The 44,392-nt window shown below is 72.3% G+C and carries 39 protein-coding genes, 1 tRNA gene and 1 pseudogene (1 of these 41 running past the window's edge); 17 read left to right on the top strand and 24 right to left on the bottom strand.

Going from position 1 to position 44,392, the window contains the following annotated elements:
• The 4 genes from ACWDBB_RS21625 to ACWDBB_RS21640 all read right to left on the bottom strand — a co-directional run.
• On the bottom strand, positions 1 to 182 hold the start of the coding sequence (locus ACWDBB_RS21625) for an AI-2E family transporter (protein ID WP_449791157.1). The gene continues 1,330 nt to the left of window position 1, outside the view; only the first 182 of its 1,512 coding nucleotides appear in the window; its start codon is at positions 180 to 182; its stop codon lies off the left edge, out of view.
• A 490-nt stretch (positions 183 to 672) separates the two neighbouring features.
• Positions 673 to 1,413: an aggregation-promoting factor C-terminal-like domain-containing protein gene (locus ACWDBB_RS21630; protein ID WP_449791158.1), complete on the bottom strand. Its 741-nt coding sequence runs from the start codon at positions 1,411 to 1,413 to the stop codon at positions 673 to 675.
• Positions 1,414 to 1,863: 450 nt separating this feature from the next.
• Positions 1,864 to 3,198 (bottom strand): PhoH family protein, encoded by a 1,335-nt coding sequence (locus tag ACWDBB_RS21635; protein ID WP_449791159.1) that lies wholly within the window; start codon positions 3,196 to 3,198, stop codon positions 1,864 to 1,866.
• A gap of 257 nt (positions 3,199 to 3,455) precedes the next feature.
• Positions 3,456 to 4,250, bottom strand: a complete 795-nt coding sequence (locus tag ACWDBB_RS21640; RefSeq protein ID WP_392873769.1) for an isoprenyl transferase — start codon at positions 4,248 to 4,250, stop codon at positions 3,456 to 3,458.
• A gap of 400 nt (positions 4,251 to 4,650) precedes the next feature.
• Here ACWDBB_RS21640 and ACWDBB_RS21645 point away from each other — a divergent pair, with 400 nt between their 5' ends.
• On the top strand, positions 4,651 to 6,258 hold the full coding sequence (locus ACWDBB_RS21645; RefSeq protein ID WP_449791160.1) for a chitinase: 1,608 nt from the start codon (positions 4,651 to 4,653) through the stop codon (positions 6,256 to 6,258).
• Between the two features lie 240 nt (positions 6,259 to 6,498).
• Here the strand turns inward: ACWDBB_RS21645 and ACWDBB_RS21650 are convergent, their stop codons facing one another.
• Entirely contained in the window at positions 6,499 to 7,251 is a 753-nt protein-coding gene (locus tag ACWDBB_RS21650) for a prepilin peptidase (RefSeq protein WP_449791161.1), read from the bottom strand.
• A 231-nt stretch (positions 7,252 to 7,482) separates the two neighbouring features.
• Between ACWDBB_RS21650 and ACWDBB_RS21655 the strand changes: the two genes are divergently transcribed.
• Positions 7,483 to 8,697, top strand: coding sequence for a pyridoxal phosphate-dependent aminotransferase (locus ACWDBB_RS21655; protein WP_449791162.1), 1,215 nt, complete (start codon positions 7,483 to 7,485; stop codon positions 8,695 to 8,697).
• Between the two features lie 207 nt (positions 8,698 to 8,904).
• On the opposite strand, the gene ACWDBB_RS21660 is transcribed toward ACWDBB_RS21655, so the two are convergent.
• The gene (locus ACWDBB_RS21660; RefSeq protein WP_449791163.1) at positions 8,905 to 10,731 is read right to left on the bottom strand and encodes a phosphoenolpyruvate carboxykinase (GTP); all 1,827 of its coding nucleotides are present in this window, start codon (positions 10,729 to 10,731) and stop codon (positions 8,905 to 8,907) included.
• 284 nt (positions 10,732 to 11,015) lie between these two features.
• Between ACWDBB_RS21660 and trhA the strand changes: the two genes are divergently transcribed.
• Positions 11,016 to 11,690 (top strand): PAQR family membrane homeostasis protein TrhA, encoded by a 675-nt coding sequence (gene trhA, locus ACWDBB_RS21665; RefSeq protein ID WP_449791164.1) that lies wholly within the window; start codon positions 11,016 to 11,018, stop codon positions 11,688 to 11,690.
• Here trhA and ACWDBB_RS21670 read toward each other — a convergent pair.
• The 3 genes from ACWDBB_RS21670 to ACWDBB_RS21680 all read right to left on the bottom strand — a co-directional run bounded on the left by ACWDBB_RS21670 (position 11,661) and on the right by ACWDBB_RS21680 (position 14,325).
• On the bottom strand, positions 11,661 to 12,320 hold the full coding sequence (locus ACWDBB_RS21670) for a hypothetical protein (RefSeq protein ID WP_449791165.1): 660 nt from the start codon (positions 12,318 to 12,320) through the stop codon (positions 11,661 to 11,663). The two genes, trhA and ACWDBB_RS21670, sit on opposite strands and share 30 nt — an antisense overlap.
• Before the next feature lie 419 nt (positions 12,321 to 12,739).
• Entirely contained in the window at positions 12,740 to 13,630 is an 891-nt protein-coding gene (locus tag ACWDBB_RS21675; protein ID WP_449791166.1) for a hypothetical protein, read from the bottom strand.
• 8 nt (positions 13,631 to 13,638) lie between these two features.
• Complete coding sequence (locus ACWDBB_RS21680) at positions 13,639 to 14,325, bottom strand: papain-like cysteine protease family protein (RefSeq protein ID WP_449791167.1); 687 nt, start codon at positions 14,323 to 14,325, stop codon at positions 13,639 to 13,641.
• Between the two features lie 299 nt (positions 14,326 to 14,624).
• Here ACWDBB_RS21680 and ACWDBB_RS21685 point away from each other — a divergent pair, with 299 nt between their 5' ends.
• On the top strand, positions 14,625 to 15,557 hold the full coding sequence (locus ACWDBB_RS21685) for a hypothetical protein (RefSeq protein ID WP_392923894.1): 933 nt from the start codon (positions 14,625 to 14,627) through the stop codon (positions 15,555 to 15,557).
• Positions 15,558 to 15,714: 157 nt separating this feature from the next.
• On the opposite strand, the gene ACWDBB_RS21690 is transcribed toward ACWDBB_RS21685, so the two are convergent.
• Positions 15,715 to 17,754, bottom strand: a complete 2,040-nt coding sequence (locus ACWDBB_RS21690; protein ID WP_449791168.1) for a thioredoxin domain-containing protein — start codon at positions 17,752 to 17,754, stop codon at positions 15,715 to 15,717.
• 159 nt (positions 17,755 to 17,913) lie between these two features.
• Positions 17,914 to 19,524 carry an AMP-binding protein gene (locus ACWDBB_RS21695; protein ID WP_449791169.1) on the bottom strand — a complete coding sequence of 537 codons (1,611 nt, stop codon included), beginning with the start codon at positions 19,522 to 19,524 and terminating at the stop codon, positions 17,914 to 17,916.
• Positions 19,525 to 19,704: 180 nt separating this feature from the next.
• Here ACWDBB_RS21695 and ACWDBB_RS21700 point away from each other — a divergent pair, with 180 nt between their 5' ends.
• Genes ACWDBB_RS21700 through ACWDBB_RS21710 form a run of 3 tightly spaced genes read left to right on the top strand, consistent with a single transcriptional unit; the run spans position 19,705 to position 22,947 of the window.
• Entirely contained in the window at positions 19,705 to 20,169 is a 465-nt protein-coding gene (locus ACWDBB_RS21700) for an acyl-CoA thioesterase (protein ID WP_449791170.1), read from the top strand.
• Positions 20,166 to 21,728 carry a class I adenylate-forming enzyme family protein gene (locus tag ACWDBB_RS21705; protein WP_449791171.1) on the top strand — a complete coding sequence of 521 codons (1,563 nt, stop codon included), beginning with the start codon at positions 20,166 to 20,168 and terminating at the stop codon, positions 21,726 to 21,728. Before ACWDBB_RS21700 ends, ACWDBB_RS21705 begins: the two co-directional genes overlap by 4 nt.
• 1 nt (position 21,729) lies before the next feature.
• Entirely contained in the window at positions 21,730 to 22,947 is a 1,218-nt protein-coding gene (locus ACWDBB_RS21710; RefSeq protein WP_449791172.1) for an MFS transporter, read from the top strand.
• A gap of 50 nt (positions 22,948 to 22,997) precedes the next feature.
• On the opposite strand, the gene ACWDBB_RS21715 is transcribed toward ACWDBB_RS21710, so the two are convergent.
• Positions 22,998 to 23,891 carry a LuxR C-terminal-related transcriptional regulator gene (locus ACWDBB_RS21715; protein WP_449791173.1) on the bottom strand — a complete coding sequence of 298 codons (894 nt, stop codon included), beginning with the start codon at positions 23,889 to 23,891 and terminating at the stop codon, positions 22,998 to 23,000.
• A 534-nt stretch (positions 23,892 to 24,425) separates the two neighbouring features.
• On the opposite strand from ACWDBB_RS21715, the gene ACWDBB_RS21720 reads away from it, so the two are divergent.
• A complete protein-coding gene (locus tag ACWDBB_RS21720; protein ID WP_449791174.1) occupies positions 24,426 to 25,187 on the top strand; it encodes a hypothetical protein in 762 nt (253 codons plus the stop codon).
• Positions 25,188 to 25,281: 94 nt separating this feature from the next.
• Here ACWDBB_RS21720 and ACWDBB_RS21725 read toward each other — a convergent pair whose 3' ends face one another.
• Positions 25,282 to 25,473, bottom strand: a complete 192-nt coding sequence (locus tag ACWDBB_RS21725; protein ID WP_355255494.1) for a hypothetical protein — start codon at positions 25,471 to 25,473, stop codon at positions 25,282 to 25,284.
• A gap of 49 nt (positions 25,474 to 25,522) precedes the next feature.
• Positions 25,523 to 26,428 carry a mycothiol conjugate amidase Mca gene (gene mca / locus ACWDBB_RS21730; protein WP_449791175.1) on the bottom strand — a complete coding sequence of 302 codons (906 nt, stop codon included), beginning with the start codon at positions 26,426 to 26,428 and terminating at the stop codon, positions 25,523 to 25,525.
• A gap of 243 nt (positions 26,429 to 26,671) precedes the next feature.
• Here mca and ACWDBB_RS21735 point away from each other — a divergent pair, with 243 nt between their 5' ends.
• Both ACWDBB_RS21735 and greA read left to right on the top strand, forming a co-directional pair.
• The gene (locus ACWDBB_RS21735) at positions 26,672 to 27,085 is read left to right on the top strand and encodes a DUF4307 domain-containing protein (RefSeq protein ID WP_449791176.1); all 414 of its coding nucleotides are present in this window, start codon (positions 26,672 to 26,674) and stop codon (positions 27,083 to 27,085) included.
• Positions 27,086 to 27,430: 345 nt separating this feature from the next.
• Entirely contained in the window at positions 27,431 to 27,931 is a 501-nt protein-coding gene (greA, locus tag ACWDBB_RS21740) for a transcription elongation factor GreA (protein ID WP_449791177.1), read from the top strand.
• Positions 27,932 to 28,026: 95 nt separating this feature from the next.
• On the opposite strand, the gene ACWDBB_RS21745 is transcribed toward greA, so the two are convergent.
• From ACWDBB_RS21745 to ilvA, 3 genes are all read right to left on the bottom strand, one after another.
• The gene (locus ACWDBB_RS21745) at positions 28,027 to 28,884 is read right to left on the bottom strand and encodes an ABC transporter permease (protein WP_449791178.1); all 858 of its coding nucleotides are present in this window, start codon (positions 28,882 to 28,884) and stop codon (positions 28,027 to 28,029) included.
• A gap of 1 nt (position 28,885) precedes the next feature.
• The gene (locus ACWDBB_RS21750; RefSeq protein ID WP_449791179.1) at positions 28,886 to 29,947 is read right to left on the bottom strand and encodes an ATP-binding cassette domain-containing protein; all 1,062 of its coding nucleotides are present in this window, start codon (positions 29,945 to 29,947) and stop codon (positions 28,886 to 28,888) included.
• Positions 29,948 to 30,171: 224 nt separating this feature from the next.
• A complete protein-coding gene (ilvA, locus tag ACWDBB_RS21755; protein ID WP_449791180.1) occupies positions 30,172 to 31,383 on the bottom strand; it encodes a threonine ammonia-lyase in 1,212 nt (403 codons plus the stop codon).
• A gap of 122 nt (positions 31,384 to 31,505) precedes the next feature.
• On the opposite strand from ilvA, the gene ACWDBB_RS21760 reads away from it, so the two are divergent.
• Positions 31,506 to 31,988: a MarR family winged helix-turn-helix transcriptional regulator gene (locus tag ACWDBB_RS21760; protein WP_449791181.1), complete on the top strand. Its 483-nt coding sequence runs from the start codon at positions 31,506 to 31,508 to the stop codon at positions 31,986 to 31,988.
• A gap of 22 nt (positions 31,989 to 32,010) precedes the next feature.
• On the opposite strand, the gene ACWDBB_RS21765 is transcribed toward ACWDBB_RS21760, so the two are convergent.
• On the bottom strand, positions 32,011 to 33,165 hold the full coding sequence (locus ACWDBB_RS21765; RefSeq protein WP_449791182.1) for a cystathionine gamma-synthase: 1,155 nt from the start codon (positions 33,163 to 33,165) through the stop codon (positions 32,011 to 32,013).
• 232 nt (positions 33,166 to 33,397) lie between these two features.
• On the opposite strand from ACWDBB_RS21765, the gene msrA reads away from it, so the two are divergent.
• The gene (gene msrA, locus ACWDBB_RS21770) at positions 33,398 to 34,063 is read left to right on the top strand and encodes a peptide-methionine (S)-S-oxide reductase MsrA (protein WP_392874271.1); all 666 of its coding nucleotides are present in this window, start codon (positions 33,398 to 33,400) and stop codon (positions 34,061 to 34,063) included.
• Between the two features lie 125 nt (positions 34,064 to 34,188).
• Complete coding sequence (locus ACWDBB_RS21775; RefSeq protein WP_449791183.1) at positions 34,189 to 34,551, top strand: cupin domain-containing protein; 363 nt, start codon at positions 34,189 to 34,191, stop codon at positions 34,549 to 34,551.
• A 100-nt stretch (positions 34,552 to 34,651) separates the two neighbouring features.
• On the opposite strand, the gene ACWDBB_RS21780 is transcribed toward ACWDBB_RS21775, so the two are convergent.
• The 3 genes from ACWDBB_RS21780 to ACWDBB_RS21790 form a co-directional block, all read right to left on the bottom strand.
• Positions 34,652 to 35,932, bottom strand: coding sequence for a L,D-transpeptidase (locus tag ACWDBB_RS21780; protein WP_449791184.1), 1,281 nt, complete (start codon positions 35,930 to 35,932; stop codon positions 34,652 to 34,654).
• A gap of 200 nt (positions 35,933 to 36,132) precedes the next feature.
• Positions 36,133 to 36,471, bottom strand: coding sequence for a hypothetical protein (locus tag ACWDBB_RS21785; protein WP_449791185.1), 339 nt, complete (start codon positions 36,469 to 36,471; stop codon positions 36,133 to 36,135).
• A 567-nt stretch (positions 36,472 to 37,038) separates the two neighbouring features.
• A complete protein-coding gene (locus ACWDBB_RS21790) occupies positions 37,039 to 38,439 on the bottom strand; it encodes a cystathionine beta-synthase (protein WP_449791186.1) in 1,401 nt (466 codons plus the stop codon).
• A gap of 218 nt (positions 38,440 to 38,657) precedes the next feature.
• Here ACWDBB_RS21790 and ACWDBB_RS21795 point away from each other — a divergent pair, with 218 nt between their 5' ends.
• From ACWDBB_RS21795 to ACWDBB_RS21805, 3 genes are all read left to right on the top strand, one after another.
• Positions 38,658 to 39,728, top strand: a complete 1,071-nt coding sequence (locus tag ACWDBB_RS21795) for an SGNH/GDSL hydrolase family protein (protein WP_449791187.1) — start codon at positions 38,658 to 38,660, stop codon at positions 39,726 to 39,728.
• Between the two features lie 63 nt (positions 39,729 to 39,791).
• The gene (locus ACWDBB_RS21800) at positions 39,792 to 41,012 is read left to right on the top strand and encodes an acetyl-CoA C-acetyltransferase (protein WP_392873885.1); all 1,221 of its coding nucleotides are present in this window, start codon (positions 39,792 to 39,794) and stop codon (positions 41,010 to 41,012) included.
• Between the two features lie 290 nt (positions 41,013 to 41,302).
• Positions 41,303 to 42,244 carry a hypothetical protein gene (locus ACWDBB_RS21805; RefSeq protein WP_449791188.1) on the top strand — a complete coding sequence of 314 codons (942 nt, stop codon included), beginning with the start codon at positions 41,303 to 41,305 and terminating at the stop codon, positions 42,242 to 42,244.
• 101 nt (positions 42,245 to 42,345) lie between these two features.
• Here the strand turns inward: ACWDBB_RS21805 and ACWDBB_RS21810 are convergent, their stop codons facing one another.
• The 3 genes from ACWDBB_RS21810 to ACWDBB_RS21820 all read right to left on the bottom strand — a co-directional run bounded on the left by ACWDBB_RS21810 (position 42,346) and on the right by ACWDBB_RS21820 (position 43,937).
• Positions 42,346 to 42,729, bottom strand: coding sequence for a hypothetical protein (locus ACWDBB_RS21810; protein ID WP_449791189.1), 384 nt, complete (start codon positions 42,727 to 42,729; stop codon positions 42,346 to 42,348).
• Between the two features lie 85 nt (positions 42,730 to 42,814).
• Positions 42,815 to 43,717, bottom strand: coding sequence for a Bax inhibitor-1/YccA family protein (locus ACWDBB_RS21815; RefSeq protein ID WP_449791190.1), 903 nt, complete (start codon positions 43,715 to 43,717; stop codon positions 42,815 to 42,817).
• Positions 43,718 to 43,855: 138 nt separating this feature from the next.
• Positions 43,856 to 43,937, bottom strand: a tRNA-Leu gene (locus ACWDBB_RS21820).
• Positions 43,938 to 44,237: 300 nt separating this feature from the next.
• Here ACWDBB_RS21820 and ACWDBB_RS21825 point away from each other — a divergent pair.
• Positions 44,238 to 44,392 (top strand): annotated as a pseudogene (locus ACWDBB_RS21825) (ABC transporter ATP-binding protein); the annotation flags it as partial.

The following is a 44,392-nucleotide window of genomic DNA, read 5'->3' on the forward strand; positions in this document are numbered from 1 at the left end:
CCGTCCACCAGCGCCGGAACATGCCCCTCGGCCGGCTCGGGAAGGGCCTGCCCCGGCAGGACCGGCTCGTGCGGGTCGGCCGCCATCGCGGCCCGCCGGCGCCGTTCGATCACGGCGGCCGCGCTCGCCACCACGGCCATGCCCTTGGCCACGGCCTTGAAGGCCTTTCCGCCCCGCGCCATCCTTGCTACCACCACTCCCCTGCCGAACCCGCCGTACCGGCGGTACGCCGCGGGTCCCGCCGCGGCCGTCAGGGATGACGCTACCCGGCGTGGCTGCGGCAATTCCGGCCGCCGGTCCGTTCGACTCGAACCGACCATCCCGATGAACCGGACAAAACACCAGGTTCCACCTGGTTTCGGTCACAGTTCGCTGGGGAGGAGTCGGGACGAGACCCCGGAGCCGAGCCGCCGAGGTCGCCCCACGGCCAACTGTCGGCGGACCGACCGGCGCGGGAGGCTACCAGGACCCCTTCCCGCGCCCCGCGTCCGCAACCGGGACCGCACCGTCCGAGGGCGCACTGGTCAGCGCAGCCCGGGCGGCGCGGTCCTCCCGCGCCCACCGCGCGGCGCCTGTGGCCGGAGAACGCCACGGCCCCCCGGTCGCCCGCCCGAGGAGGACGGACGGCCGGGGGGGCCGTGTGGAACCGCGCCGCCGGAGCGGCCGCCGTTCCTAGTACCAGTTGTGGGCCTGCCAGAACGACCACGCGCCGCAGGGGCTGCCGTAGCGGGAGTTCATGTAGCTGAGGCCCCACTTGATCTGGGTGGCCGGGTTGGTGCGCCAGTCGGCACCGGCCGAGGCCATCTTGTTGCCGGGCAGCGCCTGGACCAGACCGTACGCGCCGGAGCTCTTGTTGGTCGCGGTGTAGTCCCAGCCGCTCTCGCGCTTCACGATCTGGCTGAAGCACTGGAACTGGGCGTCGTTGCCGACGATCTGCCGGGCGAGGTCCTGGACCGAGCCGGGGCTGACCGAGACGGCCGGTGCGCTGTCCTCGACCGCGGTCATCGCGGACCGGGCCTTGGAACGGTTCGCGGCGGCCTCGTCGGCCTTGCGCTTGTCGTCCGCGGCCTTGGCAGCCTGCTCCGCGTCGGCCTTGGCCTGGGCGTCGGCCTTCGCCTGGGCGTCCGCGGCGGCCTGCTGGCGCGCGGCCTCCTCGGCGGCCTTCTGCTCCGCGGCGGCCTTGGCGGCGGCGTCGGCGGAGGCCTGCTGGGCGGACGCCTGCTGGCCGATGTTGTCACTGATGGTCTGCGCCTGGGCGCCAGAGGGGACTTCGGCAAGCAGGGTCGCGCCGGCGACGTCGACCGTCTGCGTGGTCTTGCCCTCGCTGCCCGAGGCCATACCAACGACGGCACCGACAGCGGTGACGGCGGTGGCGGAGGCCACAGCAACTCCCCGGACCGAGATCCGAGTCACATGGATTCCTTCCAGCATCGCCCACGCGTGACCGTACGGGCGCAACATGCCCCTTGGCACGGACCTCCGCATGGTGCTCTGGTCACGGGAGGTGCTGGCCCGGCGTCCGGCCGAGGTGAGGCGACCGGGCGTTGGAATCGGGCGGCGTACGGCTAAACGGTCTTCAATTGTGCGTCCACCGACCGGAGTTGGCGGACCTTCCGGGGCCTGACCCCCGAAGTCCGGGAGCCCTGCCGCGCCGTACGCGGGGCCTGACAGAACCCTCACCATGCCGCACCGGGCACTGTCGACGCAATTCCCGCCCGCGTGGCGCATGTCACATCCACCGTACGGCAGTTCCCTGGACAGAAAGCACTCGATGTGATGAAACGGGCGGGGCCCGCTCCGTCAGGAACGGACCCCTGGCCATGAGTTGACCGTATTGTCCGACTATGCCCTAGTACGGGCGGATCACGGGTGGATGTCCTCCAGCATCTCCGTGACCAGCGCCGCGATCAGCGAACGCTCCGAGCGGGTCAGCGTGATGTGGGCGAAGAGCGGATGACCCTTCAGCTTCTCCACCACCGCCACCACCCCGTCGTAGCGGCCCACCCGGAGGTTGTCCCGCTGCGCCACGTCGTGGGTGAGCACCACCCGCGAGCCCTGGCCGATCCGGGACAGCACCGTCAGCAGGACGTTCCGCTCCAGCGACTGCGCCTCGTCCACGATCACGAAGGCGTCGTGCAGCGAGCGCCCCCGGATGTGGGTCAGCGGCAGCACCTCCAGCATCCCGCGGGAGATGACCTCCTCGATCACGTCCGGGGTGGTGACCGCGGAGAGGGTGTCGAAGACCGCCTGCGCCCAGGGGCCCATCTTCTCCGCCTCGGTGCCGGGCAGGTAACCCAGCTCCTGCCCGCCGACCGCGTACAGCGGCCGGAAGACCATCACCTTGCGGTGCTGCCTCCGCTCCAGCACCGCCTCCAGCCCCGCACACAGCGCCAGCGCCGACTTCCCGGTGCCGGCCCGGCCGCCCATCGAGACGATCCCGATCTCCGGGTCGAGCAGCAGGTCCAGCGCCACCCGCTGCTCGGCGCTGCGCCCGCGCAGCCCGAACGCCTCGCGCTCGCCGCGCACCAGCCGCACCCGGCCGTCGCCGGTGACCCGGCCGAGCGCGCGGCCGCGCTCCGAGGTCAGCACCAGTCCGGTGTGGACGGGCAACTCGGCGGCCCCGTCGACGTCCACCCCGGCCTCGTGGCCCGCCGAGAACAGCGCGTCCACCTGGTCGGCCGGGACGTGCAGCTCGGACATGCCCGTCCAGCCCGAGGTGATCGCCAGCTCGGCCCGGTACTCCTCGGCCAGCAGGCCCACCGAGCTGGCCTTGATCCGCAGCGGCAGGTCCTTGGACACGACGGTGACGTCGTAGCCCTCGGCCTGGAGGTTGCGGGCGACCGCGAGGATCCGGGTGTCCGCCTCACCGCCGCCGGCGCGGTAGCCGACCGGCAGTATCGACACGTCGGAGTGGTTGAGCTCGACGCGGATGGTGCCGCCGAGCTCGCCGACCGGGATCGGCTCGTCCAGCCGGCCGTGGCGGATGCGGTAGTCGTCGAGCAGTCGCAGCGCCTGGCGGGCGAAGTAGCCCAGCTCCGGGTGGTGCCGCTTGGCCTCGAGCTCGGTGACGACCACCACCGGGAGGACGACCTCGTGCTCCTCGAAGCGGGTCATGGCGAGCGGGTCCGCCAGGAGCACGCTGGTGTCGAGAACGTACGTGCGCCGGTCTGGTGTCCGGCGGCTCTTGGAACTGACCACTAGGCCTCCAGAGCGGATGACCCTGCGTCATCCGCGGCAAGCCGGCCCCCGCTGCCCCGGTGGCCTCGGGGCCGGACTGACTGGAGTATTCCCAGGCGGGGAACGGTGCATTCGCGCGCCCGGCGAACTGACGGATCATTGCCGGTGAACGTTTGGCCTCGCGCGGGCGCCGGGTAGGCCAGGCCTACGGCGGTCATTTCCTCCGGAGGGCCGGGGCCGGCCGAGGTGCCGCGCCGGGGCCGGCGGAGCCGCCGGGACTACAACCCCATCCGGCGGTTGCGCTGTTCGTACGCGCGCAGCGCGCGCAGGAAGTCGACCTTGCGGAAGGCCGGCCAGTACGCCTCGCAGAAGTAGAACTCGCTGTGCGCGCTCTGCCAGAGCAGGAAGCCGGACAGCCGCTGCTCGCCCGAGGTGCGGATGATCAGGTCCGGGTCGGGCTGGTTACGGGTGTACAGGTGCTCGGCGATGTGCTCGACGGTCAGGATCTCGGCCAGTTCCTCGATCGAGGTGCCGCGCCCGGCCTGCTCCTGGAGCAGCGAGCGGACGGCGTCGGCGATCTCGTGCCGACCGCCGTAGCCGACCGCGACGTTGACCGTTATGCCGTCGATGTCGGCGGTCTGCTCGGCGGCCCGCTTGAGCACGTCGGCGGTGTGCTGCGGCAGCAGGTCCAACGCGCCGACCGGGTTGACCCGCCAGCGGCGGGCGGCGGCCAGTCCGGTGACGGTGTCCTCGATGATGCCGAGCAGCGGGACGAGCTCGTCGGCCGGCCGGTCCAGGTTGTCGGTGGAGAGCATCCAGAGGGTGACGACCTTGACGTGGGTCTCGTCGCACCAGCCGAGGAACTCGCTGATCTTGTCGGCGCCGCGCTGGTGGCCGTACGCGGTGGAGCCGCCGGCCGCCTTGGCCCAGCGGCGGTTGCCGTCCAGGATCACGCCGATGTGGCGCGGGGTGCTCGCGAGGTGGACCTCGACCCGCCGGCCGTAGAGCCCGTACATCCCTCCGAGCATGGTGCGCAGCCCAGGCGTCCGTTCGACGACATCGCGCAGACCCATGTTTGCCGGCCCCTCTTTGCTCGTTGCATCTGGTGCGTCACCGCCCCCCGGCGCAGCCTACTCCGGCGGGCAGGTGCACGGTAAAGCCCCAGGTAGCGGTCTTGTCACGGTCCTGTGCGAAGTCTGTCCCGACGGGCGTGTCGGGGATCGTCCGGACGGGCGAAGGGCACGTCGCGCGGCCCCAGGGGCGCGGACACGGAACGGTCTCCGAATCCTTAACGGAACCGTAAGCCGTCCTTCCGATGCTTGACGACCAGCAATGGTCTAGTCCAGCTTTTGATCCGGGACGGAACGATCCTCCGGCTCCGCCCCGCAGGCTCACTTCGGACCTCCCCTCCCCCACACGCGGCCGCCGCGCCCCCCACCGCGGCGGCCGCTCCTCCCCCAGGAGCGTCGCCCCATGGCCCGTACGCTGAACCAGTCCTCGCACAAGCGCCGGCGCAGCCCCCTCCCGGCCGTCGCGGCCGGTGCCACCGCCCTCGCCCTGGCCGGCGGCGGCCTCGCCCTCTTCGCCGGCGGTGCCAGCGCGGCGGTCGGCAACCTGGTCGGCAACGGCGGCTTCGACGGCGGCCTCGGGGGCTGGACCTGCACCGGCGCCGCGACCACGGTCTCCTCCCCGGTCCACTCCGGCACCGGCGCGCTCCAGGCCACCCCGGGCGCCGGCGACACCGCCGAGTGCACCCAGACCGTCAGCGTGCTGCCCAACACCAGCTACACGCTGAGCGCCTGGGTCCAGGGCCCGTACGTCTACCTCGGTGCGCGCGGCACCGGCGGTACCGACCCGTCCGCCTGGTCGAACCAGAACAGCTGGAACCAGCTGTCCACCACCTTCACCACCGGGGCGAACGCCACCAGCGTCACCGTCTACCTGCACGGCTGGTACGGCCAGAGCGCCTACCTGGCCGACGACGTCGCGCTGGTCGGCCCCGGCGGCACCGGCACCCCGTCGCCGACCGCGACCCCCACCACCACGCCGACGGCCACCGCCTCCCCCACGGCAACCGCGACACCCACCCAGACGGCGAGCCCGACCCCCACCGCGACGCCCACCCGGACGGCGACGCCGACCCCCACCGCCACGCCGACCGGCACCACCCCGCCGGCCACCGGCCTGCCCGCCCACGTGGTCACCGGCTACTGGCAGAACTTCGACAACAACTCGACCGTGCAGCGGCTGGGCGACGTCCAGAGCGCCTACGACATCATCGCGGTGTCCTTCGCCGACGCCGTGCCGACCAGGACCGGCGCGATCAGCTTCACCCTGGACCCGGGCCTGTCCAAGGCGCTCGGCGGCTACACCGACGCCCAGTTCCGCGCCGACATCAAGGCCAAGCAGGCGGCCGGCAAGAAGGTCATCCTCTCCATCGGCGGCCAGAACGGCGCGATCACCGTCGGGGACGCCACCGCCGGCGCCAACTTCGTCGACAGCGCCTACGCGATCATCAAGGACTACGGCTTCGACGGCATCGACGTCGACCTGGAGAACGGCGTCCAGGCCGGCCCGCTCGGCGACGCGCTGCACGCCCTGCAGGCCAAGGTCGGCCCCGGCTTCGTCCTGACCATGGCCCCCGAGACCATCGGGATGTACAACACCTCCGGCGCCTACTTCCAGCTGGCGCTGAAGACCAAGGACATCCTCACCGTCGTCAACACCCAGTTCTACAACTCGGGTGGCATGAACGGCTGCGACGGCAAGGTCTACACCCAGGGCACCATCGACTTCATCACCTCGCAGGTCTGCACCCAGATCCAGGGCGGGCTGCGGCCGGACCAGGTGGGCATCGGCGTCCCGGCCTCCACCAAGGCGGCGGGCGGCGGCTACGTCTCGCCGACCGTGGTGAACAACGCGCTGGACTGCCTGGCCACGGGCAACAACTGCGGCAGCTTCGTGCCGCCGGCCAAGTGGCCGACCATCCGCGGTGCGATGACCTGGTCGACCAACTGGGACGTCAACAACGGCAACGCCTTCTCCAACGCGGTCGGCCCGTTCGTCCACAAGATGCCGTAACGGCGCTCGGCCGCGGTCGGCTCACGGCCGCGGCCACCGTCACCAGAGCTCAACTCCCCCCGGCGCGGCGCTCCTTGAGGGTGGGGCCTGCGCGTCGGCGGCGGGGCCCGTCGCACCGACCGGTGCGGCGGGCCCTTCCGTTCTCCCCTTATTACCGCCGTCCCGTTGTCACCGCCGTCACCGCCGTCCCGTCCACAGGTCGCGGGGGCGCTGCCGGGTCCGGCGCCGAGGGGCGCGCGCTCACCGCGCGAGGACCGCGACGAGCGCCCCGAGCAGCAGGAACGGGCCGACCGGGACGTCCAGTCCGCGCACCGGACGGCGGCGGGCCAGCGCGGCGGCGGCCCGCAAGGTGCCCCACAGCCCGGCGAGCACCATCGCGGCGAACAGCCCGCCGAGCGCCACCGACCAGCCGTACCAGCCGAGCAGCCCGCCCAGGGCGAGCCCGAGCGGGGAGTCCCCGGGCCCCAACGCGCCCAGCCAGACGGCCAGTTCGAGCACGCCCCCGACCGCGAGCGCGGCCAGCAGGCAGCGCAGCGCCACCGCGGGCCCCGCGCTCGGCGCCGCCGCCAGCAGCAGCGCCGTCACCCCGCCGAGCAGCGGAACGGTCAGCCGGTACGGCAGCCGGCGCACCCGCGCGTCGACGAAGCCGAGCACCACGCCGAGCGTCGCCACCCAGGCCAGCGCCAGGGTCACCACCACCAGCCCGTCCGCCGCGTACGCCACCGCGACGGCGACCGCCACCGCGACGCCCTCCACCGCCCAGGGGCCGGCGCCCAGCCGCTCCCGGCAGCCAGGGCAGCGCCCGGTCGGCGGCAGCAGGCGCACCGCGCGGCCGCACGCCGGGCAGCCGTCGCACCACGGCTCGCCCTCCGGCACCGCGAACCGGGCGATCAGCCCGCGCAGCGGCGCGGCCGCCAGCAGACCGACCAGCACCGCCACCGGCACGACCGGGACCATCGACGCACCCCCCACCTCGACCTCCTCGACCGACACGTCGGGCACATCCTCCCGCGCGGGGCGCCCGGACGGTGTGCCGTCCGTCTCGTTCCGCGCGGGAGTACGCCGGCGCCCCTCGCGTACAGGAGCATTCCGGACATTCGACTGCTGGTTCGGAAGGCCGCCCGCCACCCCCGCCTGCCGATCCAAGGGGGCCGTTCAGGCCCTCGGAAGCACGCCTCCAAAGGCCCGCCGCACGGGCCCGCCGTACCCCTAAAGTAGGCGGACATGCAGGTCATCCAGTCCAGCAAGCTCGCCAATGTCTGCTACGACATCCGCGGCCCGGTGCTCGACGAGGCGATGCGGCTGGAGGAACAGGGCCACCGCATCCTCAAGCTCAACACCGGCAACCCGGCCACCTTCGGTTTCGAGGCGCCCCCGGAGATCCTCCAGGACATCCTGCGCAACCTCGCCGACGCCCACGGCTACGGCGACTCCAAGGGTCTGCTCTCCGCCCGCCGCGCGGTGGTCATGCACTACGAGGAGCGCGGACTGCACGGCCTGGGCGTCGACGACGTCTTCCTCGGCAACGGCGTCTCCGAACTGATCCAGCTGGCCATGACCGCGCTGCTGGACGACGGCGACGAGGTGCTCGTCCCGGCCCCGGACTACCCGCTGTGGACCGCCTCGGTCTCGCTGGCCGGCGGCACCGCGGTGCACTACCGCTGCGACGAGCAGTCCGAGTGGTACCCGGACCTCGCCGACATCGAGTCCAAGGTCACCGACCGGACCAGGGCCATCGTGGTGATCAACCCGAACAACCCCACCGGCGCGGTCTACCCGCGCGAGGTGCTGGAGGGCATCACGGAGATCGCCCGCCGGCACGACCTGGTGGTCTACGCGGACGAGATCTACGACAAGATCCTCTACGACGACGCCGAACACGTCCCGCTGGCCACCCTGGCCCCGGACCTCTTCTGCGTCACCTTCAACGGACTGTCCAAGGCGTACCGGGTCGCGGGCTTCCGCTCCGGCTGGATGGTGCTGTCCGGCGACCGGCACCGGGCCCGCAGCTACATCGAGGGCCTGACCGTGCTCGCCTCGATGCGCCTGTGCGCCAACATGCCCGCGCAGCACGCGGTGGCCGCCGCGCTCGGCGGGCGGCAGTCGATCCGGGACCTGGTGCTGCCCGGCGGCCGGCTGCACGCCTCGCGCGACGCCGCGTACGAGCTGCTGAACCGGATCCCGGGGGTCAGCTGCGTCAAGCCCAAGGGCGCGCTGTACGCCTTCCCCCGGCTGGACCCCAAGATCCACAAGATCAAGGACGATGCCCGGATGGTGCTGGACCTGCTGCGCTCCCAGCGCATCCTGCTGGTCCAGGGCACCGGCTTCAACTGGCCCGAGCCGGACCACTTCCGGCTGGTCACGCTGCCCCGGGCAGAGGAGATCACCGACGCGGTGACCCGGATCGGCGACTTCCTCGGCGGTTACGTCCAGCAGTAGGCGGTCGCTTCCGGCCGCGGACGGACGTCACCGGCCGCGGGCGGACGTCACCGGCCGCATCCGCGAAAACACTACGGCCGGAGCTCCGGCCCGGGCGATCTCCTTGGTCGGGGAAAGATCGCCCGGCGGAACTCCGGCCGTCCTGCCGCTCGGCGGGGCGCGCGGTTCGTGCCGCGCGCCCGCCTCTCTCGCGGCTGAGGCTCAGGCTCAGCCGAGACGCGCGACGAGGTTCCGGTACTCGTCCCACAGCTCCTTCGGGGTGTGGTCGCCGAAGGTCTCCAGGTGGGCCGGCACGAGGGCGGCCTCCTGGCGCCAGATGTCGGCGTCCACGGTGAAGAGCAGGTCGAGGTCCTCCTTGGACAGGTCCAGGTCGCCGAGGTCGAAGCCCTCGACGGTCGGCAGCACGCCGATCGGGGTCTCGACGCCCTCGCCGGTGCCCTCCAGGCGCTCGACGATCCACTTGAGCACGCGGCTGTTCTCGCCGTAGCCGGGCCAGACGAACTTGCCCTGGGCGTCCTTGCGGAACCAGTTGACGTAGTAGATCTTCGGCAGCTTGGCGGCGTCGGCCTGGGCGCCGACCTTCAGCCAGTGGGCGAAGTAGTCACCCATGTTGTAGCCGCAGAACGGCAGCATCGCGAACGGGTCGCGGCGCAGCTCGCCGACGGTGCCCTCGGCGGCGGCGGTCTTCTCGGAGGCGATGTTGGCGCCGAGGAAGACGCCGTGCTGCCAGTCGAAGGACTCGGTCACCAGGGGGACGGCGGTCGCGCGGCGGCCACCGAACAGGATCGCCGAGATCGGCACGCCCGCCGGGTCCTCCCACTCCGGGGCGATCGTCGGGCACTGCGCGGCCGGGACGGCGAAGCGGGCGTTCGGGTGGGCGGCCGGGGTGCCGGACTCGGGGGTCCAGTCGTTGCCGCGCCAGTCGGTCAGGTGCGCCGGGGGCTCCTCGGTGAGGCCCTCCCACCACACGTCGCCGTCGTCGGTGAGGGCGACGTTGGTGAAGACGGTGTTGCCCCAGAGGGTGTCGATGGCGTTGGCGTTGGTGTCCACGCCGGTGCCGGGGGCGACGCCGAAGAAGCCGGCCTCGGGGTTGATGGCGTACAGGCGGCCGTCGGCGCCGAAGCGCATCCAGGCGATGTCGTCGCCGATCGTCTCGACCTTCCAGCCCGGGACCGTCGGCTGGAGCATGGCCAGGTTGGTCTTGCCGCAGGCCGAGGGGAAGGCGGCCGCGACGTACTTGGCCTCACCGTTGGGCGGGGTGAGCTTCAGGATGAGCATGTGCTCGGCCAGCCAGCCCTCGTCGCGGGCCATGGTCGAGGCGATGCGCAGCGCGTAGCACTTCTTGCCGAGCAGGGCGTTGCCGCCGTAACCCGAGCCGAAGGACCAGATCTCCTTGGTCTCCGGGAAGTGCGAGATGTACTTGGTGGTGTTGCACGGCCACGGCACGTCCGCCTCGCCCTCGGCCAGCGGGGCGCCGACGGTGTGCACGGCCCGGACGAAGTCGCCGTCCTCGCCGAGCTGGTCCAGCACGGCCTGACCCATGCGGGTCATCACGCGCATGGAGACGGCGACGTAGGCGGAGTCGGTGATCTCGACGCCGTACGCGGCCAGCGGGGAGCCGACCGGGCCCATCGAGAAGGGCACGACGTACATCGTGCGGCCCTTCATCGCGCCGCGGAAGAGGCCCTGCTCGCCCTGGAACAGCTCCCGCATCTCGGCGGGGGCCTTCCAGTTGTTGGTCGGTCCGGCGTCCTTCTCCTGCTCGGAGCAGATGAAGGTGCGGTCCTCCACGCGCGCCACGTCCGTGGGGTCCGAGGCGGCGTAGTAGGAGTTGGGGCGCTTCTCCTCGTTGAGCTTCTTGAAGGTGCCCTGAGCCACCAGCAGGTCCGCGAGGCGCTGGTACTCCTCGTCGGAACCGTCGCACCACTCGATGCGGTCCGGCTGGGTGAGCTCGGCGATCTCGCTCACCCAAGCGAGCAGCTGCTTGTGGCGGGTGGGCGCGGATGCGCTGAGAGCAGAGATCTCGTACGACACGATCGCTCCGTTTCACGCCATCTCGGCGAGGAGACGGCGTCGCGGGGGTCTGAGGGTGCTTGCAGCGTAGCTCCGGACCCACGACCGGAACGCGGCGAAGCGTCGAAATTGACGCATCTTTTACTACAGCCAGTATGATTACTGGTGAGTAACCCGCCACCCGAGCCCCGGACGGAGTGCGCGGCGCCACACTTCAATTACTCCAAAACGTCCAACAGTGATGATCGCCACTTCCTACGCGTCAGTAACCTACGGATCCGTAGGTAGCGGGTAGCATGCTGCGCATGACTGCTGCTGCGCTCGCGGAGAGTGCACTCACGGAGAGCAAGCCGAAGTGGCGCGGCTGGCTGCACGCCGGGATGTTCCCCGCCACGGTGGCCGCCGGGATCGTGCTGATCTGCCTGGCCGACTCCACGCCCGCCAAGATCGCCTGCACGATCTACTCGGTCAGCGCCTGGCTGCTGTTCGGGGTCAGCGCGGTGTACCACCGCTTCGACTGGGGACCGCGCGGGGACGCCGTGCTGCGCCGGCTGGACCACGCGAACATCTTCCTGATCATCGCCGGCACCTACACGCCGTTCACGATGCTGCTGCTCGAGGGCGCCGCCCAGCAGCTGCTGCTCTGGGCGGTCTGGGGCGGCGCGCTGGCCGGGATCGCGTTCCGGGTGTTCTGGGTCGGCGCGCCGCGCTGGCTGTACACGCCGGTGTACCTCGCGCTGGGCTGGGCCGCCGCCTTCTTCCTGCCGGACTTCCTGCGCACCGGCGGCGTCGCCGTCCTGGTGCTGATGATCGTCGGCGGGGTGCTCTACAGCATCGGCGGCGTGGTGTACGGGCTCAAGCGGCCCAACCCCTCACCGCGCTGGTTCGGGTTCCACGAGGTGTTCCACGCCTTCACCCTGGGCGCGTTCATCGTCCAGTACGTCGGCGTCTCACTGGTGGCGTACAGCGCGGCCGGCTGACCCCGGCGCACCCCGACGGGCGGTCGAACGGTCCACGGACCGGCCGGCCGCCCGTTCCGCCGTCCAGGGCCGCTCGTACGGGGCCCGGATCTGCGGACGGCGCGAGTAGGCCGGGTGGTCGGCGCCACCGGGCTCCGACTGCGGGCCCCCGTCCTGCAGCAGCCCGTGCGCGTGGTGCAGCTCGCCGTGCGCGCCGTGCGGCTCCCCGTGCGCGCGGTGGAGCTCGCCGTGCGACTCCCGGGAGGGCTCGGGCGACGGCCGGTGAAGCTCGCCAGGCCCGCCGGGCGGGGTCGGGAACGTCGCGGACCCGGAGCGCCGGACCGCGCCGGCCGAACGGGCCCGCGCCTCCCGGGCGTCCAGCGCCTCGCGGGCCCGGCGGCAGCGCTCGCAGTGCGCGGCGTCCGGGGTGCCGCGGTGCGGGCGGTGCCGGACCGGGGCCGACCCGCCGTGCAGGGCGCGCCAGCGGCGGGCGACGTGGACCATGAGCAACACGGTCTCGATCCCGGCGACCGCCAGGACCAGCCGGGCGCCGTTGATCAGATAGGCCGCGACCACGGCCAGCGCCGATCCCACCACCACCGCCGAGCCCCACACCTGGGCGCTCATCTGCTTGTCGTCCGCGTCGGCCACCTCGGTCCCCTTTCCCGGTGCCGGGCTCGTGGTCGGCTCCCGCCGCCCCACCTCTTCTCCGCTCTCGGCACGCGTCGGCCAGCACTGACCGATTGCCACATGGTATCTACCCTCAGTCATGGTCGACTGCACAGGGGCGGCGAACGACAGATCAACGTTGCGTCAATTCCTCGTGCGGAAGCAGCACTTCCAGGACACATCACGGAGCGTGCCCGAGCCCTGCCGCCCCACCCGGGCCGGCGGCCGGAGCGGGGCCGCCCAAGGCCTCCCCGGGAACGCCGAACCCGGCCCTCGACCGCCTGGTCGAGAGCCGGGTCCGACACTCCCGCTGTTCTCTTACGCGCGCGTGGCCGACGTGTGTGTACGGCATGCACGGCGGGCAGCGGAGCCCGGCCCGACCGACCGGGCCCCGCCCGCCGTCAGCCCCGTCGGACGCCCGTCCTCCGCCGCAGCACGGCGCCCGCGCCCACCAGCGCGGTGGCACCCAGGGCGGCCACCGCCGTCACGGCCGGCAGCGGCGAACCGTCGCCCGCGGCCTCCGCCACGGGCGGCGACACCGCCTCGGGCCGAGCCGCGGTGTCCGCCTCGTAGCCGCCGCCCCCGCCCGCCCGGTCGTACGCCGAGCCGGGCAGCTTGTCCCCGTACCGCTGGTGCACGAGCTGCTGGTACGCGGCCAGCGTGACCCCGTCCGCGCCCACCGAGCGCAGGGCCTCGTCGTCCAGCGGCAGCACCCGGCCGTCGCGCAGCACGTACCAGGCGTTGACCTGCGGCTCGCGGAAGGCGGTGCCGCCGCCGCTGCCCGCCGCCTTCGCCGCGTAGTCGCTCTCGTCACCGCCCGAGGCGATGTTGACCACCTTCCAGGCCCCGCCCTGCCGGACGGTCCAGACCGAGGCGCTCTGCCCGTCCGCCGCGACCACCTTGCTGGCGGTGAACTCGGCCTTCGCCACCGGTGCGCCCGGGGTGCCGGCCACGAAACCGGGGTCCAGGAGGTACACCGGCACGGTGTCGCCGGCCAGCCGCGGCGCGGCCGCGCTCGCCGCCCGGGCCTCCTCGGCGGCGCCGATGGTCAGCTGCCGGGTCGGCGGGACGCCCTTGCGGGCGAAGAAGTGGCCGACCTTGTCGAGGACGGCCGGGTCCTGGACCGCGCTGCGGGCCTGTGCCAGCTCGGCCGCGGGCACCGGGTCCGGGGCGGACGGGGAGTCCGCGTACGCGGCCGGGGCGAGCGCCGACGCGAGGCCGGCGGTGAGCAGGGCGGCGGCGACGACGGTGACGGTGGTGGCGGCCCGACGGCGGCCCGTGGTCTCGGCCATGGTCGCCCTCACGCGCCGATCCGGTACAGGGAGTGGGTCCACGAGAACGTGGAGTTGTTCACGTAGTACCAGTAGTCCGCCCAGTTGTAGCGGTAGTTGGAGGGCCACGGGTCGCCCCAGTAGACCCAGTTGTTCCCGGTGTCGTAGCCGTACAGGACGTGCATGTGGCCGCCGCCCGAGCTCCACTGGATGCGCGTCTCGATCGGGCGGTCGGCGTTCACCTCGGACTGCACGGTGCCGTAGTTCAGGTACCCGTTGACGTACGAGCCCGGGTTGATCCCGACCCAGTTCAGCCCGTTCTGCACATCGGCCAGCGTGGCCTGGCTGTTGGGGCAGGAGGAGTTGGCGGCCCGGCCGAACGCGGCGTTGCAGAACTGGTTCTGGCTGTAGTTGTAGCCGAACCAGGTGGCGATGGTGTTCCCGCTCGCCGCCCAGCACCAGTTGGTCTGCTGTTGCTGCTGCATGGTGATGTTGAGCTTCTTGTAGGTGCCGGCCAGGTCGGCCGTGCTGCCGGGCGCGGCCGCCTGGCGGACCTGGTGGGCGGCCCGGTCCTGGTGCGCGGCCGGGGCAGCGAGCGCGGGTGCGGCGGGGGCGGCGAGCGCGGGTGCGGCCACCGCGGCGGTGAGCGCGGGGCCCAGCACGCCGAGGGCGAGCACGGAGACCGCGCGGCGCAGCCGTATTCGTGGAACTGGCATGGGGGAAGTGCCTCCTTGCACGAGTGGAGCGAGGTGCCGTGTGGGGGCGCGGTCCGGATCGCGCCCCGAGCATCGCCTCTCGTCAGGTACGGGTCAACGGCTCTCGGTGGGGCCAGGACCGAGGTGTGAACGGACGGGCGCGGATGTGAACGGCGCCCGCGAAACCCCCGCGCAGCAGGCCAGCACCGGTGACAAACCTCCGCACCGATGTGAATATTCACGGTCAAAAGCCGGTCCGTCCCGAACCGTTCCCCGAACCGTCCCCGAGCCGGACCCTGCCCCGCCCCCAGGAGGCCGCCATCCACAAGAGCGACCCAGCCGACCTCGCCGCCGCCCTGCGCACCGGCCCCTTCCACCTCGCCCTGCGCACCGCGATCTCCACCCGGGGCCTCGCCCTGCACCGCGTCCGCCGCCACCTCGCGCTGCGCGGCGTCAACGTCGGCCTCACCAGCCTCAGTTACTGGCAGCAAGGGCGCCGCCGACCGGAACGCGCCGAGTCACTGCGCGCCGTCGCCGCCCTGGAGGACGTCCTCGACCTGCCCGAACACTCCCTCACCCGGCTGCTCGGCCCCCGCCGCGCCGCCGACCCCGCCCCGACCGGCCCGCCCGTCCGCCCCTACCGCGACCTCATCTCCCCCGCGGTGGCCGTCGACGGCCTGCTCGCCACCCTCGCCGGTCCGCGCGACACCGGGCTGCACACCATCACCCACATCGAACGCATCCGGGTCGGCCCCGACCGCCAGCTCGCCCGCCGCGACTCCCAGCACGCCCTGCGCGCCCACCGCGACGGCATCGACCGCTACCTCGCCCTCTACCAGGGCGACCCGGGCAGCGACATCACCCGCGTCGGCGTCCGCGCCGAGGAGAACTGCCGCCCCGGCCGCATCCGCCGCGACCAGGCCCACCACCTGCTCGCCGCCGAACTCCTCCTCGACCGCCGCCTGCGCGCCGGCGACACCCACCTGCTCGGCTACGGCTTCGACGACGCCCCCTCCCCCGAGCCCAGCTGCGAGTACGTCCGCGGCTTCAACGCCGGCGCCGGCCAGTACGTCCTCCAGGTCACCTTCCACCCCGCCGCCCTCCCCGTGCGCTGCCACCGCTTCGCCCTCCACTCCCCCGGCGCCGCCCCGTACGAGACCGAGGAGCTCACCCTCGACGGCCACCACTGCGTCCACCTGGTCGCGACGGCGCTGCGGCCGTGCCTGCTGGGTATCCGCTGGGACTGGGAGTGAGGGAGCCGGTGGGCGATGGCGAGCAGGACGGTGTTCTCGGCGGGGCGGGCGGCCAGGAAGGCGCCCGCCCGGTCGCGGAACTCGTCGAGTGAGGTGCCGAAGGTCCAGGTCATGGCCCATGGTGGACCAGGTCCGGACCGGTGCGCCAAGGATGTGCCTACTCGACCGCCGTGCCCAGCTTCTCGGCCAGCGCCGCCGGATCGGTGGTCGGGGCGTCGCAGGCGAAGTGCCGGCAGACGTACGCCGCGGGCGCCCCGCCGATCAGCGGCCGGTCGGCCAGCAGCGGCACCTCGGACTCCCCGGGCGCGCCGACCGCGACCACCGCCCCCGGCGCCGTCCCGAGCAGCGCGGCCCGCCGCAGCGCCGCGGTGGCCGGGTCGCCGTCTGGGCCGATCACGGCGACCTCGCGCGGCCCGTCGAGCAGCGCCTCGGCGACGGCGAGGCCCCAGCCGATGAACCGCGGTGCCCGGCCGGCGAGCGCGCCGACCACGCCGAGAGCCCGCTCGGCGGCCGTGCGGTGCCGGTCGGAGCCGGTGTACGCGGCGTAGGTGAGCAGCGCGCCGGCGGCGGCCGTCCAGCCGGACGGGGTGGCGTTGTCGGTCGGGTCCTGCGGGCGGCGGATCAGCTCCTCGGCGTCGTCGGCGGTGTCGTAGAGCGCGCCGGAGGCCTCGTCGGTGAAGTGCTTGAGAACGGTGTCGAGCAGGCCGCCCGCGAGCTGGAGCCAGGAGGCCTCGCCGGTGACGGCGTACAGCGCGAGGAAGCCCTCGGCGGTGTCCGCGTAGTCCTCCAGCACACCGGCGTTGGCGCCGGGCCGACCGTCCCGGGAGGTGCGCAGCAGCCGGCCTTCGGGGGTGAGGTGGACGGCGAGCAGCAGGTCGGCGGCGCGTTCGGCGGCCTCGACCAGGTCGGGGCGGTCCAGCAGTGCGCCGGTCTCGGCGAGCGCGGCGATGGCCAGGCCGTTCCAGGCGGCGACCACCTTGTCGTCCCGGGCCGGGGCGGGCCGGGCGGTCCGGGCCTCGGCCATCCGTGCCCGGATCGTCTCGTACTCGGTGAAGTCCTCGGGGTCGGAGAGGAGTTGGAGCACCGAGGTGCCGTGCTCGAAGGTGCCCTCGGCGGTGACGGTGAACAGCCGGGCGGCGGTGGCCGCGTCGGCGGGGCCCAGCAGGTCGACCAACTGGCCGGGTTCCCACGCGTAGTACGCACCCTCGGCGGACTGCCCGGTCTCCTCGTCCAGGCTGTCGGCGTCCAGCGCCGAGGCGAACGCGCCCTCGGGCGTGCGGAGTTCACGCAGCAGGAAGTCCGCCGTGGACAGCGCGACCCGGCGGGCGAGGCCCGATCCGGTGGCCCGCCACAGGTGCAGGTAGGCGCGCAGCAGCAGCGCGTTGTCGTACAGCATCTTCTCGAAGTGCGGCACCACCCAGCCGGCGTCCACCGCGTACCGGGCGAAGCCGCCGCCGAGCTGGTCGTGGATGCCGCCGCGGGCCATCGCCTCGCCGGTGCGGACGGCCATCTCCAGCGCCGCCTCCGAGCCGGTCCTGGCGTGGTGGCGCAGCAGGAACTCCAGCACCATGGCCGGCGGGAACTTGGGCGCGCCGCCGAAGCCGCCGCGGTTCTGGTCGAAGTCCCGGCTGAGGGTCACCAGCGCCTGGTGCAGGTCGGCCTCGCCGGGCGGGTGGTGGGCGCCGGCCGAGTAGACGGCGGCCCGCTCGGCCAGCTCGGCCCGGATCCGTCCGGCGACCTCGCCGACCTCCTGCCGCCGGTCCCGCCAGGCGGCGTCCACGCCCTCCAGCACCTGCCGGAAGGACGGCATGCCGTGCCGGGGCCGCGGCGGGAAGTAGGTGCCGAAGTAGAACGGCTCCTTGTCGGGGGTGAGGAACACCGTCATCGGCCATCCGCCCTGCCCGGTCGCGGCCTGCACCGCCTCCATGTACACGGCGTCGACGTCGGGCCGCTCCTCCCGGTCCACCTTGACCGCGACGAACCGCTCGTTGAGGTACTCGGCGAGCTCGGCGTCCTCGAAGCTCTCGTGTGCCATCACATGGCACCAGTGGCAGGCCGCGTAGCCGACCGACAGCAGCACCGGCACGCCGCGCCGCCGCGCCTCGTCGAAGGCCGCCTGCTCCCAGGGCCACCAGTCGACCGGATTGTCGGCGTGCTGAAGCAGATACGGCGAGGTCACACCAGCCAACCGGTTCATGCGCCCCAGCCTCTCACAGCGCCCCGAGCCCGACGGCGGAACCCACGCGTGTCCGTCCGCTCGGCCGCTGTCCCCTGTCCCCTGTCCGCTGTCCGCTGTCCGCTCAAGCGCCATCGCCCGGTGGACGGGGGTCGCCCCGGTCGGGCTCCCCCGTGCGGCTCACTTCCGCAGGGCGCTGCGCAGGAGCTTTCCGGTGTTGCCGCGCGGCAGGTCGGCGGTGAACTCGATCGCGCGCGGGTACTTGTACGGCGCGATGTCGCTCTTGACGAAGGACTGCAGTGCGGCGACGAGTTCCTCTCCCGGCTGGTGGTCGGCCGCGAGCACCACGTACGCCTTGACGATCTCGCCGCGCCCCGGGTCCGGCACGCCCACCACCGCGCACTCCGCGACCGCCGGGTGCCGCAACAGCGAGTTCTCCACCTCGGGCGCGGCGATGTTGTAGCCCGAGCTGACGATCATGTCGTCGGAGCGCGCCTGGAACCAGAAGTAGCCGTCGGCATCCTTGATGAAGACGTCACCGGTGAGCGTCCATCCGTCCCGCACCTGAGCTCGCTGGCGGGGGTCCGCCAGGTAGCGGCAGCCGGTCGGGCCCTTCACCTGCAGCAGGCCCGGCACTCCGTCCGGCACCTCGGCCCCGCTCTCGTCCACGACCCGCGCGCGGAAGCCCGGGACCGCCCGGCCGGTGGCGCCCGGCCGGATGTCCTCGTCGGCGGCCGAGATGAACACGTGCAGCATCTCGGTGGAGCCGATGCCGTCGACCAGCCGCAGCCCGGTGGCCCGCTCGAAGGCCTGCCAGGTCGCGAGCGGGAGCGTCTCGCCGGCCGAGACGCACAGCCGCAGGCTGGCCAGGTCGTAGTCGTCCAGCGTGTCCAGGACCCGGCGGTAGGCCGTGGGCGAGGTGAACAGCACGTTCACCCGGTGCCGGGCCACCGCCCGGAACAGCTTGTCCGGCGTGGTCTCCTCCAGCAGCAGACTGGCCGCGCCCACGCGCAGCGGGAAGATCAGCAGACCGCCGAGCCCATAGGTGAAGCCCAGCGGCGGGCTGCCGGCGAAGAGGTCGGTCGGCTCGGGCCGCAGCACCCGGGCGGAGAAGGTGTCCGCGATGGCCAGCACGTCCTGGTGGAAGTGCACGGTGGCCTTCGGCACACCGCTGGTACCCGAGGTGAAGGCGATCAGCGCCACGTCGTCGGCGGCCGTCGGCACGGCCGGGAACACGCCCGTACGGGCCTTGGCCTGCCGCCCGAGCTCGCCGCCGTCGTGCACGTCGTACCGGACCACGGTCAGGTCGTCCCCGGCCGCGAGCTCCAGTTCCTCGGTGAACCGCTCGTCGCACAGCGCGAACCGCACCTCGGCCTTGGCGATCACCTCGCGCAGCTCGACGGCGCGCAGCAGGGCCATCGTGGTGACGGCGACGCCGCCCATCCTCATCACGGCCAGCCAGCAGATCGCCAGCCACGGCGAGTTGGGCCCGCGCAGCAGCACCCGGTTGCCCGGCCGCAGGCCGTGGCCGTGCACCAGCTCCTCGGCCGTCCGGTTGACCAGCTCGGCGACCTGGTCGTAGGACCACACCGTGCCCGCCTGGTCCAACAGGCAGGGCCGGTCCCCGCCGAACCGGCCGATCGTCCCGTCGAGCAGCTCCGCCGCGCAGTTGAGACGCGGCGGGTAACGCAGCTCGGGCAGGTCGACGAGGATCTCGGGCCACTCCTCGACCGGCGGAAGACGGTCGCGGGCGAAGGTGTCGACGTGCGCGGATGGGATCGATGCGTCCATGGCTCCTCCGGAGACTTGACGATCCACCCTCGGGTCCGGGCGCGATCAGGCATTCGATTCGACCGCTTCCTGCCAGCGGCACGGGCGGGGAATGGCAACTTCCTGCCAGCCGCGAGCCGGGTCGCCGGGAGCCGGGTGAGAGTGGCAGCGAAGATCGAGCTCGGAGAAGGAGACGCGGTCATGCAGCCGGCCAGTCAAGAACCGGAAGGCCGGCGGTTCCGCCTGGAACGCCGGATCTTCTTCCACCATTGCGACCCCGCCGGCATCGTCTTCTACCCGCAGTACCTGGTACTGCTGAACGAGGTCCAGGAGGCCTGGTTCAGCGGCTGCCTCGGCGTCGACTACGCCGCCCTGTTCACCAAGCGCCTGCTCGGCGTGCCGACCGTCCGGCTGGAGTGCGACTTCCTCGCACCCAGCCGCCTCGGCGACAGCCTGACGCTGGAGCTCGCGGTGGAGCGGATCGGCACCAAGTCGCTCACCATCGGCTACGAGTACCGCGGCACCGAGGCCGGCGAGGTGCGTGCGCGGTTCAAGACGGTCCTGGTGTTCACCTCCCTGGAGACGCACCGGGCCGTTCCCATTCCTGACGACATCCAGGCCGGCCTGCGGCACTGGCTCGCGACGAGGGGCGACAGCGAAGAATGAGCAGTGGTCTGCTTGACGACCCCCGACTCGGGGCCGGGAACCTCTTCCGTCTGGCCGCGGCCGCGACCCGAGGCGCCGCGCAGAGCCGGATCGAACTGGACGTGCCGTACCTGACGCTCGACGGCGAGCAGGTGCACGGGTTCACCCTGAACGCGCTGGACGAACTGACCGACCGGGTGGCGGCCGGCTTCCACAACGACGGCATCCGGGCCAAGGATCCGGTGGCCGTCTTCCTCGACGAGAGCGTGCGGTACCTGATCCACTACATCGCGCTGAACAAGCTCGGAGCGATCCCGGTCTTCCTGAACAGCTCGCTGGACCCTGAGACCGCCCGCGCCTTCATCCGGCGGGTCGGCGCCGTGGCCGTGGTCTCGGACCCCGAGCGGCTCGCCAAGGACGCGCTGGACCTGCCGTACTACGAGGCGGACCCGTACTCGCCGGACCAGGTCGCGTACTTCCAGCACACCGAGAACGACCCGGTGCTGATCGCCCACACCTCCGGCACCACCGGCGTGCCGAAGGCCGTGCAGTTCAACCACTTCGGCTTCTTCTTCGGCATCAGGCAGCAGGCCGACGCGGACCTCGGCGAGCGCATCCTGTCCGTGCTGCCGCAGAGCCACGCCTCGGCGATCTCGGTGCTGATGTCCGGTGTGCTGCGCGGCCTGGACGTCATGCTCGCCACCGAGCGCTCCCCGCAGCGGCTGGTCGAGCGGTTCGCCACCTTCCGCCCGCAGTTGGTGGTCGGATTCCCCAAGGTCTTCGTCGACCTCTGCCGACTGGACCCGGACCCGGCGGACTTCGCCTCCATCTCGTACTGGATGTGCACCGGCGACGCCAACCACGAGCAGCACATCCGCAAGCTGGTCGCGCTCGGCAACCACACGGACCGCTCGGGGCAGCGGCAGCCCGGGTCCCTGTTCATCGACAACTTCGGCTCGTCCGAGTTCGGTTTCGCCATGTTCCGCCAGGTGCACACGCCGACCAGCGACCGCTACGGCCGCTGCATAGGCCGTCCGTTCGCCTGGATAGACGCCCAGGTCTTCGACGACCGGGACGAACCGCTGGGCCCGTTCGCGGTCGGCCGGCTCGGCCTCAAGTCGCCGACGGTGACGGCCGGTTACTGGAACAACTCGCTGCTCAGCGAGAAGAACCGGGTGCGCGGCTACTGGCTCACCGGTGACTTCGCCTTCCGCGACGAGGACGGCCGCTTCTATCACGTCGACCGCACCACGGACGCCATCACCACCAGTCGCGGCACGGTCTACAGCACCCAGACCGAGGAGCTGATCCTGCGCAACTTCCCTGAGCTGCAGGACTGTTCGCTGGTGAAGTCGGAGGACACCGGGGAGCTGGTGCTGGCCGTCGAACCCGCCGACCCGGCCGCCGACCTGGACGGGCTGTTGACGCGGATCAACGAGACCCTGACCGCCGCCGCCCTGCTGCCGGCCGACCGGATCCTCGTCAAGGGGAGCGAGGAGTTCACCGGCGTGACCGGCAAGGCCCTCAAGCGGGCGATGCGCCGGTCCTACACCGCCGACGGAGCTCACGGACAAGCCTGACATGGCGGTTGAGAAGACCCTCCGATCGGGGCCGGGAACCCCCGCGGGCATCCCGGCCCCCAGCCGACGGCCCCGGGCCGCCTGGGCCGTGGCCTGGCTGATGGGCGCCCTGATCGCGGGCGCCACCGTGCCCACCCCGGTCTATCCGCTCTACGCGCACGAGCTCGGGCTCACCCCGCTGCTGGTGACGGCGGTGTTCTCCACCTACGCACTGGGCACGCTCTGCACGCTGCTGCTGTTCGGCGGCATGTCGGACCGGATCGGGCGCCGCCCGATCCTGCTGGCAGCCCTCTGTCTGGGCCTGCTCAGCTGCGCCCTGTTCGCCGTCTCGCCCACCCTGCCCGGCATCCTGGGCGGGCGGCTGCTGTGCGGCTTCGCCGTGGGCCTGTCCTCCGGCGCGGCGACGGCCTACCTCGGCGAGCTGCTGGCCGACCGGCGCAAGGCGGCCCTGGTAGCCTCGGCGACCAACATGGCGGGCCTCGGCATCGGACCGATGCTCTCCGGCGTCCTCGTCCAGTACGGCCCCGGCCCGATGCTCCTTCCGTACCTGGCGCTGGCCGCCCTGCTCCTGCCCGGGTTCGCCGTGCTCGCGCTGCCGGAGACCGTCGTCCGCGCCGTCGGCCCGGTCCCCCTCCGCCCGCAGCGCCTGCGCATCCCGGCCGAACACCGGTCGGCGTTCGCCTACTCCGCGCTCGCCGCGCTCGGCCCGTTCGCGACCCTCGGCCTGTTCGCCGCCCTGGCCGGCACCTTCCTCCGGGACGGCCTGCACATCACCAACCACCTGATGGTCGGCGTCGCCCCCGGCACCGCCTTCACGGCGGCCGCGCTGGCCCAGGTCTGGGGCAGCAGGGTCGCACCCCGGACGGGCGTCATCGCCGGCATGGCCGTCCTCCCGGCCGGGCTGGTGTCGGTCGTCGCCGCGATCCCGGCCGTCTCGCTGTCGCTCTTCCTGGTCGGGGCGGCCGTCTCCGGCGGGGCCGCCGGATTCGCCTTCCGCTCCGGCCTGGCCCTGCTCTCCGCCAACGCCCGCCCCGACCAGGCCGGCCGACTGGTCTCCGGCTACTTCACCTCGGCCTACCTCGGGCTGTCCCTGCCAGTGGTCGGCACCGGCCTCCTGCTCGGCGCCACCACCCTGCTCGTCACCGCCGCCGTCTTCACCGCCGCGGTGACGGCCATCGCCCTGCTCTGCATCGTCCCGGTCGCCCGCGCCCGCGGATGACGGGGCGCCGGACCGGTTGCCGGTCGGGTGGGTCCCACCCGGAACACCCGTCAGTGGATCTCGCGGTCCTGCAGCTGGTGCAGGAGGTAGCCGGCGTGCAGCCGGTTCTTCGCGCCGAGCCGCCGCATGATCTCGGAGATGTGGCGCTGGCAGGTGCGCATGGAGATCCCGAGGCGGCGGGCGATCGCGCGATCGTCGACTCCGTCCACCAGCAGGCTGATGATCATCGCCTTGGTGTCGTCCGACGCTATCTCCACCATGCTGCGGTCGTAGCCGGGGGACAGCGGCAGCGCGCTCGACCAGGCGAACTCGAAGGCCGCGTACATGAAGTCGACCACGCTCGGATCGCGTACCACCGCCGCGCTCAGCGGATCGTCGCGCAGCTCGATCAACGCGACCGTCCGATCGAAGATCATCAGGCGCGCGAAGTCGTTGCTGGTGGTCCGCACCTCCGCGCCCTGGCCGGTCACGTGCTCGACGAAGGTCAGCGTGGGCTGACTGTGCCTGGCGGGGTGCTGGTAGAGCGTGCGCAGCTTGACGCCGCGCGCCAGGAGTTCATCGGCGCGCTCCAACGACTCCGCCAGGGCCTCCTGGTCCCGGGCTCCGCCGGGCTGGGAGGCGACCACCTCGCGTCGGCTCGCCGCCGCGAGCTCGGCTATCACGCCACGCGCGGCGCCGACACCCAGCACGGGCTCGATCGGCGACGACCGGGCACCACGGAGCACCTTCTCCTGGTAGGCGGCCACCAGGCCGGTGTAGGTGGACCAGAGCCGGTCGGCCTCCCGCTGCCGCCGCGCCAGATCCTGCAGCACCGGTGCCAGCATCCGGATGCGGGCGGCTTCCGGGGGCACCGCCACCAGCCGACCGACATCGGCGGCACCGGCCCGTAGCAGCTTCAGCCTGAGTAATTCCGCTACCGCCAGCTTGACTTGACTGTCAGTCAAGTTCAGATCGTGCCCCGCCTCGGCGAGAGTCGGCGGAGAGGACTGCCGGAGCGTGAAGTCGTAGAGGATTTCGGCGGATTCGCCGAGCGGCGCACGAACCACGCCCGGAACTTCCCGATTTGACACGTGCCGTCCCCCTGGCGGATATGTGCAGGCCGAAAGAAGATAGCCCAGGCGGATGGGAAATGGCGCCTGTGGCTGGGCATGCTGGAGTGGTTGCGGTCGATCACGAACCGACAACGAGAAGGACTTGAGGGGGGACCGTCATGAGAATCGTCCGCCAGGTGTTCGCAGCTGCCCTGGTCGACGTCCTGACCACGTCCGCGGGCTCGCCACCCCCGGACCTCGGCGGGGACTGACAGCGCCGACCGGACCGGCCCCGCACCCCTCGCCGCGGTGGCCGGCCTTGGACTGCCCGGAGGTCGCGCCCGCCCGAGCCCCCGCGCGTCCGACCGTTGCTCCCCACCACCGCCGACCGCCGGGCCGCCGCGCGCGCCCGGACGAGCTCGGCCATACGGACCCGCGGAGAGGCACTTGACCAGCATCGGGCAGTCGTTAGAGAACCTCAGCTCTCCCACCCTGCCGGCGCTGCGCGACCTGGCACTGCAGGTGGCGGAGATGGCCGGCCGGCTCTCCGGAGGCGTGGCGTACGGCCTCCGCCCCGACGCGGCCCCCGAGGACGCCCGCTCGGTCGCAGCGCGCCTGATCCAGCAGTGCGGCCACCGCGTGGTCAGGGCCCAGAGCAGCTACGCCGACGGGCCGCACGAGTTCAACGACCCGCTCCTGGACCGGCTGCACACCCAACTCCTGGCCCGGGGAGGTGAGGTCAGGATGCTCGTCACCGGCACGCTGCTCCAGGACGAGGAGGCGCTGGCCAAACTGACCGAGCTCGCCACCGCAGGGGCGCAGATCCGGGTCTCCCCCTGCGGGCTGCCCACCGCCGTGATCACCGACGGCCTGGTCGGCCTGCTGGCCTCGGAGCGCAACGCGCCACTCACCGTGATCTCCGGTCGGGAGGCCGTCCGAGCCATCTCCCTCCTCCATGACGCCGTCTGGACCCAGTCCACCGGCCTCGTGCCCGACCACCGGGGCTGGACGGCCGACGAATGCTCCGTGCGCGTCCTACAGGCGATCAGCCGGGGCTACACCGACGAGCGGGCCGCCCGGGAGCTGGGCCTGTCGGTGCGCACCTACCGTCGGCACGTGGCCGCCCTGCTCACCCGGCTCGACGCGGGCTCCCGGTTCCAGGCCGGCGTGCGGGCGGCCCAACTCGGCCTGATCGGCGCGGCGGCCTGACCGAGGCGGCGGCCTGACCGGCGCCGCGCGCCCGACGGCGGGCCGGGCCGAATCCGGCGGACCGAAGGCCGGCCCCGTGGGACCGGCCGTCGGCTCACTCCTTCGGAGCCTCCGGCTGCTCGACGAAGTCGACCTTCTTGAACTGCCGGTTCATCGACTTGGCCAGGAACCAGGTCGCGACGCCGAGGGCGGCGAAGACGACGAAGCCGAGGAGGCCGGGGGTGACCTTGGCGTCGTCGACGGCGAGGTCAGCGGCGAGGTGGACGAGGTTCACGGAGGCACTCATATCTCTATGGTGGCCCGGCTCACGGGGAGCCGGGCCATCGGGGGGTGGTTCAGTCGCGCGTGTCGGCGGCCTCGGCCGCCAGGGTGGGCGTGCGCAGGCCGGCGAACAGGTCGTCCTCCGGCAGGTCCACGTCGACCAGGGTACGGCTGAGCTCGTAGTCCTCGGTGGGCCAGACCTCGCGCTGGACCTCCAGCGGGACGCGGAACCACGGGCCGTCCGGGTCGATCTGGGTCGCGTGGGCGATCAGCGCGCGGTCGCGGGTCTCGAACCAGTCGTCGCAGCGGACCCGGGTGGTGATCTCGCGCTCCTTGCGGCCGCTCTTCTCCCAGCCCTCGATCCACTCGCCGTACGGCGACTCGTGGCCGTGCTCGGTGAGGTACGTGTGGAGGGCCCGGATGCGGCCCATCGGGAAGCCGTGGTTGTAGTACAGCTTGAGCGGCTGCCAGGGCTCGCCGGCCTCCGGGTAGGCGTCCGGGTCGCCCGCGGCGTCGAAGGCCAGCATGGTGATCTTGTGGGTCATGATGTGGTCCGGGTGCGGGTAGCCGCCGTTCTCGTCGTAGGTCGTGATGACCTGCGGCTTGAACTCGCGGATCAGCCGGACCAGCGGCTCCGCGGCCTCCTTGACGTCCTGGAGGGCGAAGCAGCCCTCGGGCAGCGGCGGCAGCGGGTCCCCCTCGGGCAGGCCTGAGTCCACGAAGCCCAGCCAGGCCTGCTTGACGCCGAGGATCGCCCGCGCCTCGTCCATCTCCTTGCGGCGCACCTCGTGGATGTTCTCCTCGACGTACCGGTCCCCCTGGAGCTTGGGGTTGAGGACCGACCCGCGCTCGCCCCCCGTGCAGGTGGCCACCAGCACGTCCACGCCCTGCTCGACGTACATGGCCATGGTGGCCGCGCCCTTGCTGGACTCGTCGTCCGGGTGGGCGTGCACCGCCATCAGTCGCAACTGCTCAGTCAACGCCTTGCGTTCCTTCCACACTTGTCGGGCGTTCCGCGAAGTCCGGGTCTGCCCACCGTACGAACCGCTCACTTCGGGACCGCGTCGCCGCGGGGCCGGGCCGCGGAACGTCGCCGGCGCGGCCGAGCCCTGCCCCCGCCGGACCGGCCGCGGGCGTGCCCCTCCTATAGTGACGGACTGGAGGAGCGTCGCATTCCCCCGCACCACCCGCGCGGCCCCTCCCCCAGGAGAGGACGGAGTCCGATGAGTGCAGACACCACCGCCACCGGTCTGCCCGAGGGGCGATACGGCCGCGGCGGCGACCGCGACTCGGACCGCCGCCTGAAGGTGATCGGCGCGGTCTGCGGCGTGCTCGGCCTGGGCCTGATCGCCTGGCTGGGCGGCTCCTACATGCTGCGCGAGTCGAAGATCAACGGCTCGGTGCCGACCTTCCAGGTGCTCTCCGACTCCGAGGTCCAGCTGCACCTCACCGTACGCAAGGGCGACGGGCAGGCCGGCACCTGCACCGTGCGCTCGCAGGGCGACGACCACGGGGTGGTCGGGGTGGCCGACTTCCCGGTCCCGGCGGCCGGCTCCAGCTACGACGCGGTGGTCACCCTGCGCACCACCTCGCGCGGCACCACCGCCGAGCTGCTGGGCTGCACCCCGACCAAGTAGTGGTCCCGCCGGGCAGCGCGCCCCCGCCGGGCGCCGCGCCCGGGCCGGACAGTGCGCCCCGGGCGGCGCACCCGCCTCCGGCGGCACGCATATCCGATCCGGAGAGCGGGCATCCGTAGAGGGTCCCGCACTCCATTGCCGTACACCGCGGCGCAACGCCACCGTCAACGACGCGTGAACGCCCCTCCCGCTTGTCAGCAGGACTTGTTAGGCTCGTGGTTTCGCCCCTTCCGCACCGGATGGTACGGGAGCGGGCGTTGCTTTGTAGTTGAGACCGATATCACCACCGACCCCTGCTGACGACTCACACCCTCAGCACAGCCCCAGCACCTACGAGGAGCACCCGTGACCCAGACCAGTGAGAACGTGACCTGGCTCACTCAGGCCGGCTACGACCAGCTCAAGGCCGAGCTGGACCACCTGACCGGGCCCTGGCGCATCGAGATCGCCCAGAAGATCGAGGCGGCGCGCGAGGAGGGGGACCTCAAGGAGAACGCCGGCTACCACGCGGCGAAGGAGGAGCAGGGCAAGTACGAGCTGCGCATCCGCCAGCTGACCCAGCTGCTGGAGCGCGCCAAGGTCGGCGAGGCCCCGGCCGACTCGGGCGTGGTGGCCCCGGGCATGGTCGTCACGGTCGCCTTCGACGGCGACGAGGACGACCTGATGGAGTTCCTGCTGGCCTCCCGCGAGGTCGCGGGCGCCGACGACCTGGACGTCTACTCGCCGCAGTCCCCGCTGGGCCGCGCCATCGACGGCAAGCGGATCGGCGACGAGGCCACCTACGAGCTGCCGAACGGCAAGCCGGCCATGGTGAAGATCGTCAAGGTCGTGCCGCACTCCGGCTGATCCGGCCGCACACGACCCGAGGGCGGCCGCGGAAGTCCAGCACTTCCGCGGCCGCCCTCAGGCGTTCCGGGCGCGCCGTTCCGGGCGGCGCCCGGTCAGGCGGTGGAGGAGCGGTACTTGCGCACCGCCAGCCAGGAGAACACCGCGGTGATCACGACCGACCACAGCACCGACACCAGCGCCGCGTGCTGCATCGGCCAGGCGCTGTCCACCGGCCCGACCTGGTTGCCGAACAGCACCCGGCAGGCCTGCACGGTGGCGCTGAACGGGTTCCAGTACGCGATCCCCTGGAGCCAGCCCGGCATCGAGGTGACCGGCACGAAGGCGTTGGACACGAAGGTCAGCGGGAACAGCCAGATCAGCCCGGCCGAGGTGGCCGCCTCGGGGCTGCGCACCGACAGGCCGATCAGCGCGCCGATCCAGGAGAAGGCGTAGCCGAGCAGGAGCAGCAGGCCGAAGGCGGCGAGCGCGTTGAGCAGGCCGTCGTGGATCCGCCAGCCGACCAGCAGCGCGACCATCGCCAGCACCACCAGGATGAACGCGGTCTGGCACAGGTCCGCCAGGGTGCGGCCGACCAGCACCGCGGACCGGGCCATCGGCAGCGAGCGGAACCGGTCCACCAGCCCCTTGCTCATGTCCTCCGCGATGCCCGCCGAGGCGCCGGCGACGGCGAAGGTGACGGTCTGGGCGAAGATGCCGGCCATCAGGAACTGGATGTACGTGTCCGAGCTGGAGTCGGTGCCGGGGATCTTGATCGCCCCGCCCATCACGTACGAGAACAGCAGCACGAACATGACCGGCTGCATCAGCCCGAAGACCACGATCTCCGGGATACGGGTCATCCTGCGCAGGTTGCGCTTGGCGACCACCCAGGAGTCGTGCAGGGCGGCGACGATCCCCCGGCGCTGCCCGGGCATCGCCGGGCCGATGGCGTGCTCGGTGGCGGTGCCCATCTCAGCTCTCCTTCCCGGCCGCGACGGCCTGCTTGTCCGGCTCCGGCCCGCCCGGCCCACCCGGGCCGCCCTGGCCCCGGCCGCGCGCCTTGCGGTCGGCGCCGCCCTCCTCCTCGGACCGCTCCTCGGCGACGTGGCCGGTGAGGGTGAGGAAGACGTCGTCCAGGGTCGGGCGGCGCAGCCCGATGTCGTCGATCTCGATCCCGCGGGAGTCCAGTTCGCGGATCGCGTCGGCGAGCACCCGGGCGCCGCCGCTGATCGGCACGGTGATCCTGCGGGTGTTCCTCTCCACCGTCGGCTCGCTCAGCGCGTAGCCGGACAGCGCGGCGACGGCGTCGCCGACCAGGCCGGGCCGGTGCACCACGACCTCGATCCGCTCGCCGCCGATCTGCGCCTTGAGCTGGTCGGCGGTGCCGCGGGCGATCACCCGGCCCTGGTCGACCACCGCGATGTCGTGGGCGAGCCGGTCGGCCTCCTCCAGGTACTGGGTGGTGAGCAGCAGCGTGGTGCCCTGCTCGACCAGCGTCTCGATGACCTCCCAGAGCGCGAGCCGGTTGCGCGGGTCGAGACCGGTGGTCGGCTCGTCCAGGAACATCACCGGCGGCCGGACGACCAGCGCGGCGGCGAGGTCCAGGCGCCGGCGCATGCCGCCCGAGTAGGTCTTGGCGGTGCGGTCCTTGGCCTCGGTGAGGTTGAACCACTCCAGCAGCTCCAGCGCGCGGGCCTTCGCGGCGCGGTTGCTCATCTGGTAGAGCTCGCCGACCATGGTGAGGTTCTCGAAGCCGGTCAGGTACTCGTCGACCGCCGCGTACTGGCCGGACAGGCCGATCAGGCTGCGGACCCGGTCGGGGTGCTTGAGCACGTCGACCCCGGCGACCACCGCGTGGCCGGAGTCGGGGCGGAGCAGGGTGGTGAGGACCCGCACGGTGGTGGTCTTCCCGGCGCCGTTGGGGCCGAGCAGCCCGAGCACCGTGCCCTCGGGGACGTCGAGGCTGACCCCGTCCAGGGCTCGTACGTCGCCGAAGGTCTTCACCAGGTTCTCGGCTTGGATGGCTGGCGCCATGGCCTTGCCTCATCTCCTCGGACGTATGGGGCGATCTGTCCCACCCTGCCCCGTTTCCGGGCACACGGGCGACCCGATTCTCGACCCGTGGGACTCGAACGCGATGTATCGCGAGTCTTCCAGTACGCGATATATCGCGTCAAGGGACGGGGTCCAGGACCGGACGCGGAACGGCGTGCGGGACAGAGCCCGGCCGAAGTGCGGCACGGAGTCCGGCACGGAGCTCAGCCCGAGACCACGTACCCCGCGTCCCGCAGCTCCCCGACCACCAGCGCGCAGTGCTCCGGCCCCTTGGTCTCCAGGTGCAGGTCCACCTCGACCTCGGTCAGCCCCAGCCGCGGGTCGATCCGCACGTGCGCCACGTCCAGCACGTTGGCGTCCACCCTGGTCAGCACGGCCAGCAGGTCCGCCAGCGCACCCGGCTTGTCCGCCAGCCGCACCCGCAGCGACAGGTAGCGCCCGGCCGCCGCCAGCCCGTGCCGCAGCACCCGCTGCATCAGCTGCGGGTCGATGTTGCCGCCGGACAGCACCCCCACCACCGGGCCCTCGAAGGAGTCCGGCCGCTCCAGCAGCGCCGCGATCGGGGCCGCCCCGGCCGGCTCGACCACCAGCTTCAACCGCTCCAGTCCGAGCAGCAGCGCCCGCGACAGCGCGTCCTCGGAGACCGTGCGGATGCCGTCGGCCAGCGTGTTGACCACCTCGAAGGGGATGTCGCCGGGGCGCCCGACCATGATCCCGTCCGCCATCGTGGCGAAGTGCTCCAGCGACACCGGCCGCCCCGCCGCCAGCGAGGGCGGGTACGCGGCCGCGCCGGCCGCCTGCACCCCGATGACCCGCACGTCCGGCCGCAGCGGCTTGACCGCCGCCGCGATCCCGGCGAGCAGCCCGCCGCCGCCCACCCCGACCAGGATGGTCCGCACCTCCGGGCACTGCTCCAGGATCTCCAGCCCGACGGTCGCCTGGCCGGTGACCACGTCCCAGTGGTCGAAGGGGTGGATGAACACCGCGCCGGTCGCGTCCGCGTACTGCTGCGCCGCCCGCAGGGCCTCGTCCACGGTGGCGCCGTGCAGCCGCACGTCGGCGCCGTAGTCGCGGGTGGCCGCGACCTTCGGCAGCGGCGCCGCGACCGGCATGAACACCGTGGAGCGCACGCCGAGCAGCGAGGCCGCCAGCGCCACGCCCTGGGCGTGGTTCCCGGCGCTCGCCGCCACCACCCCGCCGGCCCGCTGCACCGGCGAGAGTCCCGCGATCCGCACGTACGCCCCGCGCAGCTTGAAGGACCCGGTGCGCTGGAGGTTCTCGCACTTCAGGTGGACCGGCGCGCCGATCAGCCCGGAGAGGTGCCGGCTGCCCTCCATCGGGGTCACCCGGGCTACCCCGGCGAGCATCTTCTGGGCGCCGCGGACGTCGTCGAGGGTGATCGGCCAGGTGTGCATGGCGCCAGACTACGGGCGTGGCCGACGGTGATCCGGAATGCCGGGCCTGTTCCCGGGCCCGCCCGGCCCGCGTACCCTGCTGCTCCTGAGCCTTCCTCACCGCACGACGATCGTGAGCCGCGATGACGACGACCTCGCCCCAGGCCACCGACCGCACCGACCCCGTGCACACCCAACTCCAGTACCAGCTGGCGGTGTTCGCCCGCCGCATGGAACAGGTCCGGACCTCCGGCGGCGGGGTCGGGGCCCTGGACCGGGCCGCCTATCTGCTGCTCGACCGCCTGCAGCGGCACGGGCCGGCCAACGTCAAGGCGCTGGCCGAGTCGCTGGGGGTGGACTCCTCCACGGTGACCCGCCAGGTCGCCCCGCTGGTCACGGCCGGGCTGGTCGGCCGGGTGCAGGACCCGGCCGACCGCCGGGCCGTACGGCTCGCGCTGACCTCGCGCGGCCTCGACCGGCTCGCCGAAGTCCGCGACGGCCGGGCCGAGTTGACGCGCCGCCTGGTGGACGGCTGGCCGCCGGAGGAGCAGCGCGTGTTCTGCGCCCTGCTGGCCCGCTTCAACCTCGCGATGGAGTCGTACACGGCGGACCAGCAGGGGCAGTGAGGGGCCGCGGCCCCGTACGGGCTCAGCCCAGCGCCTGCTTGAGGTCGGCCAGCAGGTCGTCGATCGACTCGATGCCGACCGAGACGCGCACCAGGTCGGACGGCACCTCCAGCGGCGAGCCCGCCGCCGAGGCGTGGGTCATCCGGCCCGGGTGCTCGATCAGCGACTCGACGCCGCCGAGCGACTCACCGAGGGTGAACAGCTGCGCGCGGTTGCAGACCTCGACGGCCGCCTCCTCGCCGCCGGCGACCCGGAACGAGACCATGCCGCCGAAGGCCTTCATCTGCTTGGCCGCGATGTCGTGGCCGGGGTGCTCGGGCAGGCCCGGGTAGAGCACCTGGCTGACCTTCGGGTGGCTCGCCAGCAGCTCGGCGACCTTCTCGGCGTTGGCGCTGTGCCGGTCCATCCGGACGCCCAGCGTCTTGATGCCGCGCAGCACCAGCCAGGCGTCGAACGGGCCGGAGACGGCGCCCATCGCGTTCTGGTGGTACGCGACCTCCTCGCCGAGGGCCGCGTCGGCCAGCACCAGCGCACCGCCGACCACGTCGGAGTGGCCGCCCATGTACTTGGTGGTGGAGTGCACGACCGCGTCCGCGCCGAGCGAGATCGGCTGCTGGAGGTACGGGCTGGCGAAGGTGTTGTCGACCACCAGCAGCGCGCCGGCGCCGTGCGCGACCTCGGCGAGCGCGGCCAGGTCGGTGATGCCCAGCAGCGGGTTGGACGGGGTCTCCACCCACACCGCGCGGGTGTTGGGGCGCAGCGCCTCGCGGACGGTGGCCAGGTCCTGGGTGTTGGCCACGGAGAACTCGACGCCCCAGCGGGTCAGCACCTTGGCGAACAGCCGGAAGGTGCCGCCGTAGGCGTCGTTGGGGATCACGATGTGGTCGCCCGGCTTGAGGATGGTGCGCAGCAGGGTGTCCTCGGCGGCCAGGCCGGAGGCGAAGGCGAGGCCGCGAGCGCCGCCCTCCAGTGCCGCGAGGCACTCCTCCAGCGCGGTGCGGGTCGGGTTGGCGCTGCGGCTGTACTCGTAGCCGCCCCGCAGGCCGCCCACCCCGTCCTGCTTGTAGGTGGACACCTGGTAGATCGGCGTGACGACGGCCCCGGTCTGGGGGTCTGCTTCCTGACCCGCGTGGATGGCGAGAGTCTCGAAGCCCTGAGGAAGCTGGTGCTCGGTCATGGGTCCGAGCCTAATGGGCGAATGCCGTCACGCCTGCCCGAACCGGGAAGCGGGGCGAACCCGCAGGTGGGAGCGGGTGCGCGGCGGGCCGGAACCGCGGGTGCGCGAGGCCCCCGGTCTCCCGGCCTCCGCGCGGCGGGCCCGAACGGCCCGTACGGCCGCCCTCCGGAATCCGGGGGCGGCCGTGCGCGTTGCACACTGAGCCAGGTTCCCCGACCCGCTGGAGCAGGCCGTGCTGTTCAACCGCCACAAGACCTCGCTCGTCCCCGCCGACCAGGCGCTGCCCGGCCGGCCCTCCCCGGCCTTCACCCTCACCGAGCCGCACACCGTGCTCGGGCACCCGCTGCCCGGCCCGTACCCGCAGGGCCTGGAGGTGGCCGACTTCGGGCTGGGCTGTTTCTGGGGCGCCGAACGCACCTTCTGGCGACTGCCCGGCGTCTGGACGACGCTGGTCGGCTATCAGGGCGGCCACACCCCCAACCCGACGTACGAGGAGGTGTGCAGCGGGCTGACCGGGCACACCGAGGCGGTCCGGGTGGTGTACGACCCGGCCGTGATCTCCTACGAGCGCCTGCTGAAGACGTTCTGGGAGGCCCACGACCCGACCCAGGGCAACCGCCAGGGCAACGACGTCGGCACCCAGTACCGCTCCGCCGTCTACACCCACTCCCCCGCCCAGGCCGAGGCCGCCGCGGCCACCCGGGACGCCTTCCAGCCGTCGCTGACCGCGCTCGGTTACGGTCCGATCACCACCGAGATCGCCCCGGCCGGCCCGTTCTTCCCGGCCGAGCCGTACCACCAGCAGTACCTGTCGGAGGCCAAGAACCCCAACGGCTACTGCGGTCTGGGCGGTACCGGCGCCTCCTGCCCGATCGGCGTGGCCCGCACCCAGGGCTGACCCTCTCCCGGGAGCGGCCACTCAAAGTGACCGGTCCCTGATCCGGGCGCAGACTGGAAGGGCCGACGAGGCCGGCCCGGCCACCCTCTGGTGGCCGGGCCGGCCGCACGGGAGAGGAGTGCGCCATGTCCGGTCCCTACCGACGGAACTTCGACGATCCCGAGGAAGTCCGCCCCTTCGAGGAGGGCACGGGGGAGCTGCGGCTGGTCAACCTGGACGGCGGCCCGGTGGGCCGGGCCGTGTTCGAGCCGGGTTGGCAGTGGTCCAAGCACGTCAAGCCGATCGCCAAGACCGACAGCTGCCAGGCCGCCCACGCCGGGTACGTGGTCTCCGGCCGGATGAAGATCGTCATGGACGACGGCCGGGAGTGCGAGGTGGGCCCCGGCGACTTCATGCTCTGCCCGCCCGGGCACGACGCCTGGACGGTGGGCCCGGAGGCCTGTGTGATCGTCGACTGGCAAGGCTTCGCGGACTACGCGAAGCCCTGAGCGGCACCGGGCTCCGCCGTTTCGCACCGGTCCCGCTCCCCGGGTCGGCCGTGAGGTCCGGTCCCACCCGGGGAGTCGTTCGTACCGGGGTCCGGCGGGGTCAGACGGCGCTGCCGGCCTTCCAGGCGGACCAGCTCATGTTCCAGCCGTTCAGGCCGTTGTCCGGGGCGACCGTCTTGTCGCCGGAGTTCACGACCTCGACCACGTCGCCGACCATCGAGGACTTGTAGAACTTGAAGCCGTCGGCGCCGCTGTCCTGGGCGCCCTTGGTGTCCTGGAGGCCGATGCAGCCGTGGCTGGTGTTCTGGCTGCCGAAGATCGACGGCGAGGACCAGTAGTTGCCGTGGATGAAGGTGCCCGAGGTGCTGAGGCGCTGGGCGTGCGGCACGTCCGCGATGTCGTACTCGCTGCCCAGGTTGACGGTCTGCGAGTTCATCCGGGTCTGGGTGTACTGCTCGGAGATCACCATCTTGCCGCCCCAGGTGGTGTGCTCGGGCGAGCCGCCGGAGATCTTGTAGACCGCGCTGACCTGGCCGTCGGTGGTGACGGTGAGCTTCTTGGTGGCGAGGTCGGCGACGCTGGTCTGGGCGCGGCCGATGGTGAAGCTGACGTCCTTGGACTGGGTGCCGTAGACGCCCTTGGCGCCCTCGACGTCCTTGAGCCGGAGCTTGAGGGTGACCTTGGTGCCCTTGGCCCAGTACTCCTGGGGCCGGAAGTCGAGCCGGGTGCTGGAGAACCAGTGACCGACGATCTCGACGCCCGGCTCGGCTATGACCGTGATCGCCTGCTGGACGCTCTTGCGGTCGGTGATCGGCTTGCTGAAGTTGATCGAGACCGGCATGCCGACGCCGACCGTCGAGCCGTCCTCGGGGGTGAAGTAGCCGACGAAGGTGTTGGCCGGGGTCGCCGTGGTGAAGACGGCGTTGGAGTCCGCCTCCAGCTTGTCCTTGTCGAAGGCGGTGGCGGCGACGGTGTACTTGGTACCGCTGGCGGGGGCGGTGGCCGAGGTCCAGCCGGTGCCGTCTGCGGAGAGCTGGCCCGCCAGCTCCTTGCCGGTGGTGTCGGTGACCTTGACGCTGCTCAGGGTGCCGTTGGCGACGGTGACCTTGACCGGCTCGCTGAAGCTCGCGGAGGCGGCGCCGTCGGCCGGGGTGACGGTGATGACCGCGGCCGAGGTCTTGGGGGCACTGCTGCTCGCGCCGCTCGGGGCGCCGCCCGAACCGCCCGAGCCGCCGGAGCCGCTGCCACCGCTGCCACCGCTGGCGCTGTTGTCGTTGCAGGCCGCCAGCAGCAGTACGGGCGCGCCGATCAGTCCCGCGAGGACCCCGCGCCGGCTCCAGCCGCTTCCGGCCGCCCGCCCCTGACCTTCCCGTGCCGTCACGTCGCGTCTCCCTGCTGATCATCCCGGGCATTACGGATACAGAAACGCAATCCACCCGTTCACGGTTCCAACACCGAAGGGTAAGCGATCGTATGAGATGACCCAACTTCCCGATGAACAGGGACGAAACGCCCGGCCCGCGAGGCGGACCGGGCGTTCACGTGTGATGGCGGCGGGCGCCGTCACCCGACGGCTTCGTCCTACTCGGCGGACTCGTCCACCTGGTACTCGTCCCACTCCTCGCTGTCCGGGTCGAACGCGGTCTGCGCCGACTCCCAGGTCGCCGAGGCGAGCTCCACACCGGGCACGTCGCCGAGCAGCGCGACCGGGTCGATGAAGTGGGCGAGCGAACCCGACGGGTCCACCTCGATGGCCTCGACGGACTGGGCGCGCTCCTCGTCGTCGAGGTACTCGTCCGCGGTGACCGCCTCCAGGGCGGCCGCCTTGAGCGCGCCCTCGTCGGTGATCTCCGCGATGAGCTCGATCTTGACCCGGACGTAGCGCGGGGTGTCCTGGTCGGTCGTTTCAGTGCTGGTCATGCGTGCGAGCGTACGGGACGACCGCGCCCGGCGTGGTGCGCGGGCGGCCGCCCGGAGCACACCCCGCGCGCCCGGCGCGAACGGCGCGAACGGAAGGGGCCGGTCCCTCGGAGAAGGACCGGCCCCACCGTTCCCCGCCGGGGCTCCCCCACCCGGGAGCCACGGGGACACGCGCCGTGCGGCGCGGTGCTGCCGCGGGAACCGCCGCACCCTGTCAGCCGGCCGGGGCCGGGCAGGGGCGGGACGACGGCGCCTCCCACGGCGGAGGACACAGCGGCCGGGTCAGGCTCGCCCGGTGTGTCCGGAGCCGACCGCGGTCGCCGGGGAGCCGCTCCCGGACGGTTGCCGTCGCCTCACTCGGCGTCCTGCCGTTGACCACCACGATGCCCGAGCCTTGTTAACCACGTGCTGCGGGCAGGTGACGCCGGTGTACCACTTCTCCCGTGGACGAATCCTCCGCATCCGTCCACAGCGGGACGGCGGTGACGGAGCATCGGCGACGGACGGCGGCGGGGCAGCGGTCGGCGAGCGACGGGGCAGCGGACGGCGGCCGGCGGTGACGCCGGGTCAGTGCTGGCCGCGACCGGTCAGGAAACCCAGCAGGTCCTGGCGGGTGACGATGCCCTGCGGCTTGCCCTCGACCAGCACGACGGCCGCGTCGGCCTTCTCCAGCACGGTCATCAGGTTGGTGACGGTCTCGCCCGAGCCGACCACCGGCAGCGGCTTGGACATCACCTTGTCCAGCGTGTCGGTGAGCTCGATCTCCTTGGCGAAGATGCCCTCCAGCAGCAGCTTCTCGACCACCGAGCCGATCACCTCGCCGGCCATGATGTCCGGGTGCCCGGCGCCCGGGGAGACCACCGGCATCTGCGAGACGCCGTACTCGCGCAGCACCCGGACCGCCTCGGAGACCGTCTCGTTCGGGTGCATGTGGACGAACTGCGGGACGCCGCCCTGCTCCATGGACTCCTTGCGGGCCAGCACCTCGCCGATGTGCGCCTCGTCGGTGGACGAGGGCAGGAAGCCGTAGTCGGCCATCCAGTCGTCGTTGAAGATCTTCGACAGGTAGCCGCGGCCGCCGTCCGGCAGCAGCACCACCACGACGTCGTCCGGCCCGAGCTCCTTGGCCACCTCCAGCGCGGCCACCACGGCCATCCCGCAGGAGCCGCCGACCAGCAGGCCCTCCTCCTTGGCCAGGCGGCGGGTCATCTGGAACGAGTCCTTGTCGGAGACGGCGACGATCTCGTCCGCGACGTTGCGGTCGTAGGCGGTCGGCCAGAAGTCCTCACCGACGCCCTCGACCAGGTACGGCCGGCCGGTGCCGCCCGAGTAGACCGAGCCCTCCGGGTCGGCGCCGATCACCTTGACCTTGCCGCCGGAGGCCTCCTTCAGGTAGTTGCCGGTGCCGGAGATGGTGCCGCCGGTGCCGACGCCCGCCACGAAGTGGGTGATCTTCCCCTCGGTCTGCTCCCACAGCTCCGGGCCGGTGGAGTGGTAGTGCGAGGCCGGGTTCTCCGGGTTGGAGTACTGGTCCGGCTTCCAGGCGTTCGGGGTCTCCCGGACCAGGCGGTCGGAGACGTTGTAGTAGGAGTCCGGGTGCTCCGGGGCGACGGCGGTCGGGCAGACGACCACCTCGGCGCCGTACGCGCGCAGGGTGTTGATCTTGTCGGTCGAGACCTTGTCCGGACAGACGAAGATGCACTTGTAGCCCTTCTGCTGGGCCACGATCGCCAGGCCGACGCCGGTGTTGCCGGAGGTCGGCTCGACGATGGTGCCGCCGGGCTTGAGGGCGCCCGAGGCCTCGGCGGCCTCGATCATGCGCATCGCGATGCGGTCCTTGACCGAGCCGCCGGGGTTGAAGTACTCGACCTTCGCCAGCACTGTCGCGCTGATGCCCTCGGTGACCTTGTTCAGCTTGACCAGCGGCGTGTTGCCGACCAGGTCGATGATCGAGTTGTGGTACCGCACGGGGGTCCTCCCGGTCTGTGGGCGTGCGACTGCTTTTCGGTACTGCAAAGCCTAGGGCGTGGCACCCGTCCCTCGGCTCCCCTCTTTCACACCTCCCCCAATGGCCCACCCCCTTCGGCGCCCCGGGTAATCCCGCCCCCCGCGCGGGTAAGAGCGCTGTGCAGGCAGCGCCGTGCCTCCGTGGGGGGGCCGGCAGGAGCACGTGAAGGGGGCACCGGATGCCAGGGGCACGGGACTCGCGGGCCCGGGTGGCCCGTCGGATCGCCACCGCGGCGGCCTACGGCGGCGGCGGTCTCGGCCTGCTCGGAGTGGGCCTGGTCGGCCTGCTGCTGACCGAGAGCAAGCTCGCCATCCAGGCCATCGGGGTCCTGGAGACCCAACCGCCCAGGGCCGACGGCGTCTACGGGGACGCCTTCGCCGACCGCACCGTCGGCCCCCAGGCCCCGCTCGTGCTGGCCGTCCTCGGCGACTCCACCGGCGCCGGCCTGGGCGTGGCCCGCTCCGGCGAGACCCCGGGCGCCCTGCTCGCCGCCGGCCTCGCCTCGGTGGCCGAGCGCCCGGTGCGGCTGGTCAACGTGGCCCGCTCCGGCGGCCGCTCCGCCGACCTCTCCGGCCAGCTGGAGCAGGCGCTGCCGCACCACCCGGACGTCGCCGTGATCATGGTCGGCGCGAACGACGTGACCCGGCACAGCCCGGCCCAACTGGCCGTCCGCCAGCTCGGCGAGGCCGTCGCCGCCTTGCACGCCAACGGCTGCGAGGTGGTCGTGGGCACCTGCCCCGACCTCGGGACGATCAAGCCGGTGCGGCCGCCGCTGCGCTGGGTGGCCCGCCGGCTGAGCCGGCAGCTGGCCGCCGCGCAGACCATCGCGGTGGTGGAGGCGGGCGGTCGGACGGTCTCGCTGGGATCGCTGCTGGGCCCGGAGTTCGCCGCGCGCCCGGAGATGTTCGCCGCCGACCGCTACCACCCCTCGGCCCAGGGCTACGCGACCGCCGCGATGGCGCTGCTGCCCTCGGTCTGCGCCACGCTCGGACTCTGGCCCGAGGAGGAGCGCCCGGCCGCGGCCGTCCCGGGCACCTCGGTGCTGCCGGTCGCGGTCGCGGCGGCCGCGGCGGCCGACCGGGAGGGCACCGAGGTGGCGGCCGTACCGGCGGAGGGCGCGGGCCGCCGTTGGGCCCAGTTGAGGCACCGGCTGCGGATCGGCCCGCCCGGCCCGGAGGGCGGGAAGGAGGCCGGTACGACCCCCGGGAACACGTCGGCCAGCTCACACGCTGGTACGGGTGACGCCTGATCTACCAGACGGTAACTTTCCTCCCGGACGTCAGGTCCGCCGTCACCCAGCGAGGAGCCCGTCATGCCCGAAGCCGTCATCGTCAGCGCCGCCCGTTCGCCGATCGGCCGGGCCTTCAAGGGCTCGCTCAAGGACGTCCGCCCGGACGACCTGACCGCCCACATCATCCAGGCCGCCCTGGCCAAGGTGCCCCAGCTCGACCCGCGCGAGATCGACGACCTGATGCTGGGCTGCGGCCTGCCCGGCGGCGAGCAGGGCCACAACCTGGCCCGCATCGTGGCCGTCCAGATGGGCATGGACTACCTGCCCGGCGCCACCATCACCCGCTACTGCTCCTCCTCGCTCCAGACCACGCGGATGGCGCTGCACGCGATCAAGGCCGGCGAGGGCGACGTCTTCGTCTCGGCCGGCGTGGAGACCGTCTCGCGCAGCGTGAACGGCACCTCGGACGGCCTGCCCGGCACCATGAACCCGATCTTCGACGAGGCCCAGGCGCGCACCAAGAAGCGGGCCGAGGAGGGCGGCGGCGAGTGGCACGACCCGCGTGAGGACGGGCTGCTGCCGGACGCCTACATCGCGATGGGCCAGACCGCCGAGAACCTGGCCGCGCTCAAGGGCATCACCCGCGCCGAGCAGGACGAGTTCGGCGTCCGCTCGCAGAACCTCGCCGAGGCCGCCATCAAGGCCGGCTTCTGGGAGCGCGAGATCACCCCGGTGACGCTCCCGGACGGCACCGTGGTCAGCACGGACGACGGCCCGCGCGCCGGCGTCACCCTGGAGGGCGTGGCCGGCCTGAAGCCGGTGTTCCGCCCCGACGGCACCGTGACCGCCGGTAACTGCTGCCCGCTGAACGACGGCGCGGCCGCGCTGGTCATCATGTCCGACACCAAGGCCCGCGAGCTCGGCATCACCCCGCTCGCCCGGGTGGTCTCCACCGGCGTCAGCGCGCTCTCCCCCGAGATCATGGGCTACGGCCCGGTCGAGGCCTCCAAGCAGGCGCTCAAGCGGGCCGGCCTGACCATCGACGACATCGACCTGGTCGAGATCAACGAGGCCTTCGCGGCCCAGGTGATCCCCTCCTACCGCGACCTCGGCGTCGACCTGGACAAGCTGAACGTCAACGGCGGTGCGATCGCGGTCGGCCACCCCTTCGGCATGACCGGCGCCCGGATCACCACCACCCTGATCAACTCGCTGCAGTGGCACGACAAGCAGTTCGGTCTGGAGACCATGTGCGTCGGCGGCGGCCAGGGCATGGCGATGGTCATCGAACGCCTCAGCTGACCCCCCGGACACCCTCCGAAGGGTCTGGACCACCCATTTGGAGTGACGCAGCGTAATTGAGGGCCGGATCACACCGCGAGGTCGATCCGGCCCTCAATTCTTTCGTTTTCCGCCCGGAAATCGACACTGCGGAGCGGATCAACTCCACTGCGTAGAACGGTGTTACCTAACAATTTGGGGACAAGAGCGAAAGTCCTGGACGAATTGGACATTCGCCACTGCGGTAACAGCCCCGCATGCGGCAGTGTGGACACGTAACCCCGTTCCGCTCCTCGCTAGGAGTACGTTCCGTGAGCGCCGTCTACACCGTCCTGCTACTGATCCTGATCACCGTGTCGACCGCCGTGCTGCTCCACCTCCGCGGACTCTCCCGCCGACTGGACGCGCAGGCCGCGGCCCCGACCGCGGCCGCCCCGGTGGACGAGGCCGCGATACGCCGGGCCGTCACCGAGGCGCTCGCCGCCGACCGTGAGCGGGAGATCACCGAGGCCCGGGCGTTCTGGGCCGAGCAGGAGGCCCGCGCGGCCGAGGACGCGCCGCTGTTCGACTCGCCGTTCTCCGGCGCGTTCTCCGGCACCGACGAGTGGCCGCTCTTCTTCCCCCGCCCCACCGGCCCGCAGGACGCCGTCGACAACGCCGGGACGATGGACCCGGAGTTCGGCGAGGCGCTGCGCTCCGCGCTGGAGGACCTGATCAACGAGGGCGGCGGCACCGCCCCCGCCGAGCCCGGCACCGAGGGCGGCCTGCCGCTGCGCCCCGGCCACCCGGTCGGCGAGACCAAGGACGCCCGGGCCCGCCGCGAGGCCGACCTGCTGGCCACCGGCCTGGAGGCCGGGCTGCTGGACGCCGACCCGGCCGTCGAGGAAGCCCCGGTCGCCATGCCCGACCCGCGCCGCCACCCCTCGCACCCCGACTTCGTGCCCAGCCAGGCGCCGTCCCGGGAGTGGACCGACAGCCGGCTGGCCACCCTCGCCGAGGAGGCGGTCGCCCTGATCGACGTCCGCCCGGGCCCGCTGGGCACCCTGGACGTCTACGCCTTCGCCGACGGCACCACCCTCTGCGTGGCCCCGGGCGACCGGGAGGCCGCCTACCGGCTGATCGACGCGGTCCGCGCCGGCGAGCACGTCCGGCTGCTCGGCGGCTCGCGCTTCTCCGGCTCGTACTCGCTGACCTTCTCCACCGAGGAGGAGGCCGTCTACGTGCTCGCCGACCGGGTGGTCGCCAGCATCTGACGGCGACTCACCGGATCACCAGCACGCAGCGCGCCGAAGGCCGGCCGGGTCATGGGGTTACCGATCCGGCCGGCCTTCGGCGTGGGCGCGTCCTCGGGGCCTCAGCCGCAGAGCGCCGCCGCCTCCCGCACCGCGTCCACCGCCCCGGCCAGCACCTCGGCCGCCGCCACCGGCCCGTCCGGCAGCGCGACCTCCGCCCCCCGGGGCAGCGCCGCGAGCGCGGCCGCCAGGTCGTGCGCGGCGACGGCCAGCTGGTCCCCCACGGCGAAGGCCCCGGCATCCGGGAACTCCCGCCGCTCCTCCTCCTCCGCGGCCAGCGCCAGGCCGGCCAGCCGCCGCGCCAGCTCCAGCACGGCCGCCGCCCGCGAGGCGTACCCCGGCACAGCGCCCAGCAGCTTGCTCTGCGGCAGCGAGCGGAAACGATCCGCCAGGGACTCGGCGGCTTCGACCAGGGGATTCACGTCCAGGGGCTCCACGTCATGCATGGGTAGGAGCGTAGGCGAAAAGCCGCCGGGCCCCGGAGCGAGTGGCTCCGGGGCCCGGCGGCAGTGTGCTCGGCGGAAGGGACCGTCAGTCGTCGCCGCGAAGGCTGGCGATCAGGCGCAGCATCTCGAAGTAGATCCAGACCAGCGAGAAGGTGAGCCCGAAGGCGGCCCGCCAGGACTCCTCCTGCTGGGCGCCGCCGGCGATGGCCCGCTCGATCTCGTTGAAGTCGAGCGTCAGGTAGAACGCGCCGAGGGCGACACCGATCAGGCCGATGCCGACGCCCAGCGGGCCCGACCAGGTGTCGACTCCGCCGCCGAACGCCCACGCGATGCAGTTGACCAGCAGCAGACCCGAGAAGCCCAGGCCGATCGCGATGCCGATCCGGGTGTACTTCGGGCTGACCCGCAGCCGCCCGCTCTTGTAGACGTAGAGCGTCGCCCCGAAGACCGCCGCCGTGCCCAGCACCGCCTGGATCGCGATGCCCGGCCAGATGGTGTTGAGGACGTGGGTGACGGCGCCCAGCGCGAAGCCCTGGAACGCCGAGTAGGCCAGGACCAGCGCGGGGCTGATCTTCTGCCGGAACTGGACGACCAGACCGACGATCATGGCGACCAGCGAGGCGCCGACCGCGAAGCCGAAGTTCTTGAACGGCAGCGTGAACCAGGCCACCGCACCGGCGCCGACCACGGTCAGCAGGGTCATGGCGGTGCGCGCGATCACGTCGTCGAGCGTCATCCGCCCGGTGGCGCCGGGGCCGGCCGACGGACCGTTGTACAGCTCGTAGAGCTGTTCGTCGGTCATCGGGCCCTGGCCGTGCGGCTGCTGGGCGTAGGGCGTACCCGCGTACGGGTTCTGGCCGTACGCGTTCTGGCCGTAGGGGTTCTGGCCGTGCGGGCTCCCGGCCTGCGCGGTGGTACCGAACCCCGCGTAGCCGGCGTCGCGGGTGAAGGACCCCTCCCGCGAGAAGACCGGGTTGCTGCTTCTCATTGCTCATTCCCTCCGTGGCGGCACTGCACCGCCCTCGCACAAGGGTAATGGCTTGGCAAAAATTCCGGGATACGCCGCGAGGAGGATCCGTGAACAATGACCGGCGGGGACGCCGTCGCGCCCCCGCCGAGTGATCGGTGCCCGGAGCCGGACTCGAACCGGCACGGCCTCGCGGCCAAGCAGTTTTAAGCTGCCCGTGTCTGCGTTCCACCATCCGGGCGTCTGCGAAACCACCCTGAGCCTAGTCTCCCGACTCACCCTTTCGCATGTTCCCAGCCCCGGAAGTTGTCATGTTTCCCTGCCATCTGACGATCTGTCCGGGATTCGGCCACGAAGGATATCCGTTCCGGCCATCCGTTCCGCATCAGGGTCCACGTCATACCGCAGGAGGAGGGGCCAACCCCTGCCGTACGCCCAGCGGTGGTAGGGCCAACCGTCCGGCGGAGCGACGCGAAACCATGATCACGTCGCGGAACATGGAGGTACAAGTCCACGAGTACGACGAGCACAAGGAGCCCCCGTGACCACGCCGACCGCAACCGCCGTCCACACCGGCCTGGCGGCCGCCCGAGCCACCGGTCTGAACAAGGTCTACGGGGAGGGGGAGACCCGCGTCGTCGCCCTCGACAACGTCAGCGTCGTCTTCCCCCAGGGCGAGTTCACCGCGATCATGGG

This window comes from Kitasatospora sp. NPDC001095 (genome assembly GCF_053598615.1).

What these genes read in the sequence shown, in the direction of transcription:
- ACWDBB_RS21640 (WP_392873769.1), bottom strand. Translation starts at nt 4,250, where the DNA reads ATGGGTCTGCGCGATGTCGTCGAACGGACGCCTGGGCTGCGCACCATG.
- ACWDBB_RS21645 (WP_449791160.1), top strand. Translation starts at nt 4,651, where the DNA reads ATGGCCCGTACGCTGAACCAGTCCTCGCACAAGCGCCGGCGCAGCCCC.
- ACWDBB_RS21655 (WP_449791162.1), top strand. Translation starts at nt 7,483, where the DNA reads ATGCAGGTCATCCAGTCCAGCAAGCTCGCCAATGTCTGCTACGACATC.
- trhA (WP_449791164.1), top strand. Translation starts at nt 11,016, where the DNA reads ATGACTGCTGCTGCGCTCGCGGAGAGTGCACTCACGGAGAGCAAGCCG.
- ACWDBB_RS21675 (WP_449791166.1), bottom strand. Translation starts at nt 13,630, where the DNA reads ATGGCCGAGACCACGGGCCGCCGTCGGGCCGCCACCACCGTCACCGTC.
- ACWDBB_RS21680 (WP_449791167.1), bottom strand. Translation starts at nt 14,325, where the DNA reads ATGCCAGTTCCACGAATACGGCTGCGCCGCGCGGTCTCCGTGCTCGCC.
- ACWDBB_RS21690 (WP_449791168.1), bottom strand. Translation starts at nt 17,754, where the DNA reads ATGAACCGGTTGGCTGGTGTGACCTCGCCGTATCTGCTTCAGCACGCC.
- ACWDBB_RS21695 (WP_449791169.1), bottom strand. Translation starts at nt 19,524, where the DNA reads ATGGACGCATCGATCCCATCCGCGCACGTCGACACCTTCGCCCGCGAC.
- ACWDBB_RS21700 (WP_449791170.1), top strand. Translation starts at nt 19,705, where the DNA reads ATGCAGCCGGCCAGTCAAGAACCGGAAGGCCGGCGGTTCCGCCTGGAA.
- ACWDBB_RS21705 (WP_449791171.1), top strand. Translation starts at nt 20,166, where the DNA reads ATGAGCAGTGGTCTGCTTGACGACCCCCGACTCGGGGCCGGGAACCTC.
- ACWDBB_RS21710 (WP_449791172.1), top strand. Translation starts at nt 21,730, where the DNA reads ATGGCGGTTGAGAAGACCCTCCGATCGGGGCCGGGAACCCCCGCGGGC.
- ACWDBB_RS21725 (WP_355255494.1), bottom strand. Translation starts at nt 25,473, where the DNA reads ATGAGTGCCTCCGTGAACCTCGTCCACCTCGCCGCTGACCTCGCCGTC.
- ACWDBB_RS21735 (WP_449791176.1), top strand. Translation starts at nt 26,672, where the DNA reads ATGAGTGCAGACACCACCGCCACCGGTCTGCCCGAGGGGCGATACGGC.
- ACWDBB_RS21745 (WP_449791178.1), bottom strand. Translation starts at nt 28,884, where the DNA reads ATGGGCACCGCCACCGAGCACGCCATCGGCCCGGCGATGCCCGGGCAG.
- ACWDBB_RS21750 (WP_449791179.1), bottom strand. Translation starts at nt 29,947, where the DNA reads ATGGCGCCAGCCATCCAAGCCGAGAACCTGGTGAAGACCTTCGGCGAC.
- ilvA (WP_449791180.1), bottom strand. Translation starts at nt 31,383, where the DNA reads ATGCACACCTGGCCGATCACCCTCGACGACGTCCGCGGCGCCCAGAAG.
- ACWDBB_RS21760 (WP_449791181.1), top strand. Translation starts at nt 31,506, where the DNA reads ATGACGACGACCTCGCCCCAGGCCACCGACCGCACCGACCCCGTGCAC.
- ACWDBB_RS21765 (WP_449791182.1), bottom strand. Translation starts at nt 33,165, where the DNA reads ATGACCGAGCACCAGCTTCCTCAGGGCTTCGAGACTCTCGCCATCCAC.
- ACWDBB_RS21775 (WP_449791183.1), top strand. Translation starts at nt 34,189, where the DNA reads ATGTCCGGTCCCTACCGACGGAACTTCGACGATCCCGAGGAAGTCCGC.
- ACWDBB_RS21785 (WP_449791185.1), bottom strand. Translation starts at nt 36,471, where the DNA reads ATGACCAGCACTGAAACGACCGACCAGGACACCCCGCGCTACGTCCGG.
- ACWDBB_RS21795 (WP_449791187.1), top strand. Translation starts at nt 38,658, where the DNA reads ATGCCAGGGGCACGGGACTCGCGGGCCCGGGTGGCCCGTCGGATCGCC.
- ACWDBB_RS21800 (WP_392873885.1), top strand. Translation starts at nt 39,792, where the DNA reads ATGCCCGAAGCCGTCATCGTCAGCGCCGCCCGTTCGCCGATCGGCCGG.
- ACWDBB_RS21810 (WP_449791189.1), bottom strand. Translation starts at nt 42,729, where the DNA reads ATGCATGACGTGGAGCCCCTGGACGTGAATCCCCTGGTCGAAGCCGCC.
- ACWDBB_RS21815 (WP_449791190.1), bottom strand. Translation starts at nt 43,717, where the DNA reads ATGAGAAGCAGCAACCCGGTCTTCTCGCGGGAGGGGTCCTTCACCCGC.